Source organism: Pararhodobacter sp. (assembly GCF_034676075.1).
Lineage (GTDB): Bacteria > Pseudomonadota > Alphaproteobacteria > Rhodobacterales > Rhodobacteraceae > Pararhodobacter.
This window is the reverse complement of the sequence record NZ_JAUCCQ010000015.1, coordinates 1-53,186: the sequence shown is the minus strand read 5'-3', so window position 1 is coordinate 53,186 and position 53,186 is coordinate 1. Positions and strand designations below refer to the sequence as shown.

The 53,186-nt window shown below is 69.3% G+C and carries 62 protein-coding genes (1 of these 62 running past the window's edge); 21 read left to right on the top strand and 41 right to left on the bottom strand.

Annotated features, from left to right (window positions below):
• Window positions 1-1,930 carry the 3' portion of an aldehyde dehydrogenase family protein gene (locus tag VDQ18_RS07610; RefSeq protein ID WP_323020376.1) on the top strand. It extends 368 nt beyond the left edge of the window, so only the last 1,930 of its 2,298 coding nucleotides appear in the window; its start codon lies off the left edge, out of view; the stop codon is at window positions 1,928-1,930.
• A gap of 172 nt (window positions 1,931-2,102) precedes the next feature.
• On the opposite strand, the gene VDQ18_RS07605 is transcribed toward VDQ18_RS07610, so the two are convergent.
• The 9 genes from VDQ18_RS07605 to VDQ18_RS07565 form a co-directional block, all read right to left on the bottom strand.
• The gene (locus tag VDQ18_RS07605; RefSeq protein WP_323020375.1) at window positions 2,103-3,251 is read right to left on the bottom strand and encodes a DNA recombination protein RmuC; all 1,149 of its coding nucleotides are present in this window, start codon (window positions 3,249-3,251) and stop codon (window positions 2,103-2,105) included.
• On the bottom strand, window positions 3,248-5,083 hold the full coding sequence (mutL, locus tag VDQ18_RS07600) for a DNA mismatch repair endonuclease MutL (RefSeq protein ID WP_323020374.1): 1,836 nt from the start codon (window positions 5,081-5,083) through the stop codon (window positions 3,248-3,250). Before mutL ends, VDQ18_RS07605 begins: the two co-directional genes overlap by 4 nt.
• Window positions 5,084-5,122: 39 nt before the next feature.
• Complete coding sequence (locus VDQ18_RS07595; protein WP_323020373.1) at window positions 5,123-6,445, bottom strand: pitrilysin family protein; 1,323 nt, start codon at window positions 6,443-6,445, stop codon at window positions 5,123-5,125.
• Complete coding sequence (locus VDQ18_RS07590) at window positions 6,445-7,776, bottom strand: pitrilysin family protein (RefSeq protein ID WP_323020372.1); 1,332 nt, start codon at window positions 7,774-7,776, stop codon at window positions 6,445-6,447. Before VDQ18_RS07590 ends, VDQ18_RS07595 begins: the two co-directional genes overlap by 1 nt.
• Before the next feature lie 120 nt (window positions 7,777-7,896).
• Window positions 7,897-8,430 (bottom strand): DUF3035 domain-containing protein, encoded by a 534-nt coding sequence (locus VDQ18_RS07585; protein ID WP_323020371.1) that lies wholly within the window; start codon window positions 8,428-8,430, stop codon window positions 7,897-7,899.
• A gap of 36 nt (window positions 8,431-8,466) precedes the next feature.
• Complete coding sequence (gene lspA / locus VDQ18_RS07580; RefSeq protein WP_323020370.1) at window positions 8,467-8,958, bottom strand: signal peptidase II; 492 nt, start codon at window positions 8,956-8,958, stop codon at window positions 8,467-8,469.
• 4 nt (window positions 8,959-8,962) lie between these two features.
• Window positions 8,963-10,546 carry a bifunctional phosphoribosylaminoimidazolecarboxamide formyltransferase/IMP cyclohydrolase gene (gene purH, locus VDQ18_RS07575; RefSeq protein WP_323020369.1) on the bottom strand — a complete coding sequence of 528 codons (1,584 nt, stop codon included), beginning with the start codon at window positions 10,544-10,546 and terminating at the stop codon, window positions 8,963-8,965.
• Between the two features lie 14 nt (window positions 10,547-10,560).
• On the bottom strand, window positions 10,561-12,327 hold the full coding sequence (locus tag VDQ18_RS07570) for a heparinase II/III family protein (RefSeq protein WP_323020368.1): 1,767 nt from the start codon (window positions 12,325-12,327) through the stop codon (window positions 10,561-10,563).
• 37 nt (window positions 12,328-12,364) lie between these two features.
• On the bottom strand, window positions 12,365-13,588 hold the full coding sequence (locus VDQ18_RS07565; RefSeq protein WP_323020367.1) for an RsmB/NOP family class I SAM-dependent RNA methyltransferase: 1,224 nt from the start codon (window positions 13,586-13,588) through the stop codon (window positions 12,365-12,367).
• A gap of 76 nt (window positions 13,589-13,664) precedes the next feature.
• Here VDQ18_RS07565 and VDQ18_RS07560 point away from each other — a divergent pair, with 76 nt between their 5' ends.
• Window positions 13,665-13,856, top strand: coding sequence for a DUF1674 domain-containing protein (locus VDQ18_RS07560; protein ID WP_323020366.1), 192 nt, complete (start codon window positions 13,665-13,667; stop codon window positions 13,854-13,856).
• A 67-nt stretch (window positions 13,857-13,923) separates the two neighbouring features.
• Here the strand turns inward: VDQ18_RS07560 and VDQ18_RS07555 are convergent, their stop codons facing one another.
• From VDQ18_RS07555 to rbfA, 4 genes are read right to left on the bottom strand one after another with little or no spacing between them, the layout of a single operon-like run.
• On the bottom strand, window positions 13,924-14,268 hold the full coding sequence (locus VDQ18_RS07555; RefSeq protein WP_323020365.1) for a dihydrodipicolinate reductase: 345 nt from the start codon (window positions 14,266-14,268) through the stop codon (window positions 13,924-13,926).
• Between the two features lie 35 nt (window positions 14,269-14,303).
• Complete coding sequence (locus VDQ18_RS07550) at window positions 14,304-15,740, bottom strand: protein adenylyltransferase SelO (RefSeq protein ID WP_323020380.1); 1,437 nt, start codon at window positions 15,738-15,740, stop codon at window positions 14,304-14,306.
• A gap of 54 nt (window positions 15,741-15,794) precedes the next feature.
• Window positions 15,795-16,526 (bottom strand): phosphodiester glycosidase family protein, encoded by a 732-nt coding sequence (locus VDQ18_RS07545; protein WP_323020364.1) that lies wholly within the window; start codon window positions 16,524-16,526, stop codon window positions 15,795-15,797.
• Entirely contained in the window at window positions 16,516-16,932 is a 417-nt protein-coding gene (gene rbfA, locus VDQ18_RS07540; RefSeq protein WP_323020363.1) for a 30S ribosome-binding factor RbfA, read from the bottom strand. The genes VDQ18_RS07545 and rbfA overlap by 11 nt, the downstream gene beginning before the upstream one ends.
• 90 nt (window positions 16,933-17,022) lie before the next feature.
• Here rbfA and dapB point away from each other — a divergent pair, with 90 nt between their 5' ends.
• From dapB to VDQ18_RS07520, 4 genes are all read left to right on the top strand, one after another.
• Window positions 17,023-17,844 carry a 4-hydroxy-tetrahydrodipicolinate reductase gene (gene dapB, locus VDQ18_RS07535; protein ID WP_323020362.1) on the top strand — a complete coding sequence of 274 codons (822 nt, stop codon included), beginning with the start codon at window positions 17,023-17,025 and terminating at the stop codon, window positions 17,842-17,844.
• Window positions 17,845-17,934: 90 nt separating this feature from the next.
• Complete coding sequence (locus VDQ18_RS07530) at window positions 17,935-19,278, top strand: DUF4173 domain-containing protein (RefSeq protein WP_323020361.1); 1,344 nt, start codon at window positions 17,935-17,937, stop codon at window positions 19,276-19,278.
• Entirely contained in the window at window positions 19,275-19,946 is a 672-nt protein-coding gene (locus tag VDQ18_RS07525) for a response regulator transcription factor (protein WP_323020360.1), read from the top strand. Before VDQ18_RS07530 ends, VDQ18_RS07525 begins: the two co-directional genes overlap by 4 nt.
• Window positions 19,943-20,902 carry a HAMP domain-containing sensor histidine kinase gene (locus tag VDQ18_RS07520; RefSeq protein ID WP_323020359.1) on the top strand — a complete coding sequence of 320 codons (960 nt, stop codon included), beginning with the start codon at window positions 19,943-19,945 and terminating at the stop codon, window positions 20,900-20,902. The genes VDQ18_RS07525 and VDQ18_RS07520 overlap by 4 nt, the downstream gene beginning before the upstream one ends.
• 84 nt (window positions 20,903-20,986) lie before the next feature.
• Here VDQ18_RS07520 and VDQ18_RS07515 read toward each other — a convergent pair whose 3' ends face one another.
• From VDQ18_RS07515 to VDQ18_RS07495, 5 genes are read right to left on the bottom strand one after another with little or no spacing between them, the layout of a single operon-like run.
• Window positions 20,987-21,343, bottom strand: coding sequence for a phosphate acetyltransferase (locus VDQ18_RS07515; RefSeq protein ID WP_323020358.1), 357 nt, complete (start codon window positions 21,341-21,343; stop codon window positions 20,987-20,989).
• Window positions 21,340-21,684: a MaoC/PaaZ C-terminal domain-containing protein gene (locus VDQ18_RS07510; protein ID WP_323020357.1), complete on the bottom strand. Its 345-nt coding sequence runs from the start codon at window positions 21,682-21,684 to the stop codon at window positions 21,340-21,342. The genes VDQ18_RS07515 and VDQ18_RS07510 overlap by 4 nt, the downstream gene beginning before the upstream one ends.
• Window positions 21,681-23,126, bottom strand: a complete 1,446-nt coding sequence (locus VDQ18_RS07505) for an AMP-binding protein (protein WP_323020356.1) — start codon at window positions 23,124-23,126, stop codon at window positions 21,681-21,683. Before VDQ18_RS07505 ends, VDQ18_RS07510 begins: the two co-directional genes overlap by 4 nt.
• A 1-nt stretch (window position 23,127) precedes the next feature.
• Window positions 23,128-23,877, bottom strand: a complete 750-nt coding sequence (locus tag VDQ18_RS07500; RefSeq protein ID WP_323020355.1) for an enoyl-CoA hydratase/isomerase family protein — start codon at window positions 23,875-23,877, stop codon at window positions 23,128-23,130.
• Window positions 23,874-24,485: a TetR/AcrR family transcriptional regulator gene (locus VDQ18_RS07495; RefSeq protein ID WP_323020354.1), complete on the bottom strand. Its 612-nt coding sequence runs from the start codon at window positions 24,483-24,485 to the stop codon at window positions 23,874-23,876. The genes VDQ18_RS07500 and VDQ18_RS07495 overlap by 4 nt, the downstream gene beginning before the upstream one ends.
• Before the next feature lie 128 nt (window positions 24,486-24,613).
• On the opposite strand from VDQ18_RS07495, the gene VDQ18_RS07490 reads away from it, so the two are divergent.
• The gene (locus VDQ18_RS07490) at window positions 24,614-25,435 is read left to right on the top strand and encodes a DUF6544 family protein (protein WP_323020353.1); all 822 of its coding nucleotides are present in this window, start codon (window positions 24,614-24,616) and stop codon (window positions 25,433-25,435) included.
• Window positions 25,436-25,500: 65 nt separating this feature from the next.
• Window positions 25,501-26,637, top strand: a complete 1,137-nt coding sequence (locus tag VDQ18_RS07485) for a sialidase family protein (RefSeq protein ID WP_323020352.1) — start codon at window positions 25,501-25,503, stop codon at window positions 26,635-26,637.
• 44 nt (window positions 26,638-26,681) lie between these two features.
• Here the strand turns inward: VDQ18_RS07485 and VDQ18_RS07480 are convergent, their stop codons facing one another.
• The 4 genes from VDQ18_RS07480 to nthA all read right to left on the bottom strand — a co-directional run bounded on the left by VDQ18_RS07480 (window position 26,682) and on the right by nthA (window position 29,186).
• Window positions 26,682-27,569: a DMT family transporter gene (locus VDQ18_RS07480; protein WP_323020351.1), complete on the bottom strand. Its 888-nt coding sequence runs from the start codon at window positions 27,567-27,569 to the stop codon at window positions 26,682-26,684.
• A gap of 63 nt (window positions 27,570-27,632) precedes the next feature.
• Window positions 27,633-27,947, bottom strand: a complete 315-nt coding sequence (locus VDQ18_RS07475; protein ID WP_323020350.1) for a nitrile hydratase accessory protein — start codon at window positions 27,945-27,947, stop codon at window positions 27,633-27,635.
• A complete protein-coding gene (gene nthB, locus VDQ18_RS07470) occupies window positions 27,934-28,590 on the bottom strand; it encodes a nitrile hydratase subunit beta (RefSeq protein WP_323020349.1) in 657 nt (218 codons plus the stop codon). The genes VDQ18_RS07475 and nthB overlap by 14 nt, the downstream gene beginning before the upstream one ends.
• Window positions 28,587-29,186 carry a nitrile hydratase subunit alpha gene (gene nthA / locus VDQ18_RS07465; RefSeq protein ID WP_323020348.1) on the bottom strand — a complete coding sequence of 200 codons (600 nt, stop codon included), beginning with the start codon at window positions 29,184-29,186 and terminating at the stop codon, window positions 28,587-28,589. The genes nthB and nthA overlap by 4 nt, the downstream gene beginning before the upstream one ends.
• A gap of 125 nt (window positions 29,187-29,311) precedes the next feature.
• Between nthA and VDQ18_RS07460 the strand changes: the two genes are divergently transcribed.
• The gene (locus VDQ18_RS07460; protein ID WP_323020347.1) at window positions 29,312-30,031 is read left to right on the top strand and encodes a helix-turn-helix transcriptional regulator; all 720 of its coding nucleotides are present in this window, start codon (window positions 29,312-29,314) and stop codon (window positions 30,029-30,031) included.
• Between the two features lie 118 nt (window positions 30,032-30,149).
• On the opposite strand, the gene VDQ18_RS07455 is transcribed toward VDQ18_RS07460, so the two are convergent.
• From VDQ18_RS07455 to VDQ18_RS07430, 6 genes are all read right to left on the bottom strand, one after another.
• Entirely contained in the window at window positions 30,150-31,370 is a 1,221-nt protein-coding gene (locus VDQ18_RS07455; RefSeq protein WP_323020346.1) for an MFS transporter, read from the bottom strand.
• A gap of 52 nt (window positions 31,371-31,422) precedes the next feature.
• Window positions 31,423-32,118, bottom strand: coding sequence for a haloacid dehalogenase type II (locus VDQ18_RS07450; RefSeq protein WP_323020345.1), 696 nt, complete (start codon window positions 32,116-32,118; stop codon window positions 31,423-31,425).
• Between the two features lie 114 nt (window positions 32,119-32,232).
• Window positions 32,233-32,616 carry a histidine triad nucleotide-binding protein gene (locus VDQ18_RS07445; RefSeq protein ID WP_323020344.1) on the bottom strand — a complete coding sequence of 128 codons (384 nt, stop codon included), beginning with the start codon at window positions 32,614-32,616 and terminating at the stop codon, window positions 32,233-32,235.
• Window positions 32,617-32,632: 16 nt separating this feature from the next.
• The gene (locus tag VDQ18_RS07440) at window positions 32,633-33,085 is read right to left on the bottom strand and encodes a hypothetical protein (protein WP_323020343.1); all 453 of its coding nucleotides are present in this window, start codon (window positions 33,083-33,085) and stop codon (window positions 32,633-32,635) included.
• Window positions 33,078-34,523 (bottom strand): aldehyde dehydrogenase family protein, encoded by a 1,446-nt coding sequence (locus VDQ18_RS07435; protein ID WP_323020342.1) that lies wholly within the window; start codon window positions 34,521-34,523, stop codon window positions 33,078-33,080. Before VDQ18_RS07435 ends, VDQ18_RS07440 begins: the two co-directional genes overlap by 8 nt.
• Window positions 34,524-34,604: 81 nt before the next feature.
• Window positions 34,605-35,270, bottom strand: a complete 666-nt coding sequence (locus tag VDQ18_RS07430; RefSeq protein ID WP_323020341.1) for a hypothetical protein — start codon at window positions 35,268-35,270, stop codon at window positions 34,605-34,607.
• Window positions 35,271-35,505: 235 nt separating this feature from the next.
• Between VDQ18_RS07430 and VDQ18_RS07425 the strand changes: the two genes are divergently transcribed.
• A complete protein-coding gene (locus tag VDQ18_RS07425; RefSeq protein ID WP_323020340.1) occupies window positions 35,506-36,159 on the top strand; it encodes a peroxiredoxin in 654 nt (217 codons plus the stop codon).
• An 18-nt stretch (window positions 36,160-36,177) separates the two neighbouring features.
• On the opposite strand, the gene VDQ18_RS07420 is transcribed toward VDQ18_RS07425, so the two are convergent.
• Window positions 36,178-36,477, bottom strand: coding sequence for a DUF6525 family protein (locus tag VDQ18_RS07420; protein ID WP_323020339.1), 300 nt, complete (start codon window positions 36,475-36,477; stop codon window positions 36,178-36,180).
• A complete protein-coding gene (locus VDQ18_RS07415; RefSeq protein WP_323020338.1) occupies window positions 36,470-37,672 on the bottom strand; it encodes a GTP-binding protein in 1,203 nt (400 codons plus the stop codon). Before VDQ18_RS07415 ends, VDQ18_RS07420 begins: the two co-directional genes overlap by 8 nt.
• A gap of 139 nt (window positions 37,673-37,811) precedes the next feature.
• Here VDQ18_RS07415 and VDQ18_RS07410 point away from each other — a divergent pair, with 139 nt between their 5' ends.
• Entirely contained in the window at window positions 37,812-38,429 is a 618-nt protein-coding gene (locus VDQ18_RS07410) for an outer membrane lipoprotein carrier protein LolA (protein ID WP_323020337.1), read from the top strand.
• On the opposite strand, the gene VDQ18_RS07405 is transcribed toward VDQ18_RS07410, so the two are convergent.
• Window positions 38,426-39,019 (bottom strand): lytic transglycosylase, encoded by a 594-nt coding sequence (locus VDQ18_RS07405; protein ID WP_323020336.1) that lies wholly within the window; start codon window positions 39,017-39,019, stop codon window positions 38,426-38,428. The genes VDQ18_RS07410 and VDQ18_RS07405 overlap by 4 nt on opposite strands.
• A 251-nt stretch (window positions 39,020-39,270) precedes the next feature.
• Here VDQ18_RS07405 and hspQ point away from each other — a divergent pair, with 251 nt between their 5' ends.
• The gene (gene hspQ, locus VDQ18_RS07400) at window positions 39,271-39,597 is read left to right on the top strand and encodes a heat shock protein HspQ (protein ID WP_107751391.1); all 327 of its coding nucleotides are present in this window, start codon (window positions 39,271-39,273) and stop codon (window positions 39,595-39,597) included.
• 308 nt (window positions 39,598-39,905) lie between these two features.
• On the opposite strand, the gene VDQ18_RS07395 is transcribed toward hspQ, so the two are convergent.
• Entirely contained in the window at window positions 39,906-40,403 is a 498-nt protein-coding gene (locus VDQ18_RS07395; protein ID WP_323020335.1) for an ATP-binding protein, read from the bottom strand.
• Window positions 40,404-40,446: 43 nt separating this feature from the next.
• Complete coding sequence (locus tag VDQ18_RS07390; RefSeq protein WP_416235091.1) at window positions 40,447-40,782, bottom strand: STAS domain-containing protein; 336 nt, start codon at window positions 40,780-40,782, stop codon at window positions 40,447-40,449.
• Window positions 40,783-40,865: 83 nt separating this feature from the next.
• Between VDQ18_RS07390 and VDQ18_RS07385 the strand changes: the two genes are divergently transcribed.
• Entirely contained in the window at window positions 40,866-42,044 is a 1,179-nt protein-coding gene (locus VDQ18_RS07385; protein WP_323020333.1) for an acetyl-CoA C-acyltransferase, read from the top strand.
• 85 nt (window positions 42,045-42,129) lie between these two features.
• On the opposite strand, the gene VDQ18_RS07380 is transcribed toward VDQ18_RS07385, so the two are convergent.
• The 4 genes from VDQ18_RS07380 to VDQ18_RS07365 form a co-directional block, all read right to left on the bottom strand.
• On the bottom strand, window positions 42,130-42,504 hold the full coding sequence (locus VDQ18_RS07380) for a hypothetical protein (RefSeq protein WP_323020332.1): 375 nt from the start codon (window positions 42,502-42,504) through the stop codon (window positions 42,130-42,132).
• 305 nt (window positions 42,505-42,809) lie between these two features.
• Window positions 42,810-43,247 (bottom strand): SgcJ/EcaC family oxidoreductase, encoded by a 438-nt coding sequence (locus tag VDQ18_RS07375; RefSeq protein ID WP_323020331.1) that lies wholly within the window; start codon window positions 43,245-43,247, stop codon window positions 42,810-42,812.
• A gap of 68 nt (window positions 43,248-43,315) precedes the next feature.
• Window positions 43,316-43,630 carry an MmcQ/YjbR family DNA-binding protein gene (locus VDQ18_RS07370; RefSeq protein WP_323020330.1) on the bottom strand — a complete coding sequence of 105 codons (315 nt, stop codon included), beginning with the start codon at window positions 43,628-43,630 and terminating at the stop codon, window positions 43,316-43,318.
• A complete protein-coding gene (locus tag VDQ18_RS07365; RefSeq protein WP_323020329.1) occupies window positions 43,627-44,070 on the bottom strand; it encodes a VOC family protein in 444 nt (147 codons plus the stop codon). Before VDQ18_RS07365 ends, VDQ18_RS07370 begins: the two co-directional genes overlap by 4 nt.
• A gap of 54 nt (window positions 44,071-44,124) precedes the next feature.
• Here VDQ18_RS07365 and VDQ18_RS07360 point away from each other — a divergent pair, with 54 nt between their 5' ends.
• A complete protein-coding gene (locus VDQ18_RS07360) occupies window positions 44,125-44,694 on the top strand; it encodes a TetR/AcrR family transcriptional regulator (RefSeq protein WP_323020328.1) in 570 nt (189 codons plus the stop codon).
• A 41-nt stretch (window positions 44,695-44,735) separates the two neighbouring features.
• Here the strand turns inward: VDQ18_RS07360 and leuB are convergent, their stop codons facing one another.
• A complete protein-coding gene (leuB, locus tag VDQ18_RS07355) occupies window positions 44,736-45,842 on the bottom strand; it encodes a 3-isopropylmalate dehydrogenase (protein ID WP_323020327.1) in 1,107 nt (368 codons plus the stop codon).
• A gap of 141 nt (window positions 45,843-45,983) precedes the next feature.
• On the opposite strand from leuB, the gene VDQ18_RS07350 reads away from it, so the two are divergent.
• On the top strand, window positions 45,984-46,376 hold the full coding sequence (locus tag VDQ18_RS07350) for a hypothetical protein (RefSeq protein WP_323020326.1): 393 nt from the start codon (window positions 45,984-45,986) through the stop codon (window positions 46,374-46,376).
• Window positions 46,373-46,753: a hypothetical protein gene (locus VDQ18_RS07345; protein ID WP_323020325.1), complete on the top strand. Its 381-nt coding sequence runs from the start codon at window positions 46,373-46,375 to the stop codon at window positions 46,751-46,753. The genes VDQ18_RS07350 and VDQ18_RS07345 overlap by 4 nt, the downstream gene beginning before the upstream one ends.
• On the opposite strand, the gene VDQ18_RS07340 is transcribed toward VDQ18_RS07345, so the two are convergent.
• Window positions 46,734-47,645, bottom strand: coding sequence for a LysR family transcriptional regulator (locus VDQ18_RS07340; RefSeq protein ID WP_323020324.1), 912 nt, complete (start codon window positions 47,643-47,645; stop codon window positions 46,734-46,736). The genes VDQ18_RS07345 and VDQ18_RS07340 overlap by 20 nt on opposite strands.
• Before the next feature lie 87 nt (window positions 47,646-47,732).
• Here VDQ18_RS07340 and VDQ18_RS07335 point away from each other — a divergent pair, with 87 nt between their 5' ends.
• Together VDQ18_RS07335 and VDQ18_RS07330 are read left to right on the top strand one after the other, a co-directional pair.
• Window positions 47,733-48,620 carry an epimerase gene (locus VDQ18_RS07335; protein ID WP_323020323.1) on the top strand — a complete coding sequence of 296 codons (888 nt, stop codon included), beginning with the start codon at window positions 47,733-47,735 and terminating at the stop codon, window positions 48,618-48,620.
• A gap of 58 nt (window positions 48,621-48,678) precedes the next feature.
• Window positions 48,679-48,864, top strand: coding sequence for a hypothetical protein (locus VDQ18_RS07330; RefSeq protein WP_323020322.1), 186 nt, complete (start codon window positions 48,679-48,681; stop codon window positions 48,862-48,864).
• Here the strand turns inward: VDQ18_RS07330 and zapE are convergent.
• A complete protein-coding gene (gene zapE / locus VDQ18_RS07325) occupies window positions 48,861-49,943 on the bottom strand; it encodes a cell division protein ZapE (RefSeq protein WP_323020321.1) in 1,083 nt (360 codons plus the stop codon). The two genes, VDQ18_RS07330 and zapE, sit on opposite strands and share 4 nt — an antisense overlap.
• 148 nt (window positions 49,944-50,091) lie before the next feature.
• Between zapE and sseA the strand changes: the two genes are divergently transcribed.
• The 3 genes from sseA to VDQ18_RS07310 are packed head-to-tail and all read left to right on the top strand — an operon-like array spanning window position 50,092 to window position 52,700.
• Window positions 50,092-50,943 carry a 3-mercaptopyruvate sulfurtransferase gene (sseA, locus tag VDQ18_RS07320; protein WP_323020320.1) on the top strand — a complete coding sequence of 284 codons (852 nt, stop codon included), beginning with the start codon at window positions 50,092-50,094 and terminating at the stop codon, window positions 50,941-50,943.
• Between the two features lies 1 nt (window position 50,944).
• Complete coding sequence (locus VDQ18_RS07315) at window positions 50,945-51,511, top strand: GNAT family N-acetyltransferase (RefSeq protein WP_323020319.1); 567 nt, start codon at window positions 50,945-50,947, stop codon at window positions 51,509-51,511.
• A gap of 10 nt (window positions 51,512-51,521) precedes the next feature.
• Complete coding sequence (locus VDQ18_RS07310) at window positions 51,522-52,700, top strand: amino acid aminotransferase (protein WP_323020318.1); 1,179 nt, start codon at window positions 51,522-51,524, stop codon at window positions 52,698-52,700.
• 160 nt (window positions 52,701-52,860) lie between these two features.
• Here VDQ18_RS07310 and VDQ18_RS07305 read toward each other — a convergent pair.
• The coding region (locus VDQ18_RS07305) for an alpha/beta hydrolase (protein WP_323020317.1) at window positions 52,861-53,186 on the bottom strand (326 nt) is incomplete at its 5' end.

The window sequence follows — 53,186 nt, the reverse complement described above, 5'->3', positions numbered from 1 at the left end:
ATCCCGCGATATCGACGTGCCGCTGGCCGTGCGCCATTTCTACCATCACGCTGGCTGGGCCGAGCTTCTGGCCGATGAATTCCCCGGCATGCGCCCGCATGGCGTCTGCGGGCAGATCATCCCGTGGAACTTCCCGCTGCTCATGATGGCGTGGAAGATCGCGCCCGCTTTGGCCGCCGGGAACACGGTCGTCCTGAAACCCGCCGAATTCACGCCCCTGACGGCGCTTCTGTTCGCCGAACTCTGCATCGAGGCCGGTCTGCCCAAGGGCGTCGTCAACATCGTCACCGGTGACGGGCGGACCGGAGCGGCGCTGGTCGCCTCGGACGTGGACAAGATCGCTTTCACGGGCTCGACCGAAGTGGGCCGCCTGATCCGCCAGCAAACCGCGGGCAGCGGCAAGGCGCTGACGCTGGAACTGGGCGGCAAATCCCCCTTCATCGTCTTCGCCGAGGCCGATCTGGATGCGGCGGTCGAAGGCGTAGTGGACGCGATCTGGTTCAATCAGGGCGAGGTCTGCTGCGCGGGCTCGCGCATTCTGGTGCAGGAGCAGGTGGCGGAGACCTTCACCGCCCGGCTGAAAGCCCGCATGGCCAAGCTGCGCGTCGGCGACCCGCTGGACAAATCCACCGATGTCGGCGCCGTGGTGCATGGCACGCAGTTGGAGCGGATCCGGGGCCTCGTTGATCAAGCGATCCAGCAAGGCGCGGTGCTGCATCAAGCGCCGATGCCGGAGGGGCCGGGCAGCTTCTGCCCGCCGATGCTGCTGACCGATCTGGGCGCGGCCAATATCGCCAATACCGAGGAGATCTTCGGCCCGGTCGTCACCCTGATGACCTTCCGCACGCCGGGCGAGGCGGTGGAGCTGGCCAACAACACCCGCTACGGGCTCGCCGCAAGCATCTGGTCCGAGAACCTGACCACCGCGCTGGATATCGCGTCGCAGGTCAAGGCGGGTGTCGTCTGGATCAACGGCACCAACATGTTCGACGCCAACGCCCCCTTCGGCGGCATGCGCGAATCGGGTTTCGGGCGTGAAGGCGCGCGCGAGGGGATGCTGGCCTATCTCACCACCGACGAGGCCAGCGGCAAGGAGCGCAAGGCCCCCGCCGCCGTCTCGGCCACTCCGGGCGAGGCCACGGGCGACACGGTGGACCGCACGCGGAAACTCTACATCGGCGGCGGGCAGAAACGCCCGGACGGCGGCTATTCCTATGCCGTGGCCGGCGCGCAGATCCCGCTGGGCGGGCGCAAGGATATCCGCAACGCGGTGGAGGCGGCGCATGGGGCCAAGGGCTGGTCCAAGGTCACCGGCCACAACCGCGCGCAGGTCCTCTATTTCATGGCCGAGAACCTGCAGGCCCGCGCCAAGGATTTCGCACCAAAGGACGAGGTCGCGCAGGCGGTCGAACGCGCCTTCTACTGGGCGGCATGGGCCGACAAGTATGACGGCAAGGTCCACTCCACCACCGGACCCAACGTCACGCTGGCGATGAAGGAACCCTTCGGCGTGATGGGCATTGTCTGCCCTGAGGAAGCGCCGCTTCTGGGCTTCGTCTCGACCGTGCTGCCCGCCATCGCCATGGGCAACCGGGTCGTGGCCGTGGCCTCGCAGTCCAATCCGGTCCCGGCGCTGGACCTCTATCAGGTGCTGGATACCTCGGACGTGCCGGGCGGCGTGGTCAACATCGTCACCGGTCCCCGGGGCGAGCTGGCAGAGACGCTGGCGAAACATGACGATGTGGCGGCGCTCTGGGTCTTCGCCGACCCCGATCTCTGCCGCAAGGCCGAGGCTTTCTCGGCCGGCAACCTCAAACCCGTCTGGGCCGAGTCGCGGATGCGCGACTGGACGGGACCGGCCGGACACTCGCGGGACTTCCTGCGGCGGTCCGTGCAGGTCAAGACGGTCTGGGTGCCTTACGGGGCGTAACACCCTTCCAAGATCGGCGATGCCAGGGCGGGGTACTTCCCCGCCCGTCTCCCGTTTGAAGATCCCTTGTCGTCTGGCGGTTGGGGCCGGGCGGCGGGGGCATTCCGGGTTGGGAAACTTCGGAAGGCAAAGGGGTCGGGGTTCAAACCCCGGCCCTTTTCGCTGTCCGGGCTCAGCCCAGCCGTTCGGGCTGCCGGTCGGTCAGGCGCTGCGGCGCGGTCTCGGGCGCCACCTCCTCGAAGTCGAAATTGTCGAGCCGCCGCGCCCGCCGGGTCGCCTTGTCGGCCGAGGTGCGGATCTCGGCCACGTCCTTCACCGCCTGCGCGAAATGCCGGTCGAGGTTCTCGACCCGCCCGCCCAGCAGGTCGAGATCGCGGCAGAGCATCGCCAGTTCTCGCCGGATCGCCCCCGCCTGCTCCTTCATCCGCGCGTCCTTCAGCACGGCCCGCATCGTGTTCAGCGTCGCCATGCAGGTGGTGGGCGAGACCACCCAGACCCTGAGCGCGAACCCCTCGCGCACCAGATCGGGGAAATTGGCGTGCAACTCGGCATAGACCGCCTCCGAGGGCAGGAACATCAGCGCCCCCTCGGCCGTCTCGCCCTCAAGGATGTATTTCTCGGCAATCGCCCGCATGTGGTGGCGGATCGCGGCGCGCATCATCCGCCGGGCTTCCTGCTTTTCGCCCTCGGTCTCGGCCGCGCGCAAGGCCTCGTAGGGTTCCAGCGGGAATTTGGCGTCGATGGCGATGGGGCCGGGGGGCTTGGGCAAATGCACCAGACAATCGGCCCGCTTCCCGTTCGAGAGCGTTGCCTGCATCGTGTAGCTGTCCGACGGCAGCGCCTGCGCCACGATGTCATGCAGCTGAATCTCGCCAAAGGCGCCGCGGGTCTGCTTGTTGGACAGGATGTCCTGCAGGGACAACACATCGCCCGACAGCTTCTCGATATTCGCCTGCGCCTTGTCGATCGCCTCCAGCCGCGCGTGCAGGTCGCCGAGGGAGCGCGCGGTGCGGACGGCGCTGCCTTCCAGCGCCTCGCCCATCGAGTCGGCCACATCCGCCAGCCGCTGCTCCATCAGCCCCAGCATCTGCGTCTGCGCCCGTGCCTGCGCGTCCGAGACATGGTGCAGCCCGCCCGCCAGATGCTGCTGGCCGTCGGAAAGCGCCTGCACCCGCTGGCCCAGCTGCGCCATCTGACCGGCCAGCGGCGCGGCGATGCGCGCGGATTTCAGCGCGGCATGCAGGATCAGCAGCAACAGGAGGACGAGGATCCCGGCGCCGCCGGCAGCCAGAACCCAGGGATCGGTGAGGTCGAGGGTCATCGCCGGCCGAACAGCTTCTCGATATCCGAGAGTTTCAGCTCGACATAGGTCGGCCGCCCGTGGTTGCACTGGCCCGACAGCGGCGTCGCCTCCATCTCGCGCAGGAGCGCGTTCATCTCCTCGGCCCGCATCTGGCGGCCCGAGCGGATCGAGCCGTGGCAGGCCATCCGGCTGAGCACCGCGTCGATCCGCGCGCCCAGCTTCTGCGACGACCCGAGGTCCGAGAGTTCATCGAGGATATCCAGCACCAGCCCCCGCGCATCGCAATTCCCCAGCGCGGCGGGGGTTTCGCGGACGGCCACGGTGCCCTCGCCGAAGGGCTCCAGCACCAGACCCAGCGTCGCCAGGTCCCCGGCATGGTCCAGCAGGCGCTGGGCGTCGCTGATGGACAGGGTGATGATCTCGGGGATCAGCAGCGCTTGCGCCTTGATGCCGTGTTCCGCGACCTGCGCCTTCAGCCGTTCATAGACCAGCCGCTCATGCGCGGCGTGCTGGTCGACGATGACGATCCCGTCCTGCGTCTGGGCGATGATGTAGTTTTCATGCAGCTGCGCGCGGGCGGCACCCAGCGGGGTTTCGACCGGGCCCTGTTCGGGCTCGACCCGGGCAGAGGTGAAGGGCGCGGGGCTTTCGGCCAGCACCGGCGCAGCCTCGGGCGCCTGCGCGGCATAGGCGTGGCGCAGCGCACCCAGTGAGGGGCGGCTGGCGAAATCCATCTGGTAGACGCGCGGCGCGACGGGTTCGGGCCGCATCGCCGCCAGCGTCTCGTCCGCCACGGTGCCCGAGGCGCGATGCCCGGCCCCCGCCAGCGCGTGCCGGATGCCGCTGACCACCATGCCCCGCACCAGCCCGGAATCGCGGAACCGGACCTCGGCCTTGGCGGGATGCACGTTCACGTCGACCAGATGCGGGTCGCAATCGACGAACAGCACCGCCGCCGGGTGCCGGTCGCGCGACAGCACGTCCATATAGGCGGCCCGAAGCGCGCCGATCAGCAGCTTGTCGCGCACCGGACGGCCGTTGACGAAGAGGTGCTGCGCCACGGCCGAGCCGCGCGAATAGGTCGGCAGCGCGGCGAAGCCGGTCAGGCGGAAGCCGTCACGCTCCAGATCCAGCCTTATGGCGTTGTCCACGAAGTCGCGGCCCATGAGCCGGCCGAGGCGGGCGCCGAGCGCGTCGAAGAGTTCGCCCTGTTCGGCATCGACCCGCAGGATCTCGCGCTGGCCGTCAACGTCATAGAGGGTGAAGCCGACGAAAGGCTCGGCCATGGCGAGCTTGCGCATCACCTCGGCGATGGCCTGCGCCTCGGCCCGGTCGGTGCGCAGGAACTTGAGCCGGGCGGGCGTGGCGAAGAAGAGGTCGCGCAATTCCACCTGCGTGCCGCGGTTCAGCGCGGCGGGGCGGACGGGGCCGATCTGGCCGCCGGTGACGGTGATCTCGGCGCCCTCATGTCCCTCGGCCCGGCTGGTGATCGCCAGCCGCCCGACGGCGCCGAGAGACGGCAGCGCCTCGCCCCGGAAACCGAAGGTGTGGATGTCCAAGAGGTCGGTGCCGTCGATCTTCGAGGTGGCGTGACGGCTCAGCGCCAGCGGCAGATCGCCGGGCGTCATGCCGTGGCCATCGTCCGTCACCCGGATCAGCACCTTGCCGCCGCCCGCGTAATCGACCCGCACCCGGGTCGCGCCCGCGTCGAGCGCATTCTCCACCAGCTCCTTCACCGCCGAGGCCGGGCGTTCCACGACCTCGCCCGCTGCGATGCGATTCGCGGCGGCATCGTCCAATTGACGAATGACGGGAAGGGCTTGGCTTATCTTGGGGCGGGCTGCATGCATGCCACTAGGCATAGCATGAAGCCCCGCCCCGCGAAAGCGTCACGGCGTCGTGGATTCGACACCCGCAGGCTGGCCGACCACCACGAAATGCAGCGCGTCGGGCTGGGCCAGACGCTGGGCGACGCGCTGGATGTCCTCAAGCGTGACGGCGCGGACCAGATCGTTCCGGATGTTGACGTAGTTCAGCGGATAGCCCTGGAACTGCATCGAGGCGAGGATCCGGGCGATGGATTCATTGCCGTCGAATCTGAGCGGATAGGCGCCGGTCATGTAGGTCTGGATGCGCTCCAGATCCTGCTGGGTGATGCCGCCATCGGCCAGCCACCGGAACTGCTCGCGTACCAGGTCGATCGCCTCGGCTGCGGTCTCGTTGCCGGTCGAGAAGCGGCCGACATAGCTGTCGCCGAACTGGCTGGATGCCAGCGAAGTGTAGATCCCGTAGGTCAGGCCGCGCGCCTCGCGGATCTCGGCCATCAGGCGCGAGTTGAAGCCGCCGCCGCCGAAGATCTCGTTCATGACGAAGGCGGCCATGAAATCGGGGTCGTCGGCATCCATGCCGCCGTGGCCGAACTGGATGACCGACTGGGGCCCGTCGAAGGGCACCACGGTCACGCCGGGCGCGGCGTCGAAAACCCGGTATTCGGGCAACGGGCGTTCAGCCGTGGGCAGGCCTTCGGCGATGCGGTCGATGATCGCCGCCAGTTCCGGCCCGGTGATGTCGCCCGCGGCGCCGACCACGATGCGGTCGCTGGTGAAGGCGGCGCGATGGGCGGCCAGGATGTCATCGAGCGTCAGCGCCCCTACCGTGGCGGCGGTGCCGTCGGTGGGCGTGGCATAGGGATGCCCGGCGAAGCCCAGCCGCGAATAGGTCTCCTGCGCGATGGTGCTGGGGTTGCGCGCTGCGCGTTCGAGCGAGGCGATGGTCTGCGCCCGCACCCGGTCCAGGCTCATGTGGCTGAACTGCGCATCGGTCAGCGCCATCAGCGCCAGATCGACCACCTGGTCGCGGTTCTCGGTCAGGGCGCGGATGGTCATCGACACGGAATCGCGCCCGGCCTCGAAACTGACCGACCCGGCAAGGGCTTCCAGCGCCGCGGCATAGCCCTGCGCGTCCAGATCGCCCGCGCCCTCGGTCAGCAGCGAGGTCATCAGCGAGACGGCGCCCGCCTTGCCCTCGGGGTCGAGCGAGGCGCCGCCGGTGAAGACCACCTCGATGGAAACGAAGGGGATCGAATGCTCCTCGACCAGCCAGGCCTCGTGCCCGGCCGGCGAGGTCACGTCCTCGATGTCGATGGCCAGCGCCGGGGCAGCGAAGGAGAGGGCAAGCGCCAGCGTGGCGCCGATCAGACGGTTGAAACGCATCACTCTTCTGCTCCCATCAGCCAACCCGTGACCGAGGCGCGGCGGTCGAGCCGGCGCGCGGCGGCGAGCACTTCCTCGGGCGTCACCGCCTCCAGGATCGACAGCCATTCCTCGCTGTCCTGAAGGCTGAGGCCCAGCACCAGATCGGCGCCCAGCGTGTTCGCCCGGTCCGAGGTGTCGTCCTGTTCATAGATCGCCGCGGCGCGGATCTGCATGCGCACCCGCTCGAGCTGGTCCATGTCGACGCCGGTCTCGATGAAATCGGCCAGCACCCGGTCCAGCGCCGCTTCGGCCGCTTCCAGCGTGACGCCCTCGGCCGGCATGATCCCCAGCGAGAAGGTGCCGCTGTCCAGCGCGTCGCCGTTGTACCCGGCCCAGGCGCTGATCGCGATCCCCTCGTCATAGGTCAGACGGCGTTCCAGCACCGAGGTCTGCGAGGACCCGCCGAGGATCGCCGCCAGCACCTCGAAGGCCGCGGCCTCGTGCTGGTCGCCGGGGCGGCGGTTCGGCGCCAGATAGAGGCGGTTCACATAGGGCTGGCCGACGCGCGCATCGCGCATGACCAGCCGCCGTTCGGCCAGCTGCGGCGGCTCTTGCGGGCGGAACCGTTCGGGCATGTCGGTGACGGCGGGGATCGGCCCGTAATACTGGTTGGCCAGCGCCAGGACTTCCTCGGCCTCGACATCGCCCGCGACGACCAGGATGGCGTTGTTGGGCGCGTAATGGACGCGGTAGAACTCGGTGGCGATATCGCCGGTCAGCTGCGCCATCTCGTGCCGCCAGCCGATGATCGGGCGGCCGTAGGTCGAATTCTGGTAGAGCGCGGCGCGCATCTGTTCGCCGAACACCCGGTCGGGGCTCGATTCCAGCGTCTGCCCGCGTTCGCGCAGGATCACGTCACGCTCGGGCAGCCAGTCCGACCGGTCGAGACGCAGGTTGACCATGCGGTCGGCCTCCATCTGCATCATGATCGGCAGACGGTCGGCGGCGACGCGCTGGTGATAGGCAGTGTAATCCCAGCTGGTGAAGGCGTTGTGGCTGCCGCCATTGGCCTGCACCACGGCGTCGAACTCGCCTTCCTCCATGCTGTCGGTGGCCTTGAACATCAGATGTTCGAGGAAATGGGCGATGCCGGAATGCCCGGCGGGATCATCTGCGGCGCCGACCCGATACCAGACCATCTGCACGACGACCGGGGCGCGGTGATCCTCGACCACCACCACCTGCATGCCATTGTCGAGAGTAAAGAGCTGGGGATCTTCGGCGGCGGCGGCAAGGGCGCTCGCAGCCCAGACGAAAGAGGCGGCGATCAGGCGCTTGGCAACGAACATGAAAAGGGCTCCGCGGTCAGTCGGGGCAGAATGACCGGGGCACCGGCGCGGCGCAACGGGGTGTGCCGCGTTTGTGAAGCCTCAATGGCGGGGGCCGTGTCGGGGGTCGTGCAGGGGCGCTCAGTTCTGGGGCGGTGGCGGCGCGGCCGGGGTGCGCACGCCGCGGGCCCGCCAGCGCTGCAATTCCGCCTGCGGGTCGAGGATCTGCTCCTCATAGGCGCGGCGGTAGAGGTTGGTGTTGAACATCCGCTCCAGGATGCGGCCGCCGCCCTGACGGCGCACGTCCTCGTCCTCGGCCGCCAGCGTGGTGCGGATATCGGGGGTGACCCCGTTGCGCCCGGCATAGGCCAGTAGCCCGGCATCGGCGGCGGGCACGCTGCCGGTCCGTTCGGCCGAGACCCGGCCGCCCAGCGCCGCCACGACCGAGGCGCGCGGATCGGGATCGACCAGATTGGTGCCGCCCGGCGTCGGCGTCGGCAGCGAGCTGAAATCGGGCGGTGCCTGCAGCGGTTGCGTCGGCAGGACCGAGAATTCATCGGGCGAGCTCTGACGCGCCGAGGCGTTCATCAGCAAGGGCACGTCGCCATTGCGCGAGCAGGCGCCGAGCGCCAGGGCGCCGATCGTGGCAAGGGTGCAGAGGCGAAGAAGGGTCATCCCGGTCTCGGACAGCGGCAGGAAAGTTGCCCTGTCTTAGCCCATGCTGGCGCGGTCGTCACGGGGCGTTTTTCCCCCCGCGGCCAGGATCAGCCCGAAGGCGCCCACGAAGATGGCGATATCGGCCACGTTGAAGGCCCAGGGGTTGGTGAAACCGCAGCAGGAAACGTTGAGGAAATCCGCAACCGCGCCCCAGACCAGCCGGTCGATGGCATTTCCCAGCGCCCCGCCGATCAAAAGTCCGGCCGAGGCCCGCATCAGGGGCCCGCCGCCCTCGCGCCGGACCCAGCGCCAGACCCAGACCGTCACCACCACCGGCAGAACGATCAGCGCCCAGCGCAGGATCGGCGACTCATCGGCGAAAAGGCCGAAGTTGACGCCCCGGTTCCAGGCCATGGACAGGGTCAGATAGGGCGGCCAGACCTCGATCAGCAGGATTTCGCGCAGGTTCAGGCCGACGACCACGACCCATTTCAGGATCTGGTCGGCCAAGAGCGTGACGAGGGCGGTGATAAAGGTCAGCCGCATGCGATCAATGCCGGAAATGGCGCATGCCGGTGAAGACCATGGCGAGCCCGGCCTCGTCGGCGGCGGCGATCACCTCGGCGTCGCGCATCGAGCCGCCCGGCTGGATCACGCAGGTCGCGCCCGCGGCGGCGGCTTCCATCAGCCCGTCAGGGAAGGGGAAGAACGCGTCCGAGGCGACGGCCGAGCCGATGGTCAGGGGCTGGGGAAGGCCCAGGGCCTCGGCCATGCGCTCGGCCTTCTTGGCGGCGATCAGGGCCGAATCGACCCGGCTCATCTGGCCCGCGCCGACGCCCACCGTGGCGCCGTCCTTGACGTAGACGATGGCGTTCGACTTGACGTGTTTGGCGATCTTCCAGGCCAGCAGCAGGTCGGCCATTTGCTCGGGGGTCGGCGCTTTCTTGGTCACGACCTTCAGATCGTCCAGCCCGATGAAGCCGTTGTCCTTGTCCTGCACCAGGAAACCGCCCGCGACCTGGCGGAAGGTCAGCCCGCCGTCCCGCACATTCGGCAGGCCGTCGGTGGTGAGAAGGCGCAGGTTCTTCTTGGCGGCGAAGATGGCTTTCGCCTCGTCCGACGCGCCGGGGGCGATCACGACTTCGGTGAAGATCCCGGTGATCTCCTGCGCGGTTTCGGCGTCGAGCGGCTGGTTCAGCGCGACGATCCCGCCGAAGGCCGAGGTGCGGTCGCAATCAAACGCGGCCTTGTAGGCCTCCAGCAGCGTCTTGCCGCGCGCCACGCCGCAGGGGTTGGCGTGCTTGATGATGGCGCAGGCGGCGCCCTCGGCCGGGTCGAATTCCGCCACCAGCTCGAACGCCGCGTCGGTGTCGTTGATGTTGTTGTAGCTCAGTTCCTTGCCCTGATGCTGCACGGCGGTGGCGACGCCCGGGCGGCCGGTGCCGTCCAGATAGAAAGCCGCCGACTGATGCGGGTTCTCGCCATAGCGCAGGGTCTGGGCCAGCGTGCCGGCAAAGGCGCGGCGGCGCGGGGCCGGGGTTTCCAGCGTCTTGGCGAACCAGCTGCTGACGGCCGCGTCATAGGCCGCGGTCCGGGCATAGGTATTGGCCGCGCATTCCTGGCGAAAGCGCAGCGTGGTGCCGCCCTGTTCCAGCTGCGTCAGAAGGGGCGCGTAATCCTCGGGGTCGGTGATGACCGTGACATAGGCGTGGTTCTTGGCGGCAGCGCGCAGCATGGCCGGGCCGCCGATGTCGATGTTTTCCACGCAGTCGTCGTAATCCCCGCCCTTCGCCACCGTGGCCTCGAACGGGTAGAGGTTCACCACCAGCAGGTCGATGGGCAGGATGCCGTGCTCGGCCATCGAGGCCAGATGCCCCGCGTCCTCGCGCAGCGCCAGCAGTCCGCCGTGGACCATCGGGTGCAGGGTTTTTACCCGTCCGTCCATCATCTCGGGGAAGCCGGTCAGATCGGCCACGTCCTTCACCGCCAGCCCCGCCTCGCGCAGCGCCTTGGCGGTGCCGCCGGTGGACACCAGGTCAACGCCCTTCGCGGCGAGCGCCTGGCCCAGCTCGATCAGGCCGCCCTTGTCGGAAACCGAAAGAAGGGCGCGTTTGACGGGGACAAGATCGGTCATTTCGGAGGGCTTCCTCAATCCAGGGCGAACAGGTCACGCGGCAGGGCCAGGTCGTCGTCGCGGCCGATGTCGCGAATCGCGAGCGGGGTATCGCGTGCCTTGGCGAGTGTCCAGTTTATCTGCGCGCTATCGTCCAGGATCACGCCCCGGATGACCACTTGCTGGCAGGGCCGGGGCGCCAGCCGCCCCTTTTCCAGATAGACCGAGGGCTCCAGTGACAGCCTCCCGGCGCCGTCGAATCGGAAGACCCAGATCTCGCCCGAGGGCAGCGCGACCGACACGGCGCTGCCGTTCATGTCGAGCGATGCATCGGCATCGGGATGCAGGTGAAAGCGCAAGGCATAGGAAACGCCGCGCATTTTCCCGCGCATCAGCACCGCCTCGAAGGTCTTGCGATGCGGCGGTTCCAGCGCGGCCAGCGTATCCTCGCCCAGCAGCACCCGCCCGTCGCGCCCCATGCTCAACGTGCGGATATGCGTGAGGCCATGGGTCGGCACATAGCCGTCGTGGCTGAGCAGCAGCGACGATCCGTCGCGCTCGTCCGAGCGGTGCTGGGTGACCAGCGACGGCCCCTCGACCAGCGGTGCGCCGCCTTCCTCGGGGCGTGAGACACGGCCGAAGCGGGCCGAGGAAAAGCCGTCGAGCGAGAGGGTCGAATGCGAATTGGTGGCGCGCCCGGCCTTTTCCCATTCCGGCCCGAACGGCACGCCCGAGCCCGAGCTGACCACCAGCGGCCGCCGGTTCGAGGTCAGCTCGAAGGCCAGCATCGAGGCATGGGCGAAGCGCGCAGCGGGTCCGCCGGGCGGGGCGGCGGCGTCGACCAGCACCGTCGTCCGCCCGCCTTCGAGCCGGGCGTAGCCCATGGCCAGCGACCGGTTGGGCCGGACCGGCACATCGGCGATGGACAGCGCGTGTTCCAGCCGCCCCTCCATCCCCCGGCCGCCGCCGTGGAAGCGGCACAGCCCGCCATCGGCGTGGCGCAGCGTCCTGAGGCAGGGCGCGATCCGCCCCAGCGCGGTTTCCAGCGCGGCGGGGATCGGCGCCCCGGCATCCTCCAGCGCCCGCAGCGCCCAGGTCAGCAGCGTGAAGGTCTCCAGCAGATCCTCGGGGTTGCGGCTGGCGAGGCCGCCGTCGGCGGCGATGTCATCGGTGCAGGCGCGGGTCAGGGCGCCCACGGCCTCGCTCCGGTGCGGCTCCATCCCGATCAGGGCGAAGGCGGCGTAGAGCAGGCCGGTCAGCGCCTCGAACCGGGGCAGGCCGGGGGTGGCGTGGCGCCAGCGGCGGGCCAGGAACGCGGTCTGCCGACCCAGCGCGGCAAAGAAGGGCTGGTTCTCCTCGGCCTCGCGGCCCACGGTCAGGAAGACCGCGTGATGCAGCCAGCGCAGCACCCTTCGGCCGGTCACATCGGGCGTCCAGCCCGCGCCGTCACCCATGCCGAAGCGCTGGATCCAGTCGCTGACCCAGGCCTGCGCCTTGAGCCGCGCCTCGCGGTCGCCATTGGCGGCGAGGTGGTCGAGCCAGGCCATGCCGTGGAGTTCGGCCGCGAAGCCCTGCGAGGGGGGCTCCACATCCCAGGGCGCCAGCGTTTCCACCATATGCCCGGCCAGCAGGAAATTGCCCTGCGCCAGTTGCCGGCCCTTGGCGTAAAAGCCCACGGTGCGGGGTTCCGGCATCGACACGAAGCCGCCCGCCGGGGGCGCCGAGCGCACCGCACGCGCGGCAAGGCGGTTGCCCCACCGTGTCTTGCGCGCGCTCCAGCCCTGCTCCATGGCCCTCACCATTCTTTTCCCTCGGGCATAGCGCCAAGGGCGGCTTCTGTCATCCTCTCTGGCGGAGGAGCGCCATGTAGAAGCCGTCGATGCCCCCTTCGTGATCATCGGGGCGCAGGCGCCAGCCGCCTTCGGGCGTGGCGCGGCCAAAGGGCAGGGCCGGGGTCTCGGCGATCAGGCCGGGATGGCGTTGCAGCGCGGCGGAGACCTGCGCCTCGCCTTCCTCGGGCAGAAGCGAACAGGTGCAATAGACCAGCCGCCCGCCGGGTTTGAGAAAGCCCAGCGCCCGGTCCAGAAGCTGCCCCTGCAAGGCGGTCAGCGCCTCCACATCGGCGGGTTTGCGCACGAAGGGCAGGTCGGGGTGGCGGCGGATCGTGCCGGTGGCGGAGCAGGGCGCGTCCAGCAGCACGGCGTCGACCGGCTCGGCCGGGGTCCAGTCCAGCGCATCGGCGGCGACGATTCGGGCGCTGAGGCCGGTGCGGGCGAGGTTCTCCTCCAACCGTTTCAGCCGCGGCGCGCTGAGGTCGAGCGCCGTGACATCGGCACCCAGGGCTGCCAGCTGCATGGTCTTGCCACCCGGCGCCGCGCAGAGGTCCAGCACCGTCTCACCCGGTTGCACAGCCAGCAGCGTGGCGGGCAGGGCGGCGGCGGCGTCCTGGATCCACCAATCGCCCTCGGCAAAGCCGGGCAGCGCGCTCACCTGCACCCCGGCGGGCAACCGCCACGAGGTGGCGACGGGCTCGGCCCCCTCGGGTGCGGTCTTGCCGGGCTTGAGGCTCAGGTCCAGGGGCGGGGTCCGGTGATGCGCGGCCTCGATGGCCTTGACGACCTCCTCGCCCCAGAGCCCCCGCAACCGGCGGCGCAGCCAGCCGGGCAGGGGCTGCACCGGCAGATCGGTCCACCCCTCGACCCCCGCGACCCGGCGCAGCACGGCATTGGCCAGACCCGCGGCGCGGGCGGTCTGGCGGTCGGCCTTCAGCCCGTTCACCGTGGCGCTGACCACACCATGCGGCGCCTCGCCCAGTTCCAGCAGTTCGACCGTCGCGACCCTGAGCGCCGCCATCACCAAGGGCGCCGGTTCGCGGACCATCAGCGGGCCGAGCACCGTCTGGGTGCGGGCAAAATTGCGCAGCGTGGCGAGGGCCAGGCGCTGGGCGCGGGCCCGGTCGGCGGGGTCTGCGGGCGGCAGGCTCACCTCGGGCAGCATGGCGCCGCCGACGACGCCCGCCACCAGCGTGGCGGCCATGCGGCGCGGATCTGGGCTGGGCGACATAGGGTCCTCGGGCTTGTTTCGCGGGGGGCAGGGGGCTACCTAGCCCTTATCCCGCCCACCGACGAGAGGAAAGCCGATGTCCGCCTCCGACCTGCCCGCCTCCGACCTGCCACCGGCCGCCCAACGCGCCCTGGCCGAGGCCGAGGAACGCCGCCAGAAGGCCGAAGCCGAGGCCGCGACCCTGCCCAAGGAGCTGGGCGGCCGCAACGGGCCGGAGCCGGTGCGCTACGGCGATTGGGAAAAGAAGGGGATCGCGGTCGATTTCTGAGGCGCCCGGAACGGTGGGATGAAATCCCACCCTACGCGGACCGTAGGATGGGCGATTCGCCCATCCTTCACCGCAGCCGGAAATCCGCATGGATCCCCGCGCCCCGCTCGGTGACGAAGCGCAATGCGTCGCCGTCGCGCAGCACCGCCTGACAATCGGCGCCCAGATCGGTGTCGCCCCAATAGAGTGTCCGGCAGAAATACCCGTCCCGCCATTGCCATTCGCCGCTGACCGGCCGGCCCATGCCGCGCCCGGTGATCAGGCCATCCGCCTGCACCTCCAGCCGGATGCCCAGCCGCGTCAGCGCATGGCCAAGGACCAATTGCCGGAACTCGCCCCCGTCGCGCACCGGCTCGAAGGCCGGGGCGAGGCTGGGGAACAGGATCAGGACAAGGGTCAGGATCGCGCGCATGCCCCTCCTACGCAGCAGGGGCCGGATTGGTTTCCTCAGGTGCCGCAGAAAGTGACGTAATCGCCGAATCCCTCGGGCGCCGGGCCTTCCAGATCCTCGAACCCGGGCCGCGGGGCATAGGGCGTGGCCAGCGCCTCCATCAGCCGCTGCATCGGGACCATATCGCCCGCCTGTGCCGCGGCCAGCGCTTCCTCCACCCGGTGGTTGCGGGGGATGTAGAGCGGGTTCACCGCCTCCATCGCCTCGGGCGTCCGGTCGCGGCGGGTGTCCCACTCGGCCAGCCAGCCCTCCAGCCGCGGGTCCTGCCCGACCAGCGCGCCCAGCGGCAGCCGGTTGCCCCGGGCGACATCCGACAGCGCGCGGAAGGCGCCGGTGAAATCCGCGCCCTGCGCTGTCAGCATGTCGAGGAACCCGTCGATCAACGCGTCGTCCGCGCCCGTGACCCCCAGCTTCGCGCCGAACCGCTTGCGCCTTTCGGTCGCGTACAGCCCTTCGGCCCCCTCGATCACCGCCTGCAATTCCGGCAGCGCCTCGTCCGGGTTCTCGGCAATCAGCGGCAGCAGGGTCTCGGCCAGCCGGGCCAGGTTCCAGCGCGCCAGCAGCGGCTGGTTGCCATAGGCATAGCGGCCCTGGCCGTCGATCGAGGAGAACACCGCCGCCGGGTCATGCGCGTCGATGAAGGCGCAGGGGCCGTAGTCGATGGTCTCGCCCGAGATCGTCATGTTGTCGGTGTTCATGACCCCATGCACGAACCCGACCGAGACCCATTGCGCGACCAGCGCCATCTGCCGGGCGATGACCCGGTGCAGGAAGGCGAGATACCGGTCCTCGGTCCCGGTCAGGTCAGGGTCGTGGCGGGCAATCGCGTAGTCTGCCAGCAACCTCAGCCGGGCGGTTTCCCGCCGGGCGTAGAAGAACTGGAAGGTGCCGACCCGCAGGTGGCTGGCGGCGACCCGCGCCAGTACCGCGCCCTGCAGCCCCGCGCCGTCGCGCCAGACCGTTTCGCCCGTCGTCACCGCCGACAGGGCGCGCGTGGTGGGGATGCCGAGGCCCTGCATCGCCTCGCCCATGATGACCTCGCGCAGCACCGGCCCCAGAGCCGCCTTGCCGTCGCCGCCCCGCGAAAAGGGGGTCCGGCCCGAGCCTTTCAGGTGGATGTCGCGCCGCTGGCCGTGGCGGTCGATCACCTCGCCCACCAGCATGGCCCGCCCGTCGCCCAGCTGCGGCGAGAAGCCGCCGAACTGATGCCCGGCATAGGCCATGGCCAGGGGCGAGGCGCCCTCGGGCATAGCGCCCCCGGTCAGCATGGCGAGGCCCGCCGGTTCCCGCAGCGCCAAGGGATCAAGGCCCAGCTCGGCCGCCAGCCCCTCGTTGAGCCAGACCAGCGCGGGCTCGGGCGCGACGGCGCCCTGGAACGGCAGATACATGCCCTCAAGATCGCGGGCATAGGAATTGTCGAAGGGAATGGTCAGCATGGGGCACCTCTGCCCCTCCAGATAGGCGTCCGGGCGCCTGGGGGAACCCCCTCAGCCGTCCGGGGCGACCAGACCGACCACCGGCCCCATCGGCACGCCCCAATCGTCGCGGCCCAGTTCCGGCGCGTAAAGCCGCGAGATCCGCCCGTCGAAATAGAGCGCATTCGGCACGCCCAGTTCGTCGCGGAAGAAGCGGGCGAAGCGGTGGAAGGTGACGGGCTGGTCCGAGATGACGAAGTAAGCCGTCTGTCCATCCGCGCTGACGCCCACGCCGTTCCTGAGGTTCAGCGAATCGCTGTCGGGCAGGAAACGCGGATGCAGCGCGCCGTCGATCACCAGCATCGGGCCGGATTGCGTGGCGAAGCGGCAGGCGGGCGCCTCCTCGGCGAAGCGGCGGCTTTCGATCACCGCCAGGGTGCCGTCCCCGAAGCAGAAGACACCGTTGGGCAGCAGGCCGAAATTCCCCGGCCCCTCGCGCGTGACCAGCCCGGCGCGGCGCTCGCCCTCCTCGACATAAAGGCCCACGGGCGCCCGGTCGGGGTGATACATGCCCGCGTTCATGGCGAAGACCAGATGCGCGCCTTCGGCAGTCAGCGCGGCGTCGATGCGGGCGAAGGAGCCGTAGCGCTGCCCCTCGGCATCATCGAGGAAAAGCCGCAGGTCCTGATCGGCCGAGGCCTCGCAGACGGAGAAGCTCAGCGCTTCGAACGCCATGTCGCGGCATTCGGCCGAGGCGGGACCGGCCAGAACCAGTCCCAGCGCGACGGCCAGACTATTCCTCATCGTCCTCGTCCCGAGCGGCGACATCGGCCTGCACGCGGGGATCGTTGAAGATGCGCCGCGCGTCATCCATGCGGTCGAAGGTGGCGTCCAGCTCGAACTTCAGATCAGGCGCATATTTCAGCCCCAGATCGCGCGCCACATGGTGGCGGAGTTCCGCCTTGGAGCGGCGCAGCGCCTTCAGCGCATCCTCGGCCCCCTCACCGCCAAGCGGCATGATATAGGCCGTGGCGTGCTTGAGGTCGGGCGAGGTGGTCACCTCGGAGACGGTGATGACCAGCCTGGAGAGGTCGGGATCATGCACATCGCCCCGCGCCAGCACCTCGGCCAGACGGTGGCGGATGACTTCGGCGACGCGAAGCTGCCGCTGGGTGGGACCCGATCCCTGAGAGAAACGTTTTGCGCACATGCCCTCCATCTAGGGCAAGAAACCGGGCGCGGAAAGCGGTTTTCCTGTCCCCTGACGCAGGATATGGAGGGGCGAACACAGGAGTTTGACATGACCGACACCGCTGCTTCCCTTCCTGCGATCGTCGTCAACGGCGTTTCCGGCCGCATGGGCCGGATGCTGGTGCAGGTCCTGACCGGGTCCGACAAGGCCCGCCTGGCGGGCGCGCTGGAGCGTCCGGGCCACCCCTGGATCGGCAAGGATCTGGGCCTGATGCTGGGCGGCGCGCCGCTGGGCGTGACCGTTTCGGACGATCCGGCGGCGGCGCTGTCGGGCGCGCAGGCAGTGGTGGATTTCACCGCCCCCGCCGCCACCGTGGCGCTGGCGCCGGTGGCGATGGCGGCGGGCTGCGCGCATGTCATCGGCACCACGGGGCTGTCGAAGGACGACATCGCCGCCATCGGCGAGGCGGCGACATCGGGCGTCATCGTGCGGGCCGGGAACATGAGCCTCGGCGTCAACCTGCTGGTGGCGCTGACCCGCAAGGTCGCGGCCGCGCTCGACGCCGATTACGACATCGAGATCGTCGAATCGCACCACCGGCACAAGGTCGATGCCCCCTCGGGCACCGCGCTGATGCTGGGTCAGGCCGCGGCCGAGGGGCGGGGCGTGTCGCTGGACGAGGCCGCGGTGCGCGGCCGCGACGGCATCACCGGCCCGCGGGAACGCGGCAGCATCGGCTTCTCGGCCATCCGGGCGGGCGATTACATCGGCGAGCATGACGTGATCTTCGCGGCGGATGGCGAGCGGATCATCCTGCGCCATGTCGCCTCGGACCGGGGCGTCTTTGCGCGGGGGGCGGTCAAGGCGGCGCTCTGGGCGCAGGGGCAGCCGAACGGCGAATACGACATGGCCGCCGTGCTGGGGCTCTGACGCCCTGCACGAAATCTGCACGAACCGCGCGGGGCATCTGCACGGGGCAAGGGCCAGGGTGAGGCGATCCACCTTGACCCGGAGCCTTTCATGCAGACCCCTGTTTCCCTCCTCGCGCGGTTGGCCGCGCTGGCCATTCTTGTCCTTCTCGGCGATTTCCTCTTCTGGCGGCAGGCTCCCGGCCTGTCGCTGGCGCTGTACGCCTTTGCCATCTTCGTTGCCGCCAGCTGGTCGGTCCGTCCGCTCAGCCGTCTTGTCGGTCCCGGCCTGCTGCTTCTCGCCGCCGCGCTGCCGGTGATCGAGATGCTTCAGGCGCTGTCGTTCGCCTTCCTCGCCGCCGGGCTGATCGTGGCGCTGGCCTGGGTGCATGGCCCGCTGCGCGCCGCGCTCGGCTATGCGCTGGCCCTGCCCGGGCGCTGGCTGGCGCCGCTCGATCCCGGGCGGAGCCTGCGTGCCATCCGCGCCCTGCCGACCGAGGCCGGGGCGATCCGCCGGCAAGTAGCGCTCTGGGCCTTTCCGCTGGGGGGCAGCGCCGTGTTCATCGCGCTGCTGATGGATGCGAACCCGGTGCTGTCGCAGCTTCTCTCGCTGGATCTGGACCTTTTCGCCGCGCTGGAGCGGGGGCTCTTCTGGGGCGGAACCGCGCTGCTGGTCGCGCCCCTCCTGACCCCCGGGCCCGCGGCAACCGCCCCTCAGCTGCGCTTGCCTGGCAGCGGGCTCAGCGCGGGGTCGGTGATCCGGGCGCTGATCCTCTTCAACCTGGTGATCGGCGTGCAGACCCTGACCGACCTGTCGATCCTGATCGCAGGCGCCGACCTGCCCGAGGGGATGAGCTTTGCCGATTACGCCCATCGCGGCGCCTATCCGCTGCTGGCCACCGCCATGCTGGCTGGGGCCTTCGCGCTGGCCGCCCGTCCGTTTCTGTCGGCGCATCCGGCGGTCAAGCCGCTGCTGGGGCTGTGGCTGGGGCAGAACATGGTGCTGTGCGGTGCCGCGGCGCTGCGGCTTGACCTTTATATTGAGGCCTACGGGCTGACCTATCTGCGCCTGCATGCGCTGATCTGGATGGCGCTGGTGGCGGCGGGGCTGGGGCTCTGCCTGTGGCAGGTGCTGGCCGGGCGCGGCAATCTCTGGCTGCTGGTCCGGGCCGGGGGGCTGGGGCTCGCGACGCTCTATGTCGCCTGTTTCGTCAATTTCGCCGGGATCATCGCCGCGCAGAACCTTGCCCACCCCAACGCCGACCCGAATTACGTTTGCGATCTGGGGCCGATGGCGTCGCTGGCCTGGGCCGAGGCCGAGAACGCGCCGCCCCCCGGCTTCCGCCTGGGCAGCTGCAGCGCCAGGCACGAACCCGTGACCCGGGGCTGGCGGGATTGGGGCTTTCGGGCCTGGCGGCTGCGCCATACTCTTCAGGCGTTGGAGGCTGCGGCATGAAGATCCTGATCGTCGATGACGACCCCCGGTTGCGCGACCTGCTCAGGCTGGCGCTGGAACGCGCGGGGCATGCGGTGGTGACCGCGGGCGACGGGCGCGCGGCGCTGGCGGCGGTGACGCGTGAGGGGCCGGATCTGGTGATCCTGGACGTCGGCCTGCCCGAGATGGACGGGTTCGAGGCCTGCCGCCGGATCCGCGCCACGTCCGAGGTGCCGATCCTGTTCCTGACCGCCCGCGACGATGAAATCGACCGCGTGCTGGGGCTGGAACTGGGGGCCGACGATTACGTGACGAAGCCCTTCAGCCCGCGCGAGGTGGTGGCCCGCGTCCGCGCCATCCTCAAGCGCGCGGGCGGCGCGCCGGGGCAGCGGCTGGCGCTGGGCGGGCTGGTGCTGGATCTGGAGGCGCGGCAATGCCGGGCCGAGGGGGTGGAGGTGCCGCTCACCGCCACCGAGTTCCAGATCCTCGCGCAATTGATGGCGGCGCCCGGGCGGCTGGTCACGCGCCCGGTTCTGGTCGCCGCGCTCTGGGGCGCGCGCAGCGCCGTCTCGGACCGGACGCTGGACAGCCACCTGAGGAACCTGCGCCGCAAGCTGGCCGAGGCTGGCTGCGAAGGGATGCTGGAAACTGTCCACGGGCAGGGGATCCGCACGGGGGTCCGCGCGTGACGTCGCGCTGGCGGCCGTCCTTGGCCTTCGTGCTGGGGGGCGGGCTGGCGGGGACGCTGGCGCTGTCCTTCTTCGGGCTGGTGGCGTTGCGCTACCTTGGCCCCGCCATCGGTTTTCGCCATGCCGAGATGATCCTGGCGACGCTGATCGCGCTGGGCACCGGCGGGATCGGCTGGCTGCAATGGCGGCTGCTGTTGCGCCCGACGCTGGCCTTGGAGGCCTATGCCGAAGCGCAGGAAAGCGCCGCCACGCCCGAACGCCCCCGGCATTTCGGCACGCGCGAGACCTACCGCACCGGCCAGCGGGTCATCGCCATGGCCGAGGCGCTGAGGGACCGCGAGGCGACGATCCGCGCCCATACCGACCATGTGACGCATGAGCTGAAGACCCCGGTTTCGGCGATCCGCGCGGCGGTGGAACTGCTGGAGGACGGCGGCGGGCTGGGGGAGGACGACCGGGCGCTGGTGGCGCAGATCGACGGCGCCCGGGCGCAGATCGAGGCGCAGCTGGCAGCGTTGCGGCGCGCGGCGCAGGCGCGGGAGGTGCGGTATCTGGGGGTCTCGCAGCTGGGCGAGGTGGTGCCAGAGCTGGCGGCGGATTTCCCCGAGCTGGCGGTCGAGGTCGCCGCCGATGGTGTGGTGCCGCTGGCGGCCGAGGGGCTGCGGATCGTGCTGGGCCAGCTTTTGCGCAACGCGGCGGAGCATGGCGCGGGACGGGTGGTGCTGAGCGCGGGGGCCGAGCCCGGGCCTTGGGTCGAGGTGGCGGATGACGGCCGCGGGATCTCGGTCGGGAATGCCTCGCGCGTGTTCGACCCGTTCTTCACCACGCGGAGGGACGAAGGCGGGACCGGCATGGGCCTCTCGGTCGTGCGCAACCTGCTCGAGGCGCATCGGGCCGGGATCATGCTGTTGCCTTCGGACAGGGGCGCGCGGTTCAGGATCGAGTTTCGGGGATAGCTTACTGTCCCGCCCGGCGGCACGCCGGGCAGCGCCCGCACCGCCCCCCCCCGGGGCGGGCGCCGCCCTCAGCGCCTCAGCTCGTCAGGCCCCCACATCCTTGGCCAGCACCAGCGCCCGGCCCTCGCAGATCAGCGTGCCGTCCGGAAGGCGGCAGGTCGTCGCCAGATCCACCAGGTGCTTGTCGGGCCGCAGCCGGGTGATCTCGACCCGCGCGGTCAGGGGCACGTCCAAGGGCGCCGCGCCGCGGAAATCGAGGCTCTGTTTCAGGTAATTCGTCCCGAACCCGGGCAGCTTCACCCCCAGCAGATAGCTGAACAAGGCGCCGATCAGCGGCTCGGGCACATGGTCCGGCAAGGCCCCCCCGGCCAGAGCCGCGAACTCGGCCATGTCGGCGCCAGAGTACCGGCGCGTCACCTCGGCGAAATCCCCGGGCTTCATGCCAGCACCGCCTTGCCCTGAAAACACACCGCCCCGTCCGCCTGCCGCACCGCGCGCATCGCGACCTCCGGCGCCTCGCCCTCGACCGTCAGAACCAGCGTTTCGCCGGTATAGGCGGGGTTCGGAAACATCATCTCCTGCATCGAATGCCCCCGCCCGGGATGCGCCGCGCGCACCATCGCCCAGAGCCGCGAATAGATCAGCATCCCGTGGCTGACCGTGCGGCCGAAGCGGGTGCGGGCGCTGAAATCGGGGTCCACATGGATCGGGTTGTCATCGCCCGAGACGCGGGCAAAGGCGTCGAACTCGGCCTGCGTGGGGGTCCAGAGCGTTTCGGTCACAGCAGTTTCCTCAAGTCGGGTTTGCGGACCTTCCCGGCGGCGGTGCGGGGGAAATCCTCGACCACATGGAAGGCCTTGGGCAGCTTGTAGGCGGCGAGCCTTTCGCGCAGCCAGGGGGTGAGCGCGGCGGGGTCGGGCGCCTGTCCCGGCCGCGCGATCAGGAAGGCGACGCCGGTCTCGCCCCAGCGCGCATCCGGCACGCCGATCACCGCGGCCTCCAGAATCGCGGGATGGGTGATGAGGACTTTCTCCACCTCGGCCGGATAGACGTTCTCGCCGCCCGAGATGTACATGTCCTTGATGCGGTCGATGATCCGGTAATAGCCATCGGCGTCCCGCGCCGCGACATCACCCGATTTCAGCCAGCCATCGGCGGTGAAGGCGGCCTCGGTCGCCTGCGGATTGTCCAGATAGCCGGGCGTCACGGTGGGGCCGCGCAACAGCAGCTCGCCCGCCCCGGGTTCGCCCTCCGGCACGCCATCGAGCCGTGCCTCGGTCATCATCTGCGGCTTACCGACGCTGCCGATCTTGGCAATCGCCGCCTCGCGGTCGATCAGGAAGCCGGTGGGGCCCGTCTCGGTCATGCCGAAGCCGTTGCAGATCAGCGCGCCCTTGTCGGCGAAGAAGCGGATCGTGGCCTCGGGCAGGGCCGCGCCTCCGCAGGCCCAGCCCTTGCAGGCGGTCAGGTCCACCTTGGACAGGTCCATCTGCATCAGCGCCTGATAGATCGCCGGGACGCCGAAGAATTGCGTCACCGCGCCATTGGCCATCAGATCAAGCAGCACCGGCGCGTCGAACTTGCGCAAGACCAGTGAGACGCCACCCCAGAGGAACAGCGGCATGGTGAAGAGGTTGATGCCCCCGGTGTGGAACAGAGGCAGGAAATTGACCGTCCGGTCCTGCGCCGTCAGCCCCATGGCCTGGGCGATGTTCACCGCATTCGCCGCCACCATGCGCGGCGTCTGGATCACCGCCTTGGGCGTCCCCGTCGTGCCCGAGGTGAAGAGGACGTACCACGGCAGGTCCTCATCCACCGGGGCGGGGGGCAGGGGGGTGGTATCGGGGATGACCAGCGCCATCGTGGGCAGGCCCAGCTCGGCGGCGGAGCCGGCAAAGGTCTCGTCATGCAGGACCAGCGCCGTGTTGACGCTGGCCACGACCGGCAGCAGTTCCGCTACCGGCTGGCGCCAGTTCAGGGGCGCGAGGATCAGCCCGGCCTTCTGGCAGGCGAAGAGCGCCACAAAGAATTCCGGCCGGTTGTGGCAGAGGATCGCCACGCGCGCGCCCCTCGGCACCCTTTCCAACAGGGCGGCGCCCAGACGGGCCGCGGCCTCGTCCACGCGGGCGAAGGACCAGACGTCGCCGGTCTCATGGTCGATGAAGGCGGGCGCCCCGGGCGAAAGCTGGGCGCGGCGGGCGGAAAGGTCGGGGATCAGGCCCATGTCACGCCCTCTCCAGCGACTGCAGGAAACGGGCCATCCCGGCCCGGACCTCGGGTGCCTCGATCCGCTCCACGAAAGCCGCCAGCTCCGCCGCCAGCGAGGGCGCGGGATCGCGGGCCAGCAGCCGCTTCACCGCCGCCATGCTGCCCGGCTCATGCGCGGCCAGCACCGAGAGCCAACCGGCGATCACCCCGTCCGGGTCGCCGCTGACCGCCTGCGCCAGCCCCAGCGCCTGCGCCTCGCCCGCCGTGACCCGGCCGTTCAGCAGGTGCAGCGCCCGCACCCGGTCGGCGCCGATGCGGTCTGCCAGCATCCCGGTCCAGCCGCCGTCCGGGGCGAAACCGACCACCGCGTACCAGGGCTGGATGAAGGCGCCGGGGGTCATCACCACCAGATCGGCGGCCAGCACCAGCCCCAGCGCGCCGCCGGTCAGCGCGCCCTGTACCCGGGCGATGACCGGGCAGGGCAGGGCGGCCAGCCGCAGGATCGCGTCGTTCAAGGCGCCGACCGTGCGCTGGGCGTAGGCGCGGCCGTTCCCTGCCTCAACCTCGGCGGCAAAGCGCGCCACATCGCCGCCGGTGGAAAAGTTGCGGCCCGCGCCCGATAGGACCAGCGCCCGGGGGCTGCCCAGCCGGTCCAGCGCGGCCAGCAGATCCTCCAGCAATTCCGCGGTCAGCGCGTTCGAGCGCCCCTCACGGTGCAGGGTCAGGCGGGCGACACCAGCCTCCGCTTCCAGCGTCACCAGACTCATGGCTTCAGCCCGCGTTCCAGCATGTCGAAGACCTCCTCGACGATGCGGTCCAGATCCGCCTCGCCCTCCCAGATGCCGAAGCGCTCGCCCAGGGTGATCGCCATGCCCATCAGCGCCCAGGCGCGGATTTCGGCGTCGCCCTCGCGGATCTCGCCCTCGCGCACGGCGGCGGCGAGGTTCTGGCCATAGCCCCGGGCGAAGGTGGTGTAATACTGGCGATAGGCATCGGGGGCGACGAAGCGCGCCTCCATGACGATGTTATAGAGTGTGGGGCGGGTGCCGACGAAGCCCAGGAACGCCCTGAGCCCCCGGCGTTCGGCGGTCAGGCGGTCGGGGGCATCGGCCACGGCCTCGGCCAGAAAGGCGCGGGTCAGCTTGCCCATCTCGATGACCAATTCGCGGAAAACTTCGTCCTTGGACTGGAAATAGATGTAGAACGTGCCCTGCGCGATCCCCGCCCGGCGGGTGATGTCGGCGATCGAGGCGGCGGCGAAGCCGAGTTCGCCGATCACCGCCTCGGCCGCGCGGAGGATCCCCTCGCGCGTGTCCTGCCCGCGACGGGTGCGCGGGCGGCTGGCGACGGGGCGGCGGGCGGCTGGGTCGGTCATCGGCACTCCTGACACCTGAATCAGTCGTCATATTGAAAGCGGAGGAAAATCTGTCAAGTCCCTTCCGGGTTTGCCCTGCATCAAGGCGGGACGCAGGAATGGCGCCATCCTTAGGGCCGAGGTGTGCCATGCTGAAACTGACGCTCTCTGCCTTGCTGGTCCTGCTGCTTCTGGCCGGTGCCGGACTGGCGCTGCTGGCGATCCGCGATTCCCGCGAGGCGGGGCGCGTCACCCGGCAGCTGCTGGACCGGCGCGACCCGGCGCCGCCGCGCTTCGATCCGGCGATGCTGGACGGCCTGCCCGAGGTCGCGCGCCGCTACCTGAGCCGCGCCATCGCGCCCGGAACGCCGCTGTCCCGCGTTGTCGAGCTGCGGATGGAAGGGGAGTTCCTGTTGAACGGCAGCCCGCTGGCGATGCGCGCCACCCAGGTGTTGCAGGCGCCCGAGGCTTTCGTCTGGCAGGCGGGATTCGGCCGCGGATTGCTCAGGATCGGCGGGTCCGACGGGCTGGCGGGCGCCGAGAGCTGGACGCGCTTCGGGCTTTACGGCCTGCTGCCGGTGGCGCGGGTGGGCGGCACTGCCGATCACCGCCGTTCGGCCGCGACAAGGGCGCTGATGGAATCGGTCTGGGCCCCCGCCGCTTTGCTGCCCCTGTTCGGCGCCCGCTGGGAGGAAACCGGGCCCGACAGCGCCCGAGTCTCGCTCCCCGGGCGGGAGCCGATGGACATGAGTCTGGCGCCGGACGGGACGATCCAGAGCCTCACGGCGCTGCGCTGGTCTGACGCCAATCCCGAGCACCGTTATCGGCTGCAGCCCTTCGGCGGGCGGATCCTCGAAAGCCGCACCATCGACGGCTTCACCATCCCGACCCGGGTCGAGCTGGGCAACCATTGGGGCACGCCCGATTTCGACGGCTTCTTCCGCGCCACGATCACCTCGGCGCGCTGGTGAAAGAAACCGACCAACCGGTATGGAAACTGTGTTAGGATCAGCCCGACCACGGACGGGAGGATTCGATGGACGAGCGGGTGACGGTGCTGGCGAGCACCTCGAAAGGGTTGTTCCTGATCGATTCGGACGGCGCGCGGCAGGAGTGGACGGTGAGCGGCCCGTTCTGCGACGGCTGGCCGGTGAACCATGCCACGGGCGATCCGCAGACCGGCACGATCTGGGCCGCGGCAGGCGGCGAATGGCAGGGCGTGGCGGTCTGGAAATCCCCGGACCACGGCCAGAACTGGAGCCATGCGCAGCTGTCCAACGGCAAGATGGACGACTTCCTGGCTGCCGATGAGAATTTCCGCAAGATGCTGGGCCGCGGCCCCAACCCGGACGCGCCCTTCAAGGGGCAGATGAACGCGATCTGGGTGCTGTCGAAGGTGGGCGACACGCTCTATGCCGGGGCCCGCCCCGCCGCGCTTTATGCCAGCAAGGACGAGGGCGCGACCTGGGCGCGAGTCGAGGGGCTGACCAATCACCCCTCTGCCGACAGCTGGGAGCCGGGCGGTGCGGGTCTGGTGCTGCACACGATTCTGGGCGAGGGCGAGAAGCTCTGGGTGGCGATCTCGGCCGCCGGGGTCTTTGCCTCGGAGGACGGCGGCGCGACCTGGGAACGGCGCAACCGGCGCACCAATCAGGCGACGACGCCCGACCCGTTCACCGGCGAATGCGCCAAGGATGTCGGGCAATGCGTGCACAACATGGTGCGGTCGGCCGATGGGCGGGTGATCTACATGCAGAACCACAACGGCGTCTTCCGCTCGCGCGATGAGGGGCGGTCCTGGGACGAGATCACCGAAGGCCTGCCGTCGAATTTCGGCTTCCCGGTGGCGGTGCATCCGCAGGACCCCGACACGCTCTATGTCCTGCCGCTGAGCGAATGGGGAGGGCGTACCCCGCCCGAGGGCAAGGCCACGGTCTGGCGCTCGCGGCAGGCGGGCGAGGGGTGGGAACCGATGCGCGCGGGACTGCCGGACGACGCCTATTTCACCGTGCTGCGGCAGGCGATGGCGACCGACAAGGCCGAGAAGGCGGGGATTTACTTCGGCACCAATTCGGGGAGCGTCTTTGCCTCGGTGGACGATGGCGAGACCTGGCAGGAGATCGCCCGCCACCTGCCCACCGTGCTGGGCGTCGAGGTGATGCACCGGCGCTGAAGAGGATGGGTCAACCTGCGCCGAAGGGCGCGGAACGACCCATCCTACGGCTCCACCGCGCCGGCGATGCTGCGGGGCCGCCGCGACGGGCTGAGCAGGATCGCCCCCAGCACCAGCCCGCAGGCGATCCATTGCCGCGGGCCCAGCGCCTCGCCGAAGGCGAACCAGCCGATGGCGAACATCACCGGCAATTCGACGCTGCCCGCCACGGCGGTGCGGGCGGTGCCGACCATGGGCGAACAGATGGTGTAGAGGAGTTGCGGGATCAGCGCCGTGCCCAGCCCGATGCCCGCGACCATGGCCCAGCCCTCGGCGCCCGACGGCACCAGCGCGGTAAGCGGCGTGGCCAGCGCCAAGGGCGCGAGGCCCAGCACCGAGCCGGCCGAGACGATGCCGATGCGGACCAGCGCCGGAACCTCGGGCAGGCGGTGGACCAGCACCGCGATCCCGAGCCCGAATCCTGCGGGCGCCGCCAGCGACATCAGAAGCGCGGGCAGGTGCTGCGGTTCGACATTGCCCGGGCCGGTGACCAGCGCCGCGGCGCCCAGGATCACCAGCGCGGCGATGATCGCCCGGGCCTGCGGCCGTTCACCGAACAGCGCCCAGGCGAAGGCCAGCGCGAAGGCGGGATAGGTCATGTAGAGGACACCGGCGGTCGAGACCGGCACCACCTCGACCGCGCGGACATAGGCGGCCCAGCCCAGCCCCATCAGCAGCCCCGCCGCCAGCCCCCAGACCAGCACCCGCCCCCGATGCCGCCAGCGCCAGGCCAGCGGCGCCAGCAGGAGCGTGGCCAGCGTGTAGCGGTAAAGCGCCACGGCATGCGGGGCCATGCCCTGATCGGTCAGCGACCGGGCGAAAAGCGGCACCAGCCCAAAGCCGATCGAGGCGAGGATCACGCCCAGAAGGGCAAGATTCGGATGGCGCTGCATCCCCCGGGTCTATCAGCGCGCACCCGGTCCGTACAGGATCGTGGCCGACTTAGGCGTCTGCGCTCAGCCTTGCGCATTCTCCAGCAGGATCGGCTGGCCATGCGGCGTGGCATGCGCGGCCTCTTCCCACAGATGCGCCAGCGCCGCGACCTCGGGCGGCAGGGCGACACCCAGACCGGCCAGCAGTTTCTCCAGCGTCACCAGCCAGGCTTCCCAATAGGGCGTGCCGCGGGCGATCTCGGCCCCCAGCGCGCGGGTCCAGTCGGGCCAGGTGAAGACGCCCGCATCGGCCAGCGCCACGGTCACGCCGAAGAGCTGCGCCTGCCAGGGGGCCTGGAACGGGGCGTGGTCGGGGGTGAGGGGCTCAGGCGTGGTCAAGATACCCCTCCCAGAGGTCGGCGCTGATCGTCAGGCCGGGTTCGCTGTCGGCGCCCCAGACCTCGGCCGCGTCGAAGACGACGGTATAGAGGCGCTGCGGCTTCTCGCCAAGGCCATGGGCGTTGCTGTCGGGCAGCACGAAGCCGCCGTGTTCGGAGTCGATGACGCCCTCCTTGCCGGTCAGATAGATCGGCAGACGGGTGTGGCCCCGGGGATGGGCGTTCTTCGCCCGCACCCGCTGGCCCACGGCGAAGCGCGGCGCTTTGTCCACCTGCCGGTCGCAGGGCGCGCCCCGGGCGAGGACGGCGGGCACCCGCTCGGCGCTCAGGCGGCGGGCATCGGCCGGGCCTTCGGGCGCGTGACCCATGGCCAGCTCATCGGGTGTGATCAGGCCGTGGCGGGTCAGCAGCACCTCCAGCGCCCGGATCCAGATCTCGTAATAAGTGGCGGCGTAATAGGTGGCGGGCGGCAGGCATTCCCGCGCGTGGCGGCTTTCGTCCAGGTTCCAGCGGCCGAGCGCCCCGCAGGCCAGCACCACACCCAGCGCGCGGGCCTCCCAAGGGGCGTGAAACCAGGGCTCGTCGGCCTCGGGCAGGACCGGGCCGAAACCCATCTTGCCGCCAAGGTCATGCGGGCCGTTCATGCCGGAACCCGGGCGAGGCCGGTGCCGATCATGCTTTCGCGGGTGACGAGCTCGGCCAGTTGCTCCGCCGACCAGCCCTCGGTCCCCTCGGGGCGCATCGGGACGACCAGATAGCGCAGCTCGGCGGTGGAATCCCAGACGCGCAGCTTGGTGCCCTCGGGCAGGTCCAGCCCGAATTCGGCCAGCACGGCGCGCGGCTCGATCACCACGCGCGAGCGGTAGGCGGGGGATTTGTACCACACCGGCGGCAGGCCCAGCAGGCTCCACGGATAGCAGGAGCACAGCGTGCAGACGATGACATGATGCTGGTCCGGCGTGTTGAAGACGGCGCGCACATGCTCGCCCTGACGGCCGGTAAAGCCCATCGAGGCGACGGCCGCGGTCGCGTCGCGCTCCAGCCACTCGGCGAAGGCGGGATCGGTCCAGGCCCGGGCCACGACCGAGGCGCCGTTCTGCGGGCCGACCTTCTCGGCATAGGTCTCGATGATCGCATCGACCGCTGCGGTCTCGATCAGGCCCTTGCGGGTCAGGATCGTCTCCAGCGCCCGGACACGGGCATCCATCGGGTCGAGGTGGTTGTCGTGATCGTGGGGCATGGCGGCTCCTTGGGCAGCGGCCTACGTTAGGCGAAAGGCGCGCGCGCGCAAGCCCCGCAAGGGGCTTGTGGGATGCGTGGAATCTGGCAGGCTCGCATCAGGGGTCGCGCAAGGGGATCGACGCAATGCCCGACGTCTTCGACTTTCCCGCCGCGCTGGCGCAGGCCCAGACACCGGCCGCCGCCTGCGCCGAGCTGCTGTCCTGGTCCGAGCCGCACGGTTTCTCGATCTATGCCATCGGCGCCGCGCCGCATCCCGATGCGCCCTATCCCACGCAATTCATGGTCACCAACTGGCCGCAGGCCTGGCAGAGCGCCTATTACGACCGGCAGTTCGGCGACCGCGACCCGACGCTCAGGGCGATGAAGGCGCTGGGCCGCCCGTTCAGCATCTCGGACCTGCGGGCCGGGCGCTGCGGCTTCTTGCCCGGTGCCGCCGAGCGCGAGGTGCTCGATTTCGCCGCCGGTCTCGGCTACCCCGAGGGCTTTCTGGTGCCGGTCTACCGCGCCAATGGCTACCGCGGCTTTTCGGTGCTGGCCGGGAATGCACCCGACCCCGGGCCCGCGCTGCGCGCCCGGCTGCAATTCCTGCTGGAACATGCCCATGACCGGCTGCGGGTGCTGGTGGCGCAGCAACTGGACGAGAACGCCCTGCTGACCCCGCGTGAGGTGCAGATCCTGTCGCTGGCGCGGCTGGGGCAGGGCGATGCCGATATCGCCCGGCAGGCGGCGATCAGCATCCGCACGGTGCGCTTCCATTTCGACAACGCCCGCCGCAAGCTGGCCGCCCGCTCGCGGTCCGAGGCGATCGCCATCGCCGTGGAACAGCATCTTTTGCCCGTGTGACCTGTCACAAGTCACAGTTGTCTCAGCGTCAACCCGCGCTAGGCTGACCCCATTCAGATAGACATTTCTGCAAGGTACGGGACGGTGCAACCCGCGCCGTCCCGTTTTTCCTTTCGCTTCAGGCAGCGGCCAGCGCCGTCTCGGGCCGCCGCGGACGGCTGCGCAGCAGGATCGTCACCATCACCCCGATGTTCAGCGCGTTCCAGGCGATTCCGTTCAGGAAGGCCAGCTGATAAGAGCCGCTCGCGTCATAGATCCAGCCCGACATCCAGCCGCCCAGCGCCATGCCCAGGATCGTCGCCATGATGACGAAGCCGACCCGCGCCCCGGCCTCGCGCGCGGGCAGGTATTCGCGGATGATGATGGCATAGGCGGGCACGATGCCGCCCTGGCTCAGGCCGAAGATCAGGCTCACGACATAAAGCGAGGCCAGCCCGTCGAAGGGCAGGTACAGGATCAGCCCGACCATCTGCCCGATCGAGCCGATCAGCAGCGTCGGAATGCCGCCCAGCCGGTCCATGACGAAGCCCGAGACCAGACGCGAGGCGACGCCCCCCATCAGCATGAGGCTGAGCATCTCGGCCCCCACCGCGGGGCCATAGCCGAGGTCGACGCAGAAGGCGACGATATGCACCTGCGGCATCGACATGGCGACGCAGCAGGCCACGCCTGCCAGCGCCAGCAGCCAGGTCATCATTCGTGGCGACCAGGGCACCTCGCGCAGCGCCCGGCCGGTGGCCTGGGCGGCGGCGGTCAGGCTTTCGGCGGGCAGGCGGCGGCGCAGGAACAGCGAGGCGGGGATGATCAGCAGCGGCACCAGCAGGGCCAGCAGCCAGCAGACGCCGCGCCAGCCGCTCTCGGCCAGGACGCCCGACAGCGCCAGCGGCCAGATCGCGCCCGCCAGGTAATTGCCGCTGGCGGCGATGCCCACGGCGATCCCCCGGCGGCGGCGGAACCAGAGCGAGATATCGGCCATCAGCGGCGCGAAGAAGGCCGCGGCGCCCAGCCCGATCACCGCCTGCCCCGCCGCCAGCGTCGCCATCGAGGGGCTGATCGCCGCCAGAACGTAGCCCAGCGCGGTCAACAGCGCCGCGGCCATCAGCACCGGGATGACGCCGAAGCGGTCCAGCAGCCGGCCCCAGACCACATTGCCCAGCGCATAGCCGGTCATGGTCAGCGTATAGGGCAACGAGGCCGCGCCCCGCCCGCCGCCGAACTCGGCCTGGACCGCCGGCATGAGGGCGATGATCGACCACATGCCGACGCTGCCGACGGTCGAGATCGACAGCGACAGCGCGAGGCGCGCCCAGGAATAGCGGGAGTCGAGGATCGGGTTCATGCCGGGCAGACTAGGGCCCGTCCGGCCTTGCTGCCAGTGAAAACTTTACAGGTTAAAGGCCCGCCAGCAGCCCGGGCAGGGCGGCCAGATCGCCCAGCACATGATGCGGCCTGCCGAAGAGCCGGTCCATCGGCACCCCGTCGCGGTTGACCCAGGCGGTGGTGAAGCCGAAAGCCGCCCCGGCGCAGGCATCCCAGCCATTGGACGAGACGAACAGCACCTCCTCTGGCTCCAGTCCCAGCCCGGCGCCGACCAGCTCGTAGACCCGGTCATGCGGCTTGAAGACGCCGACGCTTTCGACCGAATAAAGCGCCTCGAACACGCCCTGCAGCCCGGCCGAGGTGACCGCCCCTTCCAGCATCCCCGGCGAGCCGTTGGACAGGATGGCCAGCCGCTGCCCCTGACCGGCCAGCGCCGCCAGCATGGCCGGGACCTCGGGGAATGCCGCCAGCTGCCAGTACAGCGCCAGCAGCCGCTCGCGCAGGGCGGGGTCCGACAGCCCCGCCTTTTCCAGCGCCCAGTCGAGCCCGTCCTGGGTCACCTGCCAGAAATCGGCATGATGCCCGGCCACCGCCCTGAGCCAGGTGTATTCCAGCTGCTTGCGGCGCCAGTCGGCGGCGATCTCGGGCCAGCGCGCCGCCCAGGCCTCGGCCCTCGCTTCGCCCGCCGCGATCCGCGCCGCCGCGCCCACGTCAAAGAGCGTGCCATAGGCGTCGAAGACGCAGGCCCTGATCCGGTTCTTGCTCATGCTAGCCCCTCCCAAACCGCTCCCCGACCCGCCGCTTCTTTGCGCTGCAAATATCCTCGGGGGGTGAGCCGAAGGCGAGGGGGGCAGACGGCCCCCCTTCTTCCTTTTCGTCGCTTACTCCGCGCGCTCCAGCATCCGGCCCAGCACCCTTCCGCCCAGGATATGCACATGCAGATGCGGCACCTCCTGCACGCCATCGTTGCCGGCGTTCGAGATGGCGCGATAGCCCGCGCCGCCCTCGCCCGGCTGCACGCCCAGCTGCTTGCAGACCGTGCCGATGGCGGTGAGGAAATCGGCCTTCTCGGCGTCCGAGGCTTCCAGCGCGAAATGGTCGAAGGTCACATAGGGGCCCTTCGGGATCACCAGCACATGATGCGGCGCCTGCGGGCGGATGTCGTGGAAGGCCAGCGAATGCTCGGTTTCCAGCAGCTTGTTGCAGGGAATCTCGCCGCGCAGGATCTTGGCAAAGATGTTATTGGTATCATAGGTATAGGCCACGGCGGTTACTCCGGTCTCATTTCATCGGCTGCGACCCGGGACAGAAATTCCCGGGCAGGACGGGGGCCCAGATCGGGCAATAGGCGGGGTCGGCGTACCAGACATCGGTGGCGCCGATGGCGTGTTCGACCGCCACCCATTGGCGGCCCGAGCGGCGGTAGAGCACCTGCAGGGTCGAGCCGTCCATGAATTCGGGGTCGATTTCGCCCCGCTGGTAGCCGGGCGTGGCGAGCATGTCGATCGGCGCGCCGCCCGGCCGCTGGGCGGTCAGCGCGGCGAAGGCGACATCGCCCTCGACGCGCAGGTCGTGGACCACGAATTCGACCGGCGCGCCCAGCACCCGCTCGGCCAGCGGGCGGGCCGCGTCCATCAGATCCGCCCTGAGCGCCGAGCCGCGCGGCGGCTCGGTCCAGGCGCCCGCTGCCGTCGCGGCGAGGGTCAGCAACAGGGCGGCGGCGAGCTTACGCATCTTCCGGCGACCAGCCCGAGACGGCTTTCACTTCCAGGAAATCCTCGATCCCCCAGACCCCGCCTTCGCGCCCGCGCCCGGAGGCCTTCATGCCGCCGAAGGGCGAACCGCGGCCGCGCGACTTGCCGTTCATCTCGACCATGCCCGAGCGCAGGCGTCGGGCCAGCCGGTTGCGCTTGGCGCCGTCCTGCGACTGGACGTAGTTGGTGAGGCCGTAGACCGTGTCATTGGCGATGCGCAGCGCGTCGGCCTCGTCCTCGAAGGGGATGATCGACAGCACCGGGCCGAAGATCTCTTCCCGGGCGATGGTCATGTCGTTGGTGACATCGGCAAAGACCGTGGGCCGCACGAAGAACCCGCGGTTCAGCCCGTCCGGACGGCCGAGACCCCCGGCGACCAGCTTGGCGCCTTCGTCGATGCCCTTCTGGATCAGGCCCTGGATCTTGTCGAATTGCGCCTGGCTGACGACCGGACCGATGTGATTGCCGGCCTCATGCGCCGAGCCGACCTTGGTCTTTTCGGCAGTGGCGACGGCGATCTCGACCGCCTGGTCATAGATCGAGCGTTCGACCAGCATCCTTGTCGGCGCGTTGCAGGACTGCCCGGTGTTGTTGAAGCAATGCCGGGCGCCGCGGATCACAGCTTTCTCGTCGGCATCGGCGAAGATGATGTTCGCGCCCTTGCCGCCGAGTTCCAGATGGATGTGTTTCAGCGTCTCGGCCGCGTTCTTGGAAATGGCGATGCCCGCGCGGGTGGAGCCGGTGAAGCTGACCATGTCGACGTCGGGGTGCCCCGACAGATCGGTGCCGACCCCCGGCCCGTCGCCGTTCACAAGATTGAAGACGCCGGGCGGCACGCCCGCCTCATCGAGGATCTCGGCGAACAGCATCGACGACAGCGGCGCGATTTCCGAGGGTTTCAGCACCATCGTGCAGCCCGCCAGCAGCGCCGGGATCACCTTCAGCGTGACCTGATTCATCGGCCAGTTCCAGGGCGTGATCAGCGCGCAGACGCCGACCGCTTCCTTGATGATCCGGTCCTCCTGCGCGCGCTCGCTGAGCGGCGCTTCGAACTCGATCTGGTCGAAGGCGCGGAGGAAGTTCTCGATATGCCAGGTGCCCGAGGTCGCCTGGCTCGATTTCGCCATGTCGATGGGTGCGCCCATTTCCAGGCTGATGGCAGCGCCCATCTCGTCGTTGCGGCGTTTGTAGACCTCGAGGATCCGCTCGACCAGCGCCTTGCGTTCGGCGGGAGGGGTTTCCATGAAGGCGGGCAGGGCGGCGCGGGCGGCGGCCACGGCGGCGTCGCTGTCGGCCGTACCCCCCAGCGAGATCACCGCGCAGGGCTCTTCGGTCGAGGGGTCGATGACCTCCAGATCGCGGCCCGCGACCGGGTTCACCCAGTGTCCGTTGATGTAGAAGCGGCGTTTGTCCAGCATTGGCGGAATCTCCGGTAATTTCCCGACAACCTGTCACCTGCCCCCGGGGAGGGCAAGGGGAGCCGCCCCTGCCGGGTGCCCTCAGAATTCGGACCAGAGCCCGATGCGGACCGCGTCGACCCGGCCGCCCGGCGGGATCACCGCCTCGGCCACCAGGCGGAAACGGTCCATCAGGCGCAGGCCGATGGCCGGGCGCAGGCGGGTGATGGCGACCTGGCGGCTGCGGAAATGCGTGGCGCCCATCATGACCAGCCAGCGGCCGCGGGCATAACCGACCTGGCTGCTCCAGTCGGTGGCCAGTTCCGTGCCCCAGGGGACGCGGGCGGCATAGAGCCGGACACCCGCCTGGGTCCAGAGGTTGCCCTCGCCCAGCGCCATGCCACGCCCAGCCTCGACGGCGACGAAGGGCTGATAGGGGGCGATGCTGTAGGGCACGTAGCGCACGCCCGAGGTCACGCCGAAGACCAGCCCCTGCGGCAGGTCCAGCGGGTGCCAGCGCAGAAAGAGATCGGCGTAATCGACGCGCCAGCTTGTCGACAGCGCCGCGCCGATGGTCAGTCGCGGGCGCAGGCCGTATTCGGCGTAATACTCGGTCTGCTGCGGGCGCCAGTCGTTCGCCGCGCCCAGGGTGGAGGTGGTGGACAGGAAGAAGCGCCCCTGTTCGCGCGGCCAGGGTCCGGCCCGGGCCACCCCGGCGCCGATCAAGAGCGCAAGCACCAACGCCAGGAGAACCCGGAAACGCACCATGGCCTTTCCCCACACCAACAATCCTCCCTTGTCGCCCGCCGATGGTTAACGAATGGTGAATGCGGAAGGCGGCGTGCTGACAGGCGGCCCATGGCCCGGCCAGAAAATTCCCGTTGACGCCGGGGCCGGGCTGCGTGACGGAATGTCGCCATCGGCGGAAATCGCCGGATGGGGGCTTCTCTTTGCCGGGAGGACCCTTATCTCGAATTCAAGCATTCACCGAAGGGAATGATCCATGAGCCTGCGCATCAATGACATCGCCCCCGATTTCACCGCGGAATCGACCCAGGGCACGATCAACTGGCACGAGTACATCGGCGACAATTACGCCGTTCTCTTCAGCCATCCCAAGGATTTCACCCCGGTCTGCACCACCGAATTCTCGGCCGCGGCCAAGCTGACCGGCGAATTCGCCAAGCGCGGCTGCAAGCTGGCCGGTGTCTCGATCGACGGGGTCGAGGATCACCACAAGTGGATGGCGGACGTGAAGACCTACGGCGGCGCCGAGATGACCTTCCCGATCATCGCCGACAAGGGGCTCACTGTCGCCAAGCTCTATGACATGCTCCCGGCCGAGGCCTATCTGCCCGATGGCCGCACCGCCAATGACACCGCCACCGTGCGCACCACCTTCATCATCGGGCCGGACAAGAAGATCCGCCTGATGCTGATCTATCCGATGTCGGTGGGCCGCAACTTCGACGAGATCCTGCGCTGCCTCGACGCGATCCGTCAGACCGATGGCAAGCCCTTCGCCACCCCGGCTGACTGGCAGCCCGGCGATGACGTGATCGTGGCGCTGTCGGTCTCGACCGAGGATGCGCAGGCGCGTTTCGGCAAGCTGGACATCCCGCTGCCCTATCTGCGCAAGACCAAAGCGCCGGTCTGATCCGGCCCAGCACCGCTTTCACCCGCGCCGGTTCCCCCGGCGCGGGTTTTCCTTTGCCGGGGGCGCGGCGGGATGATCCCGGCCCCAGACGCGCCCGGCGTCCCGCGCCAATGTCCGCGCCTCGGCCCGGTCCAGATGAGCGCGGGCCTCGGCCGGGTCGCCGGTTTCGGCCAGCGCCCGGGTCCAGAGCTTCAGCGCCGAGCGCGGGCTCCAGGGCAGGGCGGCGGCGCAGAGCCAGGCGCGCAGCGGCGGCGGCAGCGCGTCATGCGCCCGCATCGAGCCCGCCCGCCGCCGCAAGCCGCTGCGCAGGTTAGGCATCGCCCTTGCCCCAGCGCGGGAACGGGTCGGGCAGGCCCAGCGCATCGCCCGGCTCCTGCGCGCCCGGGACAAGTGCCGCGTCCAGCGCGGCGCGAATCGCCCCCTCGTCCATCCCGGCGCCGATGAAGACCAGTTCCTGCCGCCGGTCGCCCCAGGGCTCGACCCAATGCTCGGCCATCTCGGCCTGCATCCGCGGATCTTCGGGCCAGCGCTCGTGCGGGACGGCGGCCCACCACAGGCCCAGCGGCGTGACCGAGGACAGCGCGCCCGCCAGGCTGAACTCGGCCACCCAGGCCGGGCGCGTGGCGATCCAGAAATGCCCCTTGGCGCGGATCACCCCGGGCAGCGGGCCGTTCAGCACCGCATGCAGCCGCTGCGGGTGAAAGGGCGCCCGGGCGCGGTAGACGAAACTGGCGATGCCGTATTCCTCGGTCTCGGGCACGTGCTGGGCGAAACCGTAAAGCTCCTTGGCCCAGAGCGGATGCTCCTGCGCCCGGTCGAAATCGAAGCGCCCGGTGGCCAGGATTTCTGCCGCCGGAACCTGCGCCCGGTCCGTCTCGATCAGCCGCGCATCGGGGTTCAGCGCCTTCACGATCTTGCGCGCGGCGTCCAGCCGCGCGGGCCCCGCATCCGTCACCTTGTTCAGCACGATCACATCGGCGAATTCGATCTGCTCGGTCAACAGCTGCACCAGATGCCGCTCGTCGCCCTCGCCCGAGGTCTCGCCCCGGTCGGCCAGCGCGTCATGGCTGGCGAAATCGCCCGGCAGGTTCACCGCATCGACCACCGTCACCATCGTGTCCAGCCGCGCCACATCGTCCAGCGCCTGCCCCGCCTCGTCGCGGAAGGCGAAGGTGGCGGCGACCGGCAGGGGCTCGCTGATGCCGGTTGATTCGATCAGCAGATGGTCGAAGCGGCCTTCCTCGGCCAGCGCCCGGACCTCGGCCAGCAGATCGCCGCGCAGGGTGCAGCAGATGCAGCCGTTCGACATCTCGACCATCCGCTCCTCGCCGTGCCGCAGGTCGACCCCGGCGGCGATCAGGTCGGCGTCGATGTTCACCTCGGACATGTCGTTGACGATGACCGCCACGCGCAGCCCGTCGCGGTTGTTCAGGACATGGTTCAGGAGCGTGGTCTTGCCGGCGCCGAGAAAGCCCGAGAGGATCGTCACGGGCAGGCGGGGATCGGGGGACATGCGGGGCCTCATTGGATATGTGATAACATAACAATACAAGGCCGGGCGACCGAAGGCAACGGGCGCCGTCGCGCCGATGTGTTTACCCGTGAGCAACTTCCCTGCTGCGGCATGGCAGGGGCTGCGCTATCTAATCGGCATGAACCGACGCACCCTTCTTGCCTCGCTGGCCCTCGCCGGCCTCGCCCTTGCCAAGCCGGCCCTCGCCGCGCCGATCTCGCTGGCCGAGATTTCGCGCTATTTCAACTCGTTCCGCACGGCGCAGTCGGATTTCACCCAGGTGAATCCAGATGGCTCCATCTCGACCGGGCGACTGATGATCCACCGCCCCGGGCGGGTGCGCTTCGAATACGATGCGCCCGACCGCTCGCTGGTGCTGGCCTCGAACGGGGCGGTGAACATCTTCGACGCGCGCTCGAATGCCGGGCCGTCGACCTATCCGCTGTCGCGCACGCCGCTGAACCTGATCCTGGACGACACCGTCAACCTGGAGCGCGACCGCATGGTCGTGCAGCATGGCGAGGACGGGCCGACCACGGTGGTCGTGGCCCAGGATCCGGCGCATCCGGAATACGGCAGCATCCGGCTGGTGTTCAGTGCCAACCCGACCGAGCTGAGGCAATGGGTCATCACCGATGACACCGGGCGCGAGACGACGGTGATTCTGGGCACGCTCAGGACCGGCGTCTCGCTCGGCTCGCTGCTCTTCAGCCTCGATGCCGAGCTGGGCCGCCGGGGCCTGACGCAAGACCGTTAACGGCGCCCGCAGGACCTGAGCTGGGTATCGTACATCACCGCGCGGTCGGCCACCCGGTCGGCCACGCGCAGAAGCCAGGCCTGGTTCTGATAGCTGCCGCGGGCATAGCCCGTATGCCCCTCGTGATAGGCGAGGTAGAGGTTGCGCGCATCCGTCGGAGGGATGCCGTTGCGCTGCGCCGAGAGCGACGAATACCAGCCGATGAAATCGGTCGCATCGCGGATGTCATCGCGCGAGGCGCGGCGGTTGCGCGTCTCGTTCTGGTATTCCTCCCAGGTGCCGTCCAGCGCCTGGCTATAGCCATAGGCCGAGGATTGCCGCCCCATCGGGATAACCCCCAGCGCGTAGCGGTGCGGGGTGCGGGCATCGCCGCGGAAGCGGCTTTCGGCATGGATGATCGCCATCTGCACCGGCACCGGCACGTCCCAACGACGTTCGGTGTCGCGCATGGCGCGCAGATAGGCGGGGCGCTCGGCCGCCAGCGCGCAGGCGTCGTCCAGGTTGCGGGGGGGTGCATGGTCGCGCCCGCCGCAGGCGGCCAGGACCGACAATGCCAGAACCGCCGCCGCAAGGCGGGGAACGCTGCTCATGATACTGCCTCGATCTTTTTTTCCCTTGGTAACGCATTTCGGCGCGTTTTGAAACGATCTTGCAGGGAAAATGCCGTAACGAGGGCGTGTCCGGCCGTGATCAGGGGGCGATCAGGCTGTGGCGCCACAATCTTGCCACAATTGCGCCACTGTTGGGACAGGATTCACAGACTGTTTCCCCGCCATCCCGCGGAGCCTTATGGACGTTAACCGCCGACTCACGCTAGATGGTCGGCGTGAAGGACCGTTCCATGCTCAAGACACACGCGAAATTCCGGCTCGGCCAGGTGGTCCGCCACCGTAAGCACCCGTTCCGCGGCGTGGTCTTCGATGTGGACGCGATCTTCGCCAATACGCAGGAATGGTACGACGCGATCCCCGAGGACAGCCGTCCCGCCAAGGATCAGCCCTTCTACCACCTGCTGGCCGAGAACGATAACAGTTATTACGTGGCCTATGTCTCGGAGCAGAATCTGGTGGCGGACGATACGGGCGAGCCGATCGACCACCCCGATCTGCCGGATCTGTTCGGCGATTTCGAGAATGGCTTCTATCCCCTGCAGGCGCAGCTGAACTGATCTTCCGACACGCGCGATTGCCCCGGGCCGAGAATGCCTGCGACCGGTATGCGCCGCCCCATGGGTGATTCCGGCTTGGGGGCAGGGAGCCCTAAGGGGCGCAGAGGACGGCGCCTTGCCTGTGGCGCTGCGCGGACGAGGGGCTGGTGAGCAGGTGAGCAGAGGTCCGGGCAGAAGGATTTCACCAGTCCCATTGCAGGCAGTCCCGCCCAGCGGAGGCCGTCCCGGCACCAGTGAAACGGGCGTCCGCTTGTCCGATCCGAAGCACGCAGAGGCGTCTCAACCTGCCCGGTGCGGCCCGCCTGACCTCAATCCGCCCAGGGGATGCGTAGGCTCAGCCGGTTCCAGTCGCCGTCCCGGGCATAGCGCAGATCGGCGGTCAGGCAGCGGATGATGTGCCAGCCGAACCCGCCCTCGGGCAGGTGATCGGGCGGGGCGATCAGCGGCAGTTCCGGGTCCGGCACCACGCCCGCGGGCAGCGAGCGGCCCTGATCGGAAATCGTGCAACCCAGACCCGCGCGCAGCAGGTCGACCCGCAGCTCGACCGGGCCCGTGGCCTTGCCATAGGCGTGTTCGGCGATGTTGTTCAGTACTTCGGCCAGGACCAGCTCGGCATTCGACAGGTCGTCCGGCGTAAGCCCGGCGAGCGACAGGTCGGCGACCAGATCGGCCAGCACGGCGCGCGTCGTCTTGTCCGCGGCCAGAAAGCCACGCTCGAAAAGGGGGCGAGGACTGCTTGCGTCGCCCCAATCCTGTCCGGCCGCCGTCCGGGGCCGGGAAGCGGCGCCGACGGAGGATTCTGACATGCTCACAGCACGGCCCGACATTGTGTCATCCTCTCCCCCGGAATCAGCCGGTGGCCCGCAACGCGCCGGGGACTTCTGAGTGGATGGTAAAGACGCTGTCCATGCGCGTCAGGCGGAAAACCTTGGCGACCGGCGGGGTCAGGCCCGACAATTCCAGCCGACGCTCGGCGCCCAGCAGCTTCATCACCGCCACCACGGCGCCCAGCCCGCTGCTGTCGAGGAAGGTGACATTGGACAGGTCCAGAATGACAGGATTGCCCGGCGCCTCGGCTTCCGTGCGCACGGCCTCCTTGAATTCGATCGCCACGGCGGCGTCGATCCGACTGTCCATGACGGTGACGACCAGCGCCTGGCCGACCCGTGACGTGGCGATGTCCACTCCATCCTCCGCAATTGTCTTGTTCATCGAACAGCCTAGGCGCTAAACGTTACCGAAAGGTTTACGTGCGAAGGGAGAGCCCGATGGCTGAGGTCGTCATCATTGGTGCCGCGCGCACCCCAATGGGTGGTTTCCAGGGTATTTTCAAGGGGATGCCAGCGGCGGAACTGGGCGGCGTGGCAATCGCCGCGGCGCTGGAGAGCGCGGGCACCCCGCCCGAGCGGGTCGAGGAATTGTTAATGGGCTGCGTCCTGCCCGCCGGTCAGGGGCAGGCGCCCGCGCGGCAGGCCGGGTTCAAGGCGGGTCTCGGCCCCGAAGTGCCGGCGACGACGCTGAACAAGATGTGCGGCTCGGGGATGAAGGCGGCGATGATCGCCCATGACCAGATCGCGCTGGGCCAGACCGGGCTGATGGTCGCGGGCGGCATGGAGAGCATGACCGAAGCGCCCTATCTCCTGCCGAAGATGCGGGCGGGCGCGCGGATCGGCCACCAGCAGGTGATCGACCACATGTTCCTCGACGGGCTGGAAGACGCCTACGACCGGGGCCGCCTGATGGGCACCTTCGCCGAGGATTGCGCCGGGCATTTCCAGTTCACCCGCGAGGCGCAGGACGATTATGCGCTGACCTCGCTGACCAACGCGCTGTCGGCGCAGGCCGATGGCGCCTTCGATGGTGAAATCGCCGCGGTCACGCTGCACACGCCGATGGGCGAGGTGACGATCACGGCCGATGAGCAGCCCGCCAATGCCCGGCCCGAGAAGATCCCGACGCTGAAGCCCGCCTTCCGCAAGGACGGCACGGTGACGGCGGCGAATTCCTCCTCGATCTCGGACGGGGCGGCGGCGCTGGTTCTGGCCTCGCGCGCCCGGGCCGAGGAGACGGGCGCACCGATCCGGGCCATCGTCCGCGGCCATGCCAGCCACGCCCAGGCGCCCGGCTGGTTCACCACCGCCCCGGTCCCGGCCGCCCGCAAGCTGCTGGACCGGCTGGGCTGGTCGGTCGAGGATGTGGATCTGTGGGAGGTCAACGAGGCCTTCGCCGTGGTGCCCATGGCCTTCATGCGCGAGATGGGGATCCCGCGCGAGAAGATGAACGTGAACGGCGGCGCCTGCGCGCTGGGCCATCCGATCGGCGCCTCGGGGGCGCGGATCATCGTGACGCTGCTGCACGCGCTGGAGAACCGGGGCCTGAAGCGGGGCATCGCCGCGATCTGCATCGGCGGCGGCGAGGGCACGGCCATCGCCATCGAACGGCCCTGAGGTCAGGCGCCGGGCCTCAAAACATTTCGACGCGCGCCGGGGAGGGCGCGCGTCGTGAGGGGTAGTCCAATGATGTCGCAGGCGTTCAGCGTTCGTCGCTCAGGTTGCGACGGTCGTTGGTCGACGGGTTGCGCGTCGGATCGGCGTAGTTGCTGACGACAACCAGGTCGTTGGCGCTCAGGCCGGCGACGTTCAGGTCGCGCGACGAGTAGACGTCACCGGTGCGGACTTCGACTTGCGCCGGGGCTTGGAATTGGACGAGGTCCGTGGCGCTCAGGCCGGCGTCCGCCAGATCACGGGCGGAATAGACGTTGCCGGCGCGCAGGGCGTGGGCGGACGACGTCGCGGCGACGGTCGACGGGGTCACGATGCCAGCGCCATTGACGTCGGCTGCATTGGCAGCGACGGCGCCCAGAGCGGCGAAAGCGGCGACGGCGGCGGTGGTGATAACGCGGTTCATTTCAGGTCTCTTACTGTTCTGTCTGTGAGTTCATGTGATCGTCTGTGGTCACGAGTTGGAAGTAGGTCTCCGGTGCCGCGTCATCAATCCGTAACACATATGCCCAAATTGACCGCAGACTGTGCAAAAATGCGGATAAAAAATCGTGTGAGGGGCCTTGAACCTTTAACATGCGTAACGTTCCGGACGGATTTGTAACAATGCCGTAACGGCACCCGCCGGGCAGCGCCGCGGCGACCCGCCGGTGGCTCAGGCATGACGTCGGGGCAGGTCGGCAGCCTGTCTTGGCGGCCCGCCAAAAAATCTCAGCCCGGGACTTGCGACATGTCGGCCGAGATCAGCCAGCCCTGCGCGGCGCGGGTGAAATAGAGCAGCGACCGGCCCCGGATCGTCTGCGGCGCGGCACCCTGCGGCTGGATCATCGCCTCCCACAGGATGACCATGGCGGCGCGGTCGCTGCCGGTGTCGGTGCGGGCCTGCAGGATGGAGAGGGCGGCATAGCCACCGGCGAAATTGCGCGCCCAGGCCTGACCGATCGCCTCGCGTCCGGCGATGACGGGTTGCGAGGCGACGAGGACGATCGCCTCGGGCGCATAGAGCGCGGCGACGGCGGCGGCATCCCGGGCGGCGACGGCGGCGACCATGCGGTCGGCTGCCTCGCGCGGGGTGGCGACCTGCGCCGCGGCGGGGGTCAGGGTGAGGAAGAAGGCAAGGGCGACGATCAGGGGTTGCAGGGCGGGCATGAAAGAACCTCGTTGAAATGCGAGGTCAGTCTACGCCCGCCGGGACCCGGGCGCTTTACCCATTCGGGTTAGAGCCTGCGCGCCGATCCGCGGGTCCAGGCCGCGCGCAGCGGGCCCTCCAGCGCGTCAGGGCCGAGGCCCGGAAGCGTCACCTCGGTCCAGCCCCGGGCGCCCCAGGCATTCGGGACCGGCCTGATATGGCCGGGCAGGAGGGCCGCGTAATGCGCCTGTTCCTCAGGCGAGAGGTTGAGATTGGCGCTCAGCCCGTCCGCCGCCAGCGAGGCATAGATCCGCCGCACCCGAAACGCCGCCCGGTCGAAATGCGGAACCTCCCCGGTGCCGGGGAGGGCCAGCGCCATCGCCCGGAACTCGGCCCCGGTCACGCGCCCTGTTCCGACCAGCGGCGCTGCATCTCCTCGGGCGTCAGCGCCTCGACGGTCTGCGACAGCATCCAGCGATGACCGAACGGGTCCAGCAGCACGGCGCTGCGCTCGCCGAAACTCTGGGTGGCCGGCGGGCGCAGGACCAGGGCGCCGGCGGCCTCGGCGCGGGCGGTGGCGGCATCGGCATCCTCGGTCGCCAGATGCAGGGTCACCGCGGTGCCGCCCAGCGTGTCGGGGCTGATGGTGCCGAAATCGGGGTATTCGTCGGCGATCATGACCAAAGCGCCGGCGATCCGCAGCTCGGCATGGCCGATGCGGCCATCGGCGGGATCGGTCATGCGGAAGATCTCCTCGGCGCCGAAGGCCGCCTGGTAGAATTCGAGTGCCGCGGCGGCATTGCGGCAAACCAGATAGGGGCTGAGCGACAGGAGGGCGGGCATCGGCGACTCCGGTTGGGGGTTGACGGCGAATTATGTTACGTTACGTTTCGTAATATGACCCGTCAACCCGTTTCCCGCCGCGGCCCCGGCCGCCCCCCCTCGACCGAGGCCCGCGACAAGGCGCTGGAAGCGGCGCGCGCCATCCTGACCAAGGAGGGGCTGGGGCGCCTGACCATGGATGCGGTGGCGCAGCGCTCGGGCGTGGGCAAGCCCACGCTCTACCGGCATTGGGCGCATGCGCTGGAACTGGCGATGGCGGCGCTGATGCTGGATGCCGAGGATCCCGAACCCCGCGGCGACACGCTGGCACTGCGGCTGCGCGGGCAGCTCAGGGCGCTGGTCGCGACTTTCGCCGCCACGCGAGGGCGGCAGATTGCGATGGCGCTGGCGGCCTCGGACCCGGAAAGCGAGATCAGCCGGGCCTTTCGCAACCAGGTGATCCTGGCCAGCCGCGAGACCGGGCGGGGGTTGTTGCAGGGGAGGGTGGCGGAGGCCGAGATCGAGGCGATGCTCGACATGATCTACGGGCCGCTCTTCTACCGGCTCCTGACCGGGCACCTGCCGCTGGACCGCGACTTCGCCGATTCGCTGACGGCGCTGGCCCTGCGGCTGGTGGAAGGCTGAGGCGTAGGATGGGCAATATTGCCCATCCTACAGGCGTTGTCTCAGAGGCTGGCGTCCAGCGCGGCGATGATCGCGTCGCCCATCGCGGCGGTCGAGATCGGGGTGCCGCCCTCGGGGCCCATCAGATCGGCGGTGCGCAGACCCTTGGCCAGCACGGCCTCGACGGCTTTCTCCAGCCGGTCGGCCTCGGACCCCTGATCGAAGGAATAGCGCAGCGCCATGGCGAAGGACAGGACGCAGGCGATCGGGTTGGCCTTGCCCTGACCCGCGATGTCCGGGGCCGAGCCGTGCACCGGCTCGTACAGCGCCTTCGGACGGCCGTTGGCCATCGGCGCCCCCAGCGAGGCCGAGGGCAGCATGCCCAGCGAGCCGGTCAGCATCGCCGCCAGATCCGACAGCAGGTCGCCGAACAGGTTGTCGGTGACGATGACGTCGAACTGCTTGGGCCAGCGGGTCAGCTGCATGGCGCCGGCATCGGCGTACATGTGGCTCAGTTCCACGTCGGGGTATTCCTTGTCGTGGATCTCCTGCACGACCTCACGCCACAGCACGCCCGATTCCATCACATTGGCCTTCTCCATCGAGCAGACCTTGTTGCCGCGCTTGCGGGCCAGTTCGAAGGCCGAGCGCGCGACGCGGGCGATCTCGCTCTCGGTATAGCGCTGGGTGTTGATGCCGACGCGCTCGTTGCCCTCGGTGAAGACGCCGCGCGGTTCGCCGAAATAGACGCCCGAGGTCAGCTCGCGCACGATCATGATGTCGAGCCCGGCCACCACGTCCTTCTTCAGCGAGCTGAAATCGGCCAGCGCGTCGAAGCACTGGGCCGGGCGCAGGTTGGCGTAGAGGTCCATCTCCTTGCGCAGGCGCAGGAGGCCGCGCTCGGGCTTCACGGCGAAGGGCAGGCTGTCGTATTTCGGGCCGCCCACGGCGCCCAGCAGCACGGCGTCGACTTCCTGCGCCTTGGCCATGGTCGCATCGGTCAGGGGCGTGCCATGCGCGTCATAGGCGCAGCCGCCCACCAGATCCTCGCTCACGTCGAAGGCAAGCCCGCGCTTGTCACCGTACCAGGCGATGATCTTCTTCACTTCGCCCATGACTTCGGGGCCGATGCCGTCGCCGGCCAGGATCAGGATGGAGGGGTTCGCCACGGGGGACTCCTGTGAATACGGATGCGCAAGCGGCCTAGCCTGCCTCTGCCGCGCGGTCAAGCGCGCGCCGGTTTTCGTGTCTTTTCCGTCCCCGACTCCGTGCTACTCTGCCGTCTGATCCCTTTTCAGCAGGTCCTTTCCATGCGCTTTTCCCTTGTCCTCGCCCTGTGTCTGACGGCCGGTGCCGCCCAGGCCGACGGTGGGGTTACCGTCCCCCTGCCGACTTTGCCGCCGATGACCCAGGGCGAGCAGGAGCATCTGCTCATGCAGCTGGTCGTCGCCAATGTGGTGCAGAGCAATTGCCCGGGAGGCAACGACGACATTGCCGAATGGGCGCTTCTGACCGGAACCGCCGATCTGATCGCCGAGAGCCTGGGCCTTGATGCCAACGCCTATGACGACCGGTTCTATCACCCGGCCTTCGACATGCTGGACAAGCCTGAGACCTGCGTGCGCGAAATGCCCCGGGTGCAGCCCCTGATCCGGCGGCTGATCGCCTGGGGCGGATCGCTCGACGCGACGCCGATCGAGTGATTGCCCGGGGTCTGCTGCTGGCGCTGCTCGCCTTTCCGGCCAACGCGCAGGAAGCCGTCGTCGCCCCGCCCGCCATCCCCGCGCTGCCTGAGGGCGAGGCGGGTCATCTGTTGCGGATGATCGCCCATGCCAGGGTGGCGCAGGGCAATTGTCCCGGCCAGACCCAGACGGCAGCGCCCTTCCTGCTGCTGGCCGGGGCCGAGGATGCGCTGGTCGCGCGGATGGCGCTGGATGGTGCGGCGCTGGACCGGGTCTATGCGCCCGTTGTCGCGGCGCTGGAAAAGCCCGGCTTCTGCGCCGCCGAGGTGCCGCGGATCGCGCCCCTTCTCGACATGCTGGTCTTCTGGGGCGGCTCGCTCAGCCTGATCCGCGACTGAGGTCCATTGCCGGGACCAGCGCCTCGGCCAGCAGGTCCCAGACCCGGCGGATGCGCGGTGTCCGGCGCATGGCCTCGTGCGCGGTCAGCCAGACCGGCAGGGTGGGCAGGCTCACGCCCAGGTCGATCTCCACCAGATCGGGGTCGCGCTGGCCGAGGCTGCGCTGGATGAAGCCGATCCCGGCCCCCGCCCGGATCAATTGCCAGCTGGTCGCCACATCGTCGCAGCGCAGCGCGAACCAGTCGCGGGTTGCCGACAGGCCCAGCGCCTGCATCCCGTCCAGCAATTGCGTCTCGCGGTCCTGGCCGATCAGGTCGTGCCCGGCGACCTCGGCCACGCCCCGGGGCAGACCGCGGCGCTGGGCATACTCGCGCGAGGCGAAGACGCCGATGGCCGTGTCGCCCAGATGCCGGGTCACCAGATCCTGCTGCGTCGGTCGGTACATGCGGATGGCGATATCGGCCTCGCGATACAGCAGGTTGGACGAACGGTCCGAGGGCACGAGTTCCAGCGCGATCCGCGGCTCGGCCCGGCGGATCGCGGTCAGGATGCGCGGCAGGTGGAAGACCGACACGGCGACCGAGGCGGTCAGGCGCACACTGCCTTCCAGCCGTTCCTCGCGCCCGGCGGCGGCCAGCGTCATGGCATTCGCCGCCTCGCGCATCGCCCGGGCGGGCGAGAGCAGGGCATTGCCGGTCTCGGTCAGGGCCAGGCCCCGGGGCTGGCGGTGGAAGAGGTCGGCGCCCAGCTGCGCCTCCATGGCCCGGATCTGGCGGCCGAGGGTCGGCTGGCTGCGGCCCAGCTCGCGGGCGGCGGCGGACAGGCTGCCGGTCTCGGCCACGGCGAGGAAGGCCTGAACCAGCGACCAGTCGAGGGAATGCAGCGTATCCATTCATCCTTGAATACAGTATATGCAGTGCCATGCAATTTCATTGAGCGCCCCGGGCGTGCATATCGGCAGGGACGAAGGAGACACCCCATGACCCAGACCGCCCTGATCCTCGGCGCCCGTGGCAAGATCGGCCGCCATTTCACCAAGGCCTTCCAGGACGCTGGCTGGCAGACCCGGGCCTTCACCCGCGGCACCGACATGGCCGCCGCGGCGCAGGGCTGCGACGTGATCGTCAACGGGTTGAACCCGCCCAATTACCACGCCTGGGACCGGCTGCTGCCCGCCATCACCACCGAGGTTCTGGCCGCCGCCAAAGCCTCGGGCGCGACGATCCTGTTTCCCGGCAACGTCTATGTCTTCGGCACCCAGCCCGGCCCCTGGGACGAGACGACGCCGCACCGGCCGGTGTCCCGCAAGGGCCGCATCCGGTCCGAGGTCGAGGCTCGCTACAAGGCCGCCGCGGCCGAGGGGGTGCAGGTTATCATCCTGCGCGCAGGCGATTTCATCGACCCGGGCAGCGCGGATTCGCTGATGGACATCGCCTTTCTGCGCCGCTTCGACAAAGGCGTGGTCAGCACGATGGGCGATCCCGACGCGCCCCATGCCTATGCCTATCTGCCGGATATGGCGCGCGCCGGGGTCCAGCTGGCGGCGATGCGCGCCGATCTGCCCGCGTTCAATGACGTGCCTTTCCCGGGCCATACCTTCACCACGCGGGAGTTGATGCAGGAACTGCAGGCGCTGACCGGGCGCAGGCTGAAGCTGGGCCATTTCCCGTGGTGGATGATCCGCCTGGCCGCGCCGGTCTGGGAGCTGGGGCGCGAACTGGGCGAGATGCGCTACCTTTACGACACGCCGCACAGCCTGTCCGGCGCCCGGCTGCAGGCGCTGCTGCCCGGTTTCCGCCAGACCCCGCTCAGCGAGGTTCTGCGCGCCGTGCTGGCGCGGCGCGAGGGTTTCGCGCCTGCGGCGTGACTTGCGGGGGCGGCTGCGCTAGGCTCGTGGACCGGAGCCATCGACACAGGAGAGATTGATGTCCAAGCATCCCCTCGACCATGATCGCGGTGCCTCGAAAGGGCGGCTGGAAAGGTTTACCGCCGCCGCCAAGGCCGACATGCCCAGCAAGGCGACGATGGCCTTGCAGCAGCGCCCGCGCACGCAGGGCGACGGCAAGCTGAAAGCCTTCTCCCGGATCGAGAAGACCGGCGGCGGCGCCTAAAGGTCGCTGCCCCAGTCGGCCGCCTGCATCTCGCGCAGGCGGCTGGCCGTGCGTTCGAATTCGAACGCGCCCGCACCCTCGGCATAAAGCCGCTCGGGCTCGTCCGCGGCGCTGGCGATCAGGCGCACCTTCGCCTCGTACAAGGCGTCGATCAGCGTGACGAAGCGCTTGGCCTCGTTGTAATTCGACGCCGACAGCATCGGGATATCCTCGAGGATCAGCACCCGCACCTTTTCCGCCAGCGACAGGTAATCCGCCGGGCCCAGCGGCCGCCCGCAGAGATCCCAGAACGAGGCCCGGGCCACCCCGTTGTGGTGCCTCGGCACCTCGACCTGACGACCCTGCACGGCCAGGACCAGGGGCGTGCCCCGGTCATGGCCGGTCAGCTCGTCCCAGAGGGCGTCGATGGCGCTCCGGGCCGCCGACCCGGCCGGGGTGAAATAGACCTGCTGGCCGGTCAGCCGGTGCTGGCGGTAATCCGTCTCGCTGATCATCTCGATCACGTCCATCTTCTGGCGGATCAGGTCGATGAAGGGCAGGAACAGCGCCCGGTTCAGCCCGTTCTTGTACAGATCCTCGGGCACCCGGTTCGAGGTGGTGACGATGACGACACCCGCCTCCATCAACATCTGGAACAGGCGGCCCACGATCATCGCATCGGTGATGTCGGTGATCTGCATCTCGTCGAAGGCCAGAAGCCGCAGATCCTCGGCCACCTTCTTCGCCACCGGGGCCAGCGCATCGTCGACGCCGGTCTTGCGCGCCTCATGCATGCCGTGGTGGATTTCCTGCATGAAGGCATGGAAATGGACCCGGCGCTTGGCCTCGATATCCACGGATTTCTCGAACAGATCCATGATCATCGACTTGCCGCGCCCGACCCCGCCCCACAGGTAGAGGCCCTTGTACCCCTCGGGCGCCTTGCGGAAGAAGCCGCCCAGCAGGCCCTTCTTCACCGGCTGTTCCAGAAAGGCGCGCCGTTCCTCCAGCGCGGGCAGGACGGCGCGCTGGGCGGCGTCGGGGTGCAGGTCCCCTGCCTCCACCTTGGCGTCATAGATCTCGGTCAGGGTCTGTCGCATCAGGCCCAGATAGCGCGCCGCGCCGCGCAGTTCCAGCGCCTGTTTCGGCCGCCCGGACCGCTCTTGCCCGCCGATCCGGCCGAACGGCCCTTGCCTCGGCTCCCCTGCAAAAGTAACGGTGTAGCCAGTTCTGGAAGGGAGTTGAGAGATGGCGACCGACGATCCGCGCACGCTGGTGTCCACCGAATGGCTGGCCGCGCATCTGAACGATCCCGATCTGCGGCTTCTGGACGCCTCGTGGCATTTCGCCGACTCGGGCCGCAACGCCCGCGAGGAATACGAGGCCGAGCATATCCCCGGCGCCCGGTTCTTCGATATCGACGAGATCAGCGACCAGCGCTCGGCCCTGCCGCATATGGCGCCCCCGCCCGAGAAGTTCATCAGCCGCATGCGGGCGATGGGCGTGGGCGACGGCCATCAGGTCGTGGTCTATGACAGCAAGGGTATCTGGTCGGCGCCCCGCGTCTGGTGGACCTTCCGCCTGATGGGCAAGACCGATGTCGCGGTGCTCGACGGCGGCCTGCCGAAGTGGAAGGCCGAGGGCCGCCCGCTGGAGGACATGCCGCCCGTGGTCCGCGACCGCCACATCACCGTGCAGCGCCAGGCGCATCTGGTGAAGGATGTGAGCCAGGTGGCCTCGGCCTCGAAACTGGGCGACTGGCAGATCGCCGATGCCCGCTCGGCCGAGCGGTACCGGGGCGAAGCGGCCGAACCCCGCCCGGGGCTGCGCGCGGGTCATATCCCGGGCGCGAAGAGCGTGCCGTTCCTGACGCTGCTCAATCCCGACAACACGATGAAGGACGAAGCCGGGCTCCGCGCCGCCTTCGAAGCCGCGGGCATCGACATCGCCCGCCCGGTCATCACCTCCTGCGGGTCGGGGGTCACGGCGGCGGTGCTGTCGCTCGCGCTGGAGATCCTCGGCAACCGCCAGCACGCGCTTTACGACGGGTCCTGGGCGGAATGGGGCATGTACCCCGACCTGAAGGTCGAGAAGGGCTGAGATGACGCTGTACCGGGCCGGCCAGTCGATCGACTACCGCGTCACCTGGCTGGAAATGACCAAGCGGCCGGGCTTCGGCTGGCCGCCGCTGCCCCTGGGGCGCGAAGGGTTGCTGGTCCGCGCCGATGCGCCGCCGGTCTGGTGGTTCCTGTCGCTCTATGATGCCGTCGGGCGCGACTATGCCTGGACCGACCAGCACGCCCGCCCCCGGGCCGAGGTCGAGGCCTGGATCCAGCACCCCGAGGTCGCGCTCTACACCCTGATGTCGCGCGGCTGGCCGCAGGGTTTCTTCATGCTCGACGGGACCGAGGCCGGGGTCTGCGATCTGGCCTATTTCGGGCTGGTGCCGCAGGCGGTGGGGACCGGGCTGGGATCCTGGCTGCTGAAGACCGCGGTGCTGACCGCCTGGGAGCGGCCGGAGACCCGGAAAGTCACCGTCAACACCTGCACGCTGGACCATCCCCGCGCCCTGCAGCAATACCAGCGTACTGGCTTTTCGCCGGTGCGGACCGAGGTGAAATCGCGCAAACTGGTGCAGGATTTCACCGCCACGCAACCCCTGACCTGAGGATCCTGCCATGTTCCAGACGCTCACCCCCCCGCCGGGCGACCCGATCCTCAAGGTGATGACCCTCTACCGCGAGGATCCGCGCAGCGCCAAGGTCGACCTCGGCCTCGGTGTCTACAAGGATGCGCAGGGCAACACGCCGGTGATGCGCGCGGTCAAGGCGGCCGAGCGGCGGCTGGTCGAGACGCAGGAAACCAAGACCTATACCACGCTCTCGGGCGATCCCGCCTTCCGCGCGGCGATGGCCGGGCTGGTGCTGGGCGACAGCGTGCCCGCCTCGCGTCTGGCGGGCAGCGCCGCGACCGGCGGCACGGCGGCGGTGCGGCTGGGGCTCGATCTGGTGGCCAAGGCGCATCCGCATGCCACGATCTGGATCTCGCAACCGACCTGGCCCAACCATTTCGCCCTGACCAAGGCCGCGGGCCTCTCGTTCAAGACCTACCGCTATTATGACGCCGAGAATGGCGTGGTGGATCGCGCCGGCATGTGGGCCGATCTGGCCGGGGCGCAGGCGGGCGATGTGGTGCTGGTGCATGGCTGCTGCCACAACCCGACCGGCGCGGATCTGAACGCCGAGGATTGGGCGCGACTTGCCGATTTCTGCGCCGAGAAAGGCGTGCTGCCCTTCATCGACATCGCCTATCAGGGCTTCGGCGACGGGCTCGATGCCGATGCGGCGGGCCTGCGCCATCTGGCGGCGCGGGTCGAGCGGATGATCGTCGCCGCCTCGACCTCGAAGAACTTCGGGCTCTACCGCGAGCGGACCGGCTGCTGCCTGGTCATCGCCCCCGAGGGCGAGCGCGCCACGGTGCAGGGAAATCTGGAGGTGCTGAACCGCCAGGCGATCAGCTTCCCGCCCGACCACGGTGCAAGGGTGGTGACGATGATCCTGGAGGATCCGGCGCTGCGGGCCGATTGGGAAGCGGAACTGACCGAGATGCGCGACCGCATGAACCGGCTGCGGCGCCTGCTGGCCGAGGCGCTGCGCGACGCCAGCGGCTCGGACCGTTTCGGCTTCCTTGCCGACCAGCGCGGCATGTTCTCGCTGCTGGGCGGGGACGATGCCCAGATCGAGCGCCTGCGAGAGGAATACGGCGTCTATATCGTCGGCGGCGGGCGGCTGAACATGGCGGGCCTGACCGAGGAGAGCATTCCGTTGGTCGCCAGGGGCATCGCCGCAATCCTCTGACGGCGCCTCGGGCGGCAGCGACGCAGGGGGGCCTTCTGCCCCCCTCGGCCTGCGGCCTCACCCCCCGAGGATATTTGCAGCGCAAAGAAGGACAATTTGACTCAAATTGCCCGCACCTCTTCATTCTGCCGAAAATACGCCCTTCTGGAGCCACCGTGCCTCAGGCGAGACCGGCGAAATCGCGGATCGCTGCCGCGGTCCTGTCCGGGTCTTCCAGGTTCGGCGCATGGCCGCATCCCTTCAGCACTGTGACCGAACCCCGCGGGGCCGCCCGAGCGATCCAGGCCCCGGTCTCGGGCGCGTAGACCCGGCTCTCGGCGCCATGGATTGCCAGAAGCGGCAGGTCCAGCGCCGGGATCGCCTCCCTCAGGTCCACCGCCACCAGCGATTCCCAGAAGTGCGCCATGGCCTCGGGGTCCTGGCGGCGGATCCCGGCCTCGATCCCGGGTTGCACGGTTTCGGGGCGGGCGAACATGCCCTGGGCGA

Bases quoted from the DNA above. Each gene is read 5' to 3' on its own strand.
- VDQ18_RS07605 (WP_323020375.1), bottom strand. From the start codon at position 3,251: ATGACCCTCGACCTCACCGATCCCTGGGTTCTGGCTGCCGGCGGCGCC.
- mutL (WP_323020374.1), bottom strand. From the start codon at position 5,083: ATGCATGCAGCCCGCCCCAAGATAAGCCAAGCCCTTCCCGTCATTCGT.
- VDQ18_RS07595 (WP_323020373.1), bottom strand. From the start codon at position 6,445: ATGCGTTTCAACCGTCTGATCGGCGCCACGCTGGCGCTTGCCCTCTCC.
- VDQ18_RS07590 (WP_323020372.1), bottom strand. From the start codon at position 7,776: ATGTTCGTTGCCAAGCGCCTGATCGCCGCCTCTTTCGTCTGGGCTGCG.
- VDQ18_RS07585 (WP_323020371.1), bottom strand. From the start codon at position 8,430: ATGACCCTTCTTCGCCTCTGCACCCTTGCCACGATCGGCGCCCTGGCG.
- lspA (WP_323020370.1), bottom strand. From the start codon at position 8,958: ATGCGGCTGACCTTTATCACCGCCCTCGTCACGCTCTTGGCCGACCAG.
- purH (WP_323020369.1), bottom strand. From the start codon at position 10,546: ATGACCGATCTTGTCCCCGTCAAACGCGCCCTTCTTTCGGTTTCCGAC.
- VDQ18_RS07570 (WP_323020368.1), bottom strand. From the start codon at position 12,327: ATGGTGAGGGCCATGGAGCAGGGCTGGAGCGCGCGCAAGACACGGTGG.
- VDQ18_RS07565 (WP_323020367.1), bottom strand. From the start codon at position 13,588: ATGTCGCCCAGCCCAGATCCGCGCCGCATGGCCGCCACGCTGGTGGCG.
- VDQ18_RS07560 (WP_323020366.1), top strand. From the start codon at position 13,665: ATGTCCGCCTCCGACCTGCCCGCCTCCGACCTGCCACCGGCCGCCCAA.
- VDQ18_RS07555 (WP_323020365.1), bottom strand. From the start codon at position 14,268: ATGCGCGCGATCCTGACCCTTGTCCTGATCCTGTTCCCCAGCCTCGCC.
- VDQ18_RS07545 (WP_323020364.1), bottom strand. From the start codon at position 16,526: ATGAGGAATAGTCTGGCCGTCGCGCTGGGACTGGTTCTGGCCGGTCCC.
- rbfA (WP_323020363.1), bottom strand. From the start codon at position 16,932: ATGTGCGCAAAACGTTTCTCTCAGGGATCGGGTCCCACCCAGCGGCAG.
- dapB (WP_323020362.1), top strand. From the start codon at position 17,023: ATGACCGACACCGCTGCTTCCCTTCCTGCGATCGTCGTCAACGGCGTT.
- VDQ18_RS07530 (WP_323020361.1), top strand. From the start codon at position 17,935: ATGCAGACCCCTGTTTCCCTCCTCGCGCGGTTGGCCGCGCTGGCCATT.
- VDQ18_RS07525 (WP_323020360.1), top strand. From the start codon at position 19,275: ATGAAGATCCTGATCGTCGATGACGACCCCCGGTTGCGCGACCTGCTC.
- VDQ18_RS07515 (WP_323020358.1), bottom strand. From the start codon at position 21,343: ATGAAGCCCGGGGATTTCGCCGAGGTGACGCGCCGGTACTCTGGCGCC.
- VDQ18_RS07505 (WP_323020356.1), bottom strand. From the start codon at position 23,126: ATGGGCCTGATCCCCGACCTTTCCGCCCGCCGCGCCCAGCTTTCGCCC.
- VDQ18_RS07500 (WP_323020355.1), bottom strand. From the start codon at position 23,877: ATGAGTCTGGTGACGCTGGAAGCGGAGGCTGGTGTCGCCCGCCTGACC.
- VDQ18_RS07495 (WP_323020354.1), bottom strand. From the start codon at position 24,485: ATGACCGACCCAGCCGCCCGCCGCCCCGTCGCCAGCCGCCCGCGCACC.
- VDQ18_RS07490 (WP_323020353.1), top strand. From the start codon at position 24,614: ATGCTGAAACTGACGCTCTCTGCCTTGCTGGTCCTGCTGCTTCTGGCC.
- VDQ18_RS07485 (WP_323020352.1), top strand. From the start codon at position 25,501: ATGGACGAGCGGGTGACGGTGCTGGCGAGCACCTCGAAAGGGTTGTTC.
- VDQ18_RS07480 (WP_323020351.1), bottom strand. From the start codon at position 27,569: ATGCAGCGCCATCCGAATCTTGCCCTTCTGGGCGTGATCCTCGCCTCG.
- nthB (WP_323020349.1), bottom strand. From the start codon at position 28,590: ATGAACGGCCCGCATGACCTTGGCGGCAAGATGGGTTTCGGCCCGGTC.
- nthA (WP_323020348.1), bottom strand. From the start codon at position 29,186: ATGCCCCACGATCACGACAACCACCTCGACCCGATGGATGCCCGTGTC.
- VDQ18_RS07460 (WP_323020347.1), top strand. From the start codon at position 29,312: ATGCCCGACGTCTTCGACTTTCCCGCCGCGCTGGCGCAGGCCCAGACA.
- VDQ18_RS07455 (WP_323020346.1), bottom strand. From the start codon at position 31,370: ATGAACCCGATCCTCGACTCCCGCTATTCCTGGGCGCGCCTCGCGCTG.
- VDQ18_RS07450 (WP_323020345.1), bottom strand. From the start codon at position 32,118: ATGAGCAAGAACCGGATCAGGGCCTGCGTCTTCGACGCCTATGGCACG.
- VDQ18_RS07440 (WP_323020343.1), bottom strand. From the start codon at position 33,085: ATGCGTAAGCTCGCCGCCGCCCTGTTGCTGACCCTCGCCGCGACGGCA.
- VDQ18_RS07435 (WP_323020342.1), bottom strand. From the start codon at position 34,523: ATGCTGGACAAACGCCGCTTCTACATCAACGGACACTGGGTGAACCCG.
- VDQ18_RS07430 (WP_323020341.1), bottom strand. From the start codon at position 35,270: ATGGTGCGTTTCCGGGTTCTCCTGGCGTTGGTGCTTGCGCTCTTGATC.
- VDQ18_RS07425 (WP_323020340.1), top strand. From the start codon at position 35,506: ATGAGCCTGCGCATCAATGACATCGCCCCCGATTTCACCGCGGAATCG.
- VDQ18_RS07420 (WP_323020339.1), bottom strand. From the start codon at position 36,477: ATGCCTAACCTGCGCAGCGGCTTGCGGCGGCGGGCGGGCTCGATGCGG.
- VDQ18_RS07415 (WP_323020338.1), bottom strand. From the start codon at position 37,672: ATGTCCCCCGATCCCCGCCTGCCCGTGACGATCCTCTCGGGCTTTCTC.
- VDQ18_RS07410 (WP_323020337.1), top strand. From the start codon at position 37,812: ATGAACCGACGCACCCTTCTTGCCTCGCTGGCCCTCGCCGGCCTCGCC.
- VDQ18_RS07405 (WP_323020336.1), bottom strand. From the start codon at position 39,019: ATGAGCAGCGTTCCCCGCCTTGCGGCGGCGGTTCTGGCATTGTCGGTC.
- hspQ (WP_107751391.1), top strand. From the start codon at position 39,271: ATGCTCAAGACACACGCGAAATTCCGGCTCGGCCAGGTGGTCCGCCAC.
- VDQ18_RS07395 (WP_323020335.1), bottom strand. From the start codon at position 40,403: ATGTCAGAATCCTCCGTCGGCGCCGCTTCCCGGCCCCGGACGGCGGCC.
- VDQ18_RS07385 (WP_323020333.1), top strand. From the start codon at position 40,866: ATGGCTGAGGTCGTCATCATTGGTGCCGCGCGCACCCCAATGGGTGGT.
- VDQ18_RS07380 (WP_323020332.1), bottom strand. From the start codon at position 42,504: ATGAACCGCGTTATCACCACCGCCGCCGTCGCCGCTTTCGCCGCTCTG.
- VDQ18_RS07375 (WP_323020331.1), bottom strand. From the start codon at position 43,247: ATGCCCGCCCTGCAACCCCTGATCGTCGCCCTTGCCTTCTTCCTCACC.
- VDQ18_RS07365 (WP_323020329.1), bottom strand. From the start codon at position 44,070: ATGCCCGCCCTCCTGTCGCTCAGCCCCTATCTGGTTTGCCGCAATGCC.
- VDQ18_RS07360 (WP_323020328.1), top strand. From the start codon at position 44,125: ATGACCCGTCAACCCGTTTCCCGCCGCGGCCCCGGCCGCCCCCCCTCG.
- VDQ18_RS07350 (WP_323020326.1), top strand. From the start codon at position 45,984: ATGCGCTTTTCCCTTGTCCTCGCCCTGTGTCTGACGGCCGGTGCCGCC.
- VDQ18_RS07340 (WP_323020324.1), bottom strand. From the start codon at position 47,645: ATGGATACGCTGCATTCCCTCGACTGGTCGCTGGTTCAGGCCTTCCTC.
- VDQ18_RS07335 (WP_323020323.1), top strand. From the start codon at position 47,733: ATGACCCAGACCGCCCTGATCCTCGGCGCCCGTGGCAAGATCGGCCGC.
- VDQ18_RS07330 (WP_323020322.1), top strand. From the start codon at position 48,679: ATGTCCAAGCATCCCCTCGACCATGATCGCGGTGCCTCGAAAGGGCGG.
- zapE (WP_323020321.1), bottom strand. From the start codon at position 49,943: ATGCGACAGACCCTGACCGAGATCTATGACGCCAAGGTGGAGGCAGGG.
- sseA (WP_323020320.1), top strand. From the start codon at position 50,092: ATGGCGACCGACGATCCGCGCACGCTGGTGTCCACCGAATGGCTGGCC.
- VDQ18_RS07315 (WP_323020319.1), top strand. From the start codon at position 50,945: ATGACGCTGTACCGGGCCGGCCAGTCGATCGACTACCGCGTCACCTGG.
- VDQ18_RS07310 (WP_323020318.1), top strand. From the start codon at position 51,522: ATGTTCCAGACGCTCACCCCCCCGCCGGGCGACCCGATCCTCAAGGTG.